Source organism: Streptacidiphilus sp. MAP12-16, assembly GCF_041262165.1.
Lineage (GTDB): Bacteria > Actinomycetota > Actinomycetes > Streptomycetales > Streptomycetaceae > Streptacidiphilus.
Map to the genome: position 1 here is coordinate 169,752 of NZ_JBGCBY010000001.1, position 57,671 is coordinate 227,422.

General features: G+C 70.6%; 50 protein-coding genes (2 of these 50 cut by a window edge). 41 read left to right on the forward strand and 9 right to left on the reverse strand.

Translation table 11 applies throughout. The features are described 5' to 3' along the window. A protein-coding gene (locus ABIA33_RS00775) for a hypothetical protein (RefSeq protein ID WP_370075758.1) crosses the window boundary here: on the reverse strand, window positions 1-28 show its 5' end (the start). It extends 338 nt beyond the left edge of the window; 28 of the gene's 366 nt are visible here — the first part of the coding sequence; its start codon is at window positions 26-28; its stop codon lies off the left edge, out of view. A 385-nt stretch (window positions 29-413) separates the two neighbouring features. Here ABIA33_RS00775 and ABIA33_RS00780 point away from each other — a divergent pair, with 385 nt between their 5' ends. Both ABIA33_RS00780 and ABIA33_RS00785 read left to right on the forward strand, forming a co-directional pair. After that, a complete protein-coding gene (locus ABIA33_RS00780; RefSeq protein ID WP_370075760.1) occupies window positions 414-731 on the forward strand; it encodes a hypothetical protein in 318 nt (105 codons plus the stop codon). Between the two features lie 44 nt (window positions 732-775). After that, on the forward strand, window positions 776-1,177 hold the full coding sequence (locus tag ABIA33_RS00785; protein ID WP_370075762.1) for a PIN domain-containing protein: 402 nt from the start codon (window positions 776-778) through the stop codon (window positions 1,175-1,177). A 49-nt stretch (window positions 1,178-1,226) separates the two neighbouring features. On the opposite strand, the gene ABIA33_RS00790 is transcribed toward ABIA33_RS00785, so the two are convergent. After that, the gene (locus tag ABIA33_RS00790) at window positions 1,227-1,838 is read right to left on the reverse strand and encodes a hypothetical protein (RefSeq protein ID WP_370075764.1); all 612 of its coding nucleotides are present in this window, start codon (window positions 1,836-1,838) and stop codon (window positions 1,227-1,229) included. A 157-nt stretch (window positions 1,839-1,995) separates the two neighbouring features. On the opposite strand from ABIA33_RS00790, the gene hemL reads away from it, so the two are divergent. The 8 genes from hemL (at window position 1,996) to ABIA33_RS00830 (ending at window position 12,714) form a co-directional block, all read left to right on the forward strand. Continuing rightward, window positions 1,996-3,330: a glutamate-1-semialdehyde 2,1-aminomutase gene (gene hemL, locus ABIA33_RS00795; protein ID WP_370075766.1), complete on the forward strand. Its 1,335-nt coding sequence runs from the start codon at window positions 1,996-1,998 to the stop codon at window positions 3,328-3,330. 174 nt (window positions 3,331-3,504) lie between these two features. Next, window positions 3,505-4,155: a histidine phosphatase family protein gene (locus tag ABIA33_RS00800; RefSeq protein WP_370076224.1), complete on the forward strand. Its 651-nt coding sequence runs from the start codon at window positions 3,505-3,507 to the stop codon at window positions 4,153-4,155. Window positions 4,156-4,287: 132 nt separating this feature from the next. Continuing rightward, window positions 4,288-4,893, forward strand: a complete 606-nt coding sequence (locus tag ABIA33_RS00805) for a TlpA disulfide reductase family protein (RefSeq protein ID WP_370075768.1) — start codon at window positions 4,288-4,290, stop codon at window positions 4,891-4,893. Window positions 4,894-4,976: 83 nt separating this feature from the next. Next, the gene (locus ABIA33_RS00810) at window positions 4,977-5,672 is read left to right on the forward strand and encodes a cytochrome c biogenesis CcdA family protein (protein ID WP_370076226.1); all 696 of its coding nucleotides are present in this window, start codon (window positions 4,977-4,979) and stop codon (window positions 5,670-5,672) included. A gap of 3 nt (window positions 5,673-5,675) precedes the next feature. Further along, entirely contained in the window at window positions 5,676-7,394 is a 1,719-nt protein-coding gene (locus ABIA33_RS00815; protein WP_370075770.1) for a cytochrome c biogenesis protein ResB, read from the forward strand. Continuing rightward, entirely contained in the window at window positions 7,391-8,551 is a 1,161-nt protein-coding gene (gene ccsB / locus ABIA33_RS00820) for a c-type cytochrome biogenesis protein CcsB (RefSeq protein WP_370075772.1), read from the forward strand. The genes ABIA33_RS00815 and ccsB overlap by 4 nt, the downstream gene beginning before the upstream one ends. Before the next feature lie 160 nt (window positions 8,552-8,711). Continuing rightward, a complete protein-coding gene (locus ABIA33_RS00825) occupies window positions 8,712-9,278 on the forward strand; it encodes a Uma2 family endonuclease (protein WP_370075774.1) in 567 nt (188 codons plus the stop codon). A 112-nt stretch (window positions 9,279-9,390) separates the two neighbouring features. Then, window positions 9,391-12,714: a sacsin N-terminal ATP-binding-like domain-containing protein gene (locus tag ABIA33_RS00830; RefSeq protein WP_370075776.1), complete on the forward strand. Its 3,324-nt coding sequence runs from the start codon at window positions 9,391-9,393 to the stop codon at window positions 12,712-12,714. A gap of 112 nt (window positions 12,715-12,826) precedes the next feature. On the opposite strand, the gene ABIA33_RS00835 is transcribed toward ABIA33_RS00830, so the two are convergent. The 3 genes from ABIA33_RS00835 to ABIA33_RS00845 form a co-directional block, all read right to left on the reverse strand. Further along, on the reverse strand, window positions 12,827-14,290 hold the full coding sequence (locus ABIA33_RS00835) for a DUF2079 domain-containing protein (RefSeq protein WP_370075778.1): 1,464 nt from the start codon (window positions 14,288-14,290) through the stop codon (window positions 12,827-12,829). A gap of 106 nt (window positions 14,291-14,396) precedes the next feature. Next, entirely contained in the window at window positions 14,397-16,916 is a 2,520-nt protein-coding gene (locus ABIA33_RS00840) for an HAD-IC family P-type ATPase (RefSeq protein WP_370075780.1), read from the reverse strand. Between the two features lie 41 nt (window positions 16,917-16,957). Beyond that, window positions 16,958-17,245 carry a DUF2530 domain-containing protein gene (locus ABIA33_RS00845; RefSeq protein WP_370075782.1) on the reverse strand — a complete coding sequence of 96 codons (288 nt, stop codon included), beginning with the start codon at window positions 17,243-17,245 and terminating at the stop codon, window positions 16,958-16,960. A gap of 214 nt (window positions 17,246-17,459) precedes the next feature. Between ABIA33_RS00845 and ABIA33_RS00850 the strand changes: the two genes are divergently transcribed. The 3 genes from ABIA33_RS00850 (at window position 17,460) to ABIA33_RS00860 (ending at window position 21,135) form a co-directional block, all read left to right on the forward strand. Continuing rightward, a complete protein-coding gene (locus ABIA33_RS00850) occupies window positions 17,460-18,914 on the forward strand; it encodes an NCS2 family permease (protein ID WP_370075784.1) in 1,455 nt (484 codons plus the stop codon). A 160-nt stretch (window positions 18,915-19,074) separates the two neighbouring features. After that, window positions 19,075-19,509 carry a MarR family winged helix-turn-helix transcriptional regulator gene (locus ABIA33_RS00855; protein ID WP_370075786.1) on the forward strand — a complete coding sequence of 145 codons (435 nt, stop codon included), beginning with the start codon at window positions 19,075-19,077 and terminating at the stop codon, window positions 19,507-19,509. Window positions 19,510-19,623: 114 nt separating this feature from the next. Further along, entirely contained in the window at window positions 19,624-21,135 is a 1,512-nt protein-coding gene (locus ABIA33_RS00860) for an MFS transporter (RefSeq protein ID WP_370075788.1), read from the forward strand. A 94-nt stretch (window positions 21,136-21,229) separates the two neighbouring features. Here ABIA33_RS00860 and ABIA33_RS00865 read toward each other — a convergent pair whose 3' ends face one another. Continuing rightward, window positions 21,230-21,748, reverse strand: coding sequence for an N-acetyltransferase family protein (locus ABIA33_RS00865; protein ID WP_370075790.1), 519 nt, complete (start codon window positions 21,746-21,748; stop codon window positions 21,230-21,232). Window positions 21,749-21,803: 55 nt separating this feature from the next. Here ABIA33_RS00865 and thpR point away from each other — a divergent pair, with 55 nt between their 5' ends. Next, window positions 21,804-22,499, forward strand: a complete 696-nt coding sequence (gene thpR / locus ABIA33_RS00870; protein ID WP_370075792.1) for an RNA 2',3'-cyclic phosphodiesterase — start codon at window positions 21,804-21,806, stop codon at window positions 22,497-22,499. On the opposite strand, the gene ABIA33_RS00875 is transcribed toward thpR, so the two are convergent. Further along, a complete protein-coding gene (locus tag ABIA33_RS00875) occupies window positions 22,448-23,695 on the reverse strand; it encodes an MFS transporter (protein ID WP_370075794.1) in 1,248 nt (415 codons plus the stop codon). The two genes, thpR and ABIA33_RS00875, sit on opposite strands and share 52 nt — an antisense overlap. A 615-nt stretch (window positions 23,696-24,310) precedes the next feature. On the opposite strand from ABIA33_RS00875, the gene ABIA33_RS00880 reads away from it, so the two are divergent. Beyond that, a complete protein-coding gene (locus tag ABIA33_RS00880; protein WP_370075796.1) occupies window positions 24,311-25,585 on the forward strand; it encodes a helix-turn-helix domain-containing protein in 1,275 nt (424 codons plus the stop codon). Between the two features lie 272 nt (window positions 25,586-25,857). Here the strand turns inward: ABIA33_RS00880 and ABIA33_RS00885 are convergent, their stop codons facing one another. Then, window positions 25,858-26,061 carry a cold-shock protein gene (locus ABIA33_RS00885; protein ID WP_370075798.1) on the reverse strand — a complete coding sequence of 68 codons (204 nt, stop codon included), beginning with the start codon at window positions 26,059-26,061 and terminating at the stop codon, window positions 25,858-25,860. Window positions 26,062-26,400: 339 nt separating this feature from the next. On the opposite strand from ABIA33_RS00885, the gene ABIA33_RS00890 reads away from it, so the two are divergent. From ABIA33_RS00890 to ABIA33_RS00910, 5 genes are all read left to right on the forward strand, one after another. Further along, window positions 26,401-27,249, forward strand: coding sequence for a menaquinone biosynthetic enzyme MqnA/MqnD family protein (locus ABIA33_RS00890; protein ID WP_370076228.1), 849 nt, complete (start codon window positions 26,401-26,403; stop codon window positions 27,247-27,249). 34 nt (window positions 27,250-27,283) lie between these two features. Further along, window positions 27,284-29,065: a serine/threonine-protein kinase gene (locus ABIA33_RS00895; RefSeq protein WP_370075800.1), complete on the forward strand. Its 1,782-nt coding sequence runs from the start codon at window positions 27,284-27,286 to the stop codon at window positions 29,063-29,065. 73 nt (window positions 29,066-29,138) lie between these two features. Next, on the forward strand, window positions 29,139-30,353 hold the full coding sequence (gene mqnC / locus ABIA33_RS00900) for a cyclic dehypoxanthinyl futalosine synthase (RefSeq protein WP_370075802.1): 1,215 nt from the start codon (window positions 29,139-29,141) through the stop codon (window positions 30,351-30,353). Between the two features lie 21 nt (window positions 30,354-30,374). Continuing rightward, window positions 30,375-30,794: a hypothetical protein gene (locus tag ABIA33_RS00905; RefSeq protein WP_370075804.1), complete on the forward strand. Its 420-nt coding sequence runs from the start codon at window positions 30,375-30,377 to the stop codon at window positions 30,792-30,794. Window positions 30,795-30,825: 31 nt separating this feature from the next. After that, complete coding sequence (locus ABIA33_RS00910) at window positions 30,826-31,518, forward strand: demethylmenaquinone methyltransferase (protein WP_370075806.1); 693 nt, start codon at window positions 30,826-30,828, stop codon at window positions 31,516-31,518. Between the two features lie 53 nt (window positions 31,519-31,571). Here ABIA33_RS00910 and ABIA33_RS00915 read toward each other — a convergent pair whose 3' ends face one another. Continuing rightward, entirely contained in the window at window positions 31,572-31,988 is a 417-nt protein-coding gene (locus ABIA33_RS00915; protein ID WP_370075808.1) for a hypothetical protein, read from the reverse strand. Window positions 31,989-32,140: 152 nt separating this feature from the next. On the opposite strand from ABIA33_RS00915, the gene ABIA33_RS00920 reads away from it, so the two are divergent. The 21 genes from ABIA33_RS00920 to rarD all read left to right on the forward strand — a co-directional run. Then, window positions 32,141-33,445, forward strand: a complete 1,305-nt coding sequence (locus ABIA33_RS00920; RefSeq protein WP_370076230.1) for a geranylgeranyl reductase family protein — start codon at window positions 32,141-32,143, stop codon at window positions 33,443-33,445. A gap of 474 nt (window positions 33,446-33,919) precedes the next feature. Continuing rightward, window positions 33,920-34,279 carry an NADH-quinone oxidoreductase subunit A gene (locus ABIA33_RS00925; protein ID WP_370075810.1) on the forward strand — a complete coding sequence of 120 codons (360 nt, stop codon included), beginning with the start codon at window positions 33,920-33,922 and terminating at the stop codon, window positions 34,277-34,279. 61 nt (window positions 34,280-34,340) lie between these two features. Continuing rightward, window positions 34,341-34,895 carry an NADH-quinone oxidoreductase subunit B family protein gene (locus ABIA33_RS00930; protein WP_370075812.1) on the forward strand — a complete coding sequence of 185 codons (555 nt, stop codon included), beginning with the start codon at window positions 34,341-34,343 and terminating at the stop codon, window positions 34,893-34,895. Then, entirely contained in the window at window positions 34,892-35,617 is a 726-nt protein-coding gene (locus ABIA33_RS00935; RefSeq protein WP_370075814.1) for an NADH-quinone oxidoreductase subunit C, read from the forward strand. Before ABIA33_RS00930 ends, ABIA33_RS00935 begins: the two co-directional genes overlap by 4 nt. Next, window positions 35,617-36,954, forward strand: a complete 1,338-nt coding sequence (locus ABIA33_RS00940; protein ID WP_370075816.1) for an NADH-quinone oxidoreductase subunit D — start codon at window positions 35,617-35,619, stop codon at window positions 36,952-36,954. Before ABIA33_RS00935 ends, ABIA33_RS00940 begins: the two co-directional genes overlap by 1 nt. Further along, entirely contained in the window at window positions 36,951-37,775 is an 825-nt protein-coding gene (gene nuoE, locus ABIA33_RS00945) for an NADH-quinone oxidoreductase subunit NuoE (protein ID WP_370075818.1), read from the forward strand. Before ABIA33_RS00940 ends, nuoE begins: the two co-directional genes overlap by 4 nt. Beyond that, window positions 37,772-39,148: an NADH-quinone oxidoreductase subunit NuoF gene (gene nuoF, locus ABIA33_RS00950; RefSeq protein ID WP_370075820.1), complete on the forward strand. Its 1,377-nt coding sequence runs from the start codon at window positions 37,772-37,774 to the stop codon at window positions 39,146-39,148. The genes nuoE and nuoF overlap by 4 nt, the downstream gene beginning before the upstream one ends. Continuing rightward, the gene (locus ABIA33_RS00955) at window positions 39,145-41,664 is read left to right on the forward strand and encodes an NADH-quinone oxidoreductase subunit G (protein ID WP_370075822.1); all 2,520 of its coding nucleotides are present in this window, start codon (window positions 39,145-39,147) and stop codon (window positions 41,662-41,664) included. Before nuoF ends, ABIA33_RS00955 begins: the two co-directional genes overlap by 4 nt. Continuing rightward, window positions 41,664-42,998, forward strand: coding sequence for an NADH-quinone oxidoreductase subunit NuoH (gene nuoH, locus ABIA33_RS00960; protein WP_370075824.1), 1,335 nt, complete (start codon window positions 41,664-41,666; stop codon window positions 42,996-42,998). The genes ABIA33_RS00955 and nuoH overlap by 1 nt, the downstream gene beginning before the upstream one ends. Then, entirely contained in the window at window positions 42,988-43,581 is a 594-nt protein-coding gene (nuoI, locus tag ABIA33_RS00965) for an NADH-quinone oxidoreductase subunit NuoI (protein ID WP_370075826.1), read from the forward strand. The genes nuoH and nuoI overlap by 11 nt, the downstream gene beginning before the upstream one ends. After that, window positions 43,578-44,510 carry an NADH-quinone oxidoreductase subunit J gene (locus tag ABIA33_RS00970; RefSeq protein WP_370075827.1) on the forward strand — a complete coding sequence of 311 codons (933 nt, stop codon included), beginning with the start codon at window positions 43,578-43,580 and terminating at the stop codon, window positions 44,508-44,510. Before nuoI ends, ABIA33_RS00970 begins: the two co-directional genes overlap by 4 nt. Continuing rightward, window positions 44,507-44,806, forward strand: a complete 300-nt coding sequence (nuoK, locus tag ABIA33_RS00975; protein ID WP_030261239.1) for an NADH-quinone oxidoreductase subunit NuoK — start codon at window positions 44,507-44,509, stop codon at window positions 44,804-44,806. The genes ABIA33_RS00970 and nuoK overlap by 4 nt, the downstream gene beginning before the upstream one ends. A 19-nt stretch (window positions 44,807-44,825) precedes the next feature. Further along, window positions 44,826-46,724, forward strand: a complete 1,899-nt coding sequence (gene nuoL / locus ABIA33_RS00980; RefSeq protein ID WP_370075830.1) for an NADH-quinone oxidoreductase subunit L — start codon at window positions 44,826-44,828, stop codon at window positions 46,722-46,724. Then, the gene (locus tag ABIA33_RS00985) at window positions 46,721-48,370 is read left to right on the forward strand and encodes an NADH-quinone oxidoreductase subunit M (protein WP_370075832.1); all 1,650 of its coding nucleotides are present in this window, start codon (window positions 46,721-46,723) and stop codon (window positions 48,368-48,370) included. Before nuoL ends, ABIA33_RS00985 begins: the two co-directional genes overlap by 4 nt. Continuing rightward, the gene (nuoN, locus tag ABIA33_RS00990; protein ID WP_370075833.1) at window positions 48,367-50,031 is read left to right on the forward strand and encodes an NADH-quinone oxidoreductase subunit NuoN; all 1,665 of its coding nucleotides are present in this window, start codon (window positions 48,367-48,369) and stop codon (window positions 50,029-50,031) included. The genes ABIA33_RS00985 and nuoN overlap by 4 nt, the downstream gene beginning before the upstream one ends. A gap of 157 nt (window positions 50,032-50,188) precedes the next feature. After that, entirely contained in the window at window positions 50,189-51,214 is a 1,026-nt protein-coding gene (locus ABIA33_RS00995; protein WP_370075834.1) for a polyprenyl synthetase family protein, read from the forward strand. A gap of 145 nt (window positions 51,215-51,359) precedes the next feature. After that, window positions 51,360-52,013 (forward strand): LuxR C-terminal-related transcriptional regulator, encoded by a 654-nt coding sequence (locus ABIA33_RS01000; protein WP_370076232.1) that lies wholly within the window; start codon window positions 51,360-51,362, stop codon window positions 52,011-52,013. Between the two features lie 165 nt (window positions 52,014-52,178). Then, window positions 52,179-54,140 carry a 2-oxoacid:acceptor oxidoreductase subunit alpha gene (locus tag ABIA33_RS01005; protein ID WP_370075836.1) on the forward strand — a complete coding sequence of 654 codons (1,962 nt, stop codon included), beginning with the start codon at window positions 52,179-52,181 and terminating at the stop codon, window positions 54,138-54,140. Next, entirely contained in the window at window positions 54,133-55,206 is a 1,074-nt protein-coding gene (locus tag ABIA33_RS01010; protein ID WP_370075838.1) for a 2-oxoacid:ferredoxin oxidoreductase subunit beta, read from the forward strand. Before ABIA33_RS01005 ends, ABIA33_RS01010 begins: the two co-directional genes overlap by 8 nt. Before the next feature lie 286 nt (window positions 55,207-55,492). After that, on the forward strand, window positions 55,493-57,544 hold the full coding sequence (locus ABIA33_RS01015; RefSeq protein ID WP_370075840.1) for an APC family permease: 2,052 nt from the start codon (window positions 55,493-55,495) through the stop codon (window positions 57,542-57,544). A gap of 118 nt (window positions 57,545-57,662) precedes the next feature. Then, on the forward strand, window positions 57,663-57,671 hold the beginning of the coding sequence (rarD, locus tag ABIA33_RS01020) for an EamA family transporter RarD (protein WP_370075842.1). 948 nt of this gene lie beyond the right edge of the window; only the first 9 of its 957 coding nucleotides appear in the window; it begins with the start codon at window positions 57,663-57,665; the stop codon falls past the right edge of the window.

The window sequence follows — 57,671 nt, forward strand, 5'->3', positions numbered from 1 at the left end:
GGCTGATACTGATCCTGGTCTTCGCCATGGCTTCAGTGTATGACGCGTATTACGGGAAGCCAAGCGGCTTCTGCCAGGTCTGACACCCTCCGTCCTCGGCCCGGAGCCTCACCGCGACGACGCGGTAAGCCAACAGGGCAGGGCCACCTCAGGCTGGTGGCCCGCGTCGTGCAGCCGGTTGGCGAAGCCGTGCCACTCGTGGAGCTATTCGCGCGGGCACTGGGCTGACCTGCAACGATGCGGCGAGAGCGCCGCTGGTCGGCGAAACGACCTTTCATGGTTTTCGTTGATCGGCGGCAATTTTCGCACTCATGTGCCCTGAAAGTGCCCTGGGTGATCAAGCACCTCGCCGCCGTGACCGCCTCGGCTCCGGCCACTCCAGCTGTCGTATTACGGCGTGATACGATTTCGTCATGGCGAAGACGAGGATCTCCATCAGCCTGGATCTCGATCAGGCCGAACGCATCAGGCTGGCCGCGGAGGAAGGCGGTCAGGACGTTTCTGCCTTCGTGGTTGCTGCCGCACTCACCGAGGCCGTCCGCCGGGAGCGTATCGCCGCGTCCTTCGCCGATATCGACGCAGCCATTGCCGCTGCTGAGGCTGAGGCGGAGTCTTTGGACTGGCCGCCCGCGAGCGACGCCCCCACGGAGGAGTCCGTTCGGATCAGGGAGCAGGTTGCGGCGGCCCGAGCCCGGGCGGCAGCCATCCGTGCCCGTCGGAACGCCGCATGAATTGGGGCTGCCCGACGTGTCCTGATGCCGATTCGCTCGGCGACGTGGTGTACGACGCGGGGATGCTCATCGCGCTCGCTGACCCGCGCGATCGGCGAGCCCGATTGCTGCACGCGGAGTACTGCCTGACTGGGTGTCCGGTTGTGCCTGCCCCGGTGGTCGCTCAGGCGTGGCGTGGAGGTGCCCGCACTGCCTACCTGGCGCGGGCGCTCAAAGACTGCGCAGTGGTGTGCTGCTACACCGAGGCGGAGTGGCGCAGGGTAGGCGAACTGATCGGCAGGGCAGATCTCAACCCGAAGAAGAAGCCTGATCCAGTGGACGGCCTGGTCGCCGTCACGGCTGTGGAGATCGATGCGACGATCGTCGCGACCTCGGACCAGGACGACATCCAGGCGTATCTGGATCAGATCCACGGCAGCCAGGCGATCACCGTTCTCGGCGTTTGACCTGATTTGCGTCCTCGGCGGTGAACCGAGAATTTTCCAATGCGCTGATTCACGGCCACATCAGGCAGTACAGCTGGTGCCCGGCGTCGTGGAGGCGGTTGGCGAAGTCCTGCCACTCGTGCAGCATCTGGTAGATCACGAAGGCGTCGCGGGGGCCGCGGCGGTCGGGGACGGTGGACCAGATGAAGGCCGCGGTGCCGAGTTCGGCCTCGTCCGCCTTGCGGAGCGGCTCGACCACTGTGTGCGGGAGCTGGACCACGGCGTAGTCGGGGTGGAGGACGACCAGTTCCAGAGGGGGGACGGCGGCCAGCGGAATGCCCTGGATGCCGGTGAGCACCATCGCGCTCATCGTCTCCGGCTTGATCTTCGTGGAGAGCCCGCCGCTGATCGACTCCTCGGAGCCCTCGCGCCCGTCCTGGCCGAAAAGCTCGCCGAGCCGGCCCAGGGTGCCCAGTTCACCCGCGTCGAGTCCGAGGCCGTCGCGTCCCAGCGCGGTCGGAACACGGGCGGCGGTCGCGCGGTCGGGTGCACCGAAATACTTGTACGTCACCCCCACGCCGCCACCGCCTCTGTTTCCACCACGCCTACGCGAAGCCCTCGCCGCACCCTCGGACTCTTCGCGTGCCTCGGACACCCAGAGACCATCCTTACTGGCAGTCATCCATTTGCCAACAGGCAGCGGACGCGCGGCAGGGAGTCCCCCCGCGCGGAACGCCGTCCACCGAGTCCCGCTCGGCGGACGGCTGTGCACTGCGGCCAGATCATCGTCCCAGATGATCGGGCCGGACATGCCGAGACACAGGACACGATTTGAGACCATGTCGTATGTGAGCTATTCGTACGAAGCACCCGAGTCCCAGTCACTGTTTCAACGCGCCTCCGTCGTTACCCCTGGTGGCGTCAACTCGCCGGTCCGAGCGTTTCGGGCTGTGGGCGGCACTCCCCGGTTCATGGCGTCCGGCCAGGGCCCCTGGCTGACCGACGTGGACGGTCGCGAGTACGTCGACCTGGTCTGTTCCTGGGGTCCGATGATCCTCGGCCACGCCCACCCGGCCGTCATCGAGGCGGTCCAGGCGGCGGTCGTTCGCGGCACCTCGTTCGGCACCCCCGGTCGGGGGGAGGTCGAACTCGCCGAAGAAATTGTGAGCAGAGTCACTCCGGTTGAGCAGGTTCGGCTCGTGTCCTCGGGCACCGAGGCGACCATGTCGGCGATCCGGCTGGCTCGCGGCTTCACCGGCCGAGCCAAGATCGTGAAGTTCGCGGGCTGCTACCACGGACATGTGGACGCGCTGCTCGCCGCCGCCGGTTCCGGTCTCGCCACCTTTGCGCTGCCCGACACCCCCGGCGTCACCGGCGCCACCGCCGCAGACACCATCGTCCTTCCCTACAACGACCTGGACGCGGTCCGGACCGCCTTCGCCGCGCACCCCGGCGAGATCGCCTGCGTGATCACCGAGGCGTCGCCCGGCAACATGGGCGTCGTCCCGCCCCTGCCCGGCTTCAACGGGGGTCTGGCGCAACTCTGCCGCGACAACGGCGCGCTGTTCATCTCCGACGAGGTGATGACCGGCTTCCGCGTCTCCAGGGCCGGCTGGTACGGGCTGGAAGCCGCCCACGAGGGCTGGGCCCCCGACCTGCTGACCTTCGGCAAGGTCATGGGCGGCGGCTTCCCGGCCGCGGCCTTCGGCGGGCGAGCCGACATCATGGCGTACCTCGCTCCCGCCGGGCCGGTCTACCAGGCGGGCACGCTGTCCGGTAACCCGATCGCCACTGCCGCCGGGCTCGCCCAACTGCGCGGCTGCACCGACGAGGTCTACACGACCGTGGACCGCGTCGCGGCCGAGGTCTCAGGACTGGTCGGCTCCGCCCTGGCCAAGGAGGGCGTGGCACACCGCGTGCAGACGGCCGGAAACATGTTCTCCGTCTTCTTCACCGACGCGAAGGTGACGAACTACGACGAGGCACGCCGTCAGGAGTCGTTCCGCTTCACGGCGTTCTTCCACGCCATGCTCGCCAACGGCGTCTACCTGCCGCCGTCCGCGTTCGAGTCCTGGTTCGTGTCGGCGTCGCACGACGCCCGCGCGATCGAACGGATCGCGGAGGCGCTGCCGCTCGCGGCACGGGCCGCCGCGGAGGCGACGGCTCCGGCGTAGGTGTGGCAGGGGTGGGGTGTGGGCCGGGTGGGGTGTGGGCGGTCGAGCGAAGGAACCCGCCGGCAGGTGTCGCCCGGCCCCGGCCGTCCCGGGCTGGGCGATACTTGCGGCACAGCCAGGTGACCAGAAGGAGCGGTACAGGTGAGCAGTCCCGAGACCACCGTCGTCCACCTCATGCGGCACGGCGAGGTGCACAACCCGGAGGGCGTGCTCTACGGGCGGCTGCCCGACTACCACCTCTCCGAGCTGGGCAGGAAGATGGCCGAGCGGGTCGCCGACCACCTGGGCGGCCGTGACATCACGCACGTCGTGGCGTCCCCGCTGGAGCGCGCCCAGGAGACCGCCGCTCCGATCGCTCAGGCACTCGGCCTCACCACGGCCGTCGACGACCGGCTGATCGAGGCCGACAACATTTTCCAGGGCAAGACCTTCGGGGTCGGCGACGGCTCGCTGCGCAACCCCGCCTACTGGAAGTACCTCACCAACCCGTTCCGCCCGTCCTGGGGCGAGCCGTACATCGAGCAGGTCGTCCGGATGATGGGCGCGCTGGGCGCGGCACGTGACGCGGCCCGGGGCCACGAGGCGGTGTGCGTCAGCCACCAGCTCCCGATCTGGATCACCCGCAGCTTCGCCGAGCACCGCCGGCTGTGGCACGACCCGCGCAAGCGGCAGTGCTCCCTGGCGAGCCTCACCACCTTCACCTACCACGACGACAAGATCGTCTCGATCGGCTACAGCGAGCCCGCCCGCGACCTGTTGCCCGCCCACCTCACCGCCAAGGGCCGCAAGGGCGACTTCCCGGTCGCCAGGAGCTTCGGCGCCTGAGGCTCGCCCGCAGCTCGCCCGCAGCTCTCTCCGAGCCGGGAGCCCCAGTGTCGCGGCAGGTCAGAGTGCCTGCCGCGACACGACCGCCGGGGGCGGTGAAACCGCTCAAAATACCCATGCGAAACTCTTCACATGCGCCCCCGTCTGTCCTCACGCCCGTCTCCCCGCGCGCTGATCGCAGCGCTGGCCGCCACCGCGGCACTGGCCCTGGCCGGATGCTCGGCGGCGAACAGCTCCAACAGCAGCGACAGCTCCTTCGTACAGGGCACCGGCGAGATCTCCACCGTCGCGGCCGCGCATCGGGGCGCACCGATCGACCTCAGCGGTACGGATCTGGACGGCAAGCAGATCAGCCTTGCGGACTACAAGGGCAAGGTCGTCGTCCTCAACGTCTGGGGCTCGTGGTGCGGGCCGTGTCGTGCTGAGGCGAGCGACTTCGAGTCGGTCTACAAGGCCAACAAGGACAAGGGCGTGCAGTTCCTCGGCATCGACACCCGCGACCTGCAGAAGCCGGCCGCCCAGTCCTTCGTCAGCGACCACGGACTGACGTACCCCAGCCTGTTCGACCCCGACGGCGAACTGCTGCTCAAGTTCCCAGCTGGAAGCCTCAACCCGCAGGCGATTCCCTCCACGCTGATCATCGACAGGCAGGGCCGTATCGCCGTGCGCGCGCTGAAGGCGCTGGCGAGCGACGACCTCAGCAGGATCCTCGCCCCGGTGCTCGCGGAGAAGTCGTGAACGGCACGGCCCCGGTCCTCCTTGCCGTCGCCGACAACCAGACGGTGCTGACCGGCGCGCTGATACTGGCGATCCCGGTGGCCATGCTGGGTGGGCTGGTCTCGTTCTTCTCGCCCTGCGTACTGCCGCTCGTCCCCGGCTACCTCTCCTACGTCACCGGGTTCTCGGCAGTGGATCTGGCCGACGCCGAGGGACGGCGACGCGGACGCATCCTGGTCGGGGCCGTCCTCTTCATTCTCGGCTTCACGGCCGTGTTCGTGTCCGAGGGCACACTCTTCGGCTACTTTGGACGCCGACTCGTCCACTACCAGCGGACGATCGACATCGTCACCGGTGGGCTGACGATCCTGATGGGGCTGGCCTTCATGGGGCTCCTGCCCGGGTTCACCCAGCGCGAGGTGCGCAGCCACCGCAAGCCGATGGTGGGACTTCTCGGTGCCCCGCTGCTGGGCGTGGTGTTCGGCATCGGCTGGACCCCGTGCATCGGCCCGACGTTGCAGTCGGTCCTCGACCTCGCGATGCAGCAGGGCAGCGCGGGACGCGGCGCCTTCCTCACCGCCATGTACTGCCTCGGCCTCGGCCTGCCGTTCGTCCTCGCCGCCCTCGCCTTCCGCCGGGCGCTCGGGGCGTTCGGCTGGGTCAAGCAGCACTACCAACTGGTCATGCGGATCGGCGGCGGGATGCTCGTCGCGGTCGGACTCATGCTTGTCACGGGGCTGTGGAGCCAGCTGGTGTACCAGCTGCAGCTCTGGTTCCCCATCTCCACGTTGGGAATCTGATCCATGACTGACCGTCGGGAAACGGACGAGCGAAGCGAGCTCGACACCGCCGAGCGCCTCAGCAGCGCACCCACCCAGGAGCAGACCGACGCCGTCGGCATCGGCTTCGTCGGCTGGCTGCGCTGGGGCTGGCGGCAGCTCACCTCCATGCGGGTCGCGCTGATCCTGCTCTTCCTGCTCTCCCTCGCCGCCGTACCCGGCTCGCTCGTGCCGCAGACCTCCGCGTCGCCGACGAAGGTCGCCGACTGGAAGGCGGCGCACAAGTTCTTGGTCCCGGCGTTCGACAAGCTGGGGATGTTCCACGTCTACAGCTCGTTCTGGTTCTCGGCGATCTACCTCCTCCTCTTCATCTCCCTGGTCGGCTGCATCGTCCCGCGCACCTGGCAGTTCGTCGGCGTGCTGCGCGCGCAGCCCCCGGCCGCCCCGCGCCACCTCGTCCGGCTGCCGGTGTACGCGACCTGGCGCACCAGCGCCGACGCCAACGCGGTCCTCACGGCCTCGCACGCGCTGCTCCGCAAGCGGCGCTTCCGGGTGTCCGCCACCCAAGCGGACGCCGTCAGCTCCGAGAAGGGCTATCTGCGCGAGGTCGGCAACCTGCTCTTCCACATCTCCCTCGTCGCCATGCTGATCGCCTTCGCCTTCACCAAGATGGCGGGCGGCATGGGCACGGTCCTGGTCGTCGAGGGGAACGCGTTCAGCAACAACGTCACCCAGTACGACGACTTCTCGCCCAGTACCTTCTACACGGCGAACAGCCTCGACCCGTTCGGCTTCAAGCTGGACAACTTCGAGGCCACCTACCAGACCAGCGGTGACCAGCTGGGAACGGCCCGCACCTTCGCGGCGCACGTCTCGTACTGGACCGGAAGCAACGCCGGCACGCTGACCAAGGGCACCATCGAGGTCAACCACCCGCTGCAGATCGGCAGCAGCAACGTCTACCTGACGGCCCACGGATACGCCCCCGTGATCCAGGTGACCGACGCCCAGGGCAAGGTCATCTTCAACGGCCCCACGCCCTGCCTGCCCCAGGACGCCAACATCACGTCGCTGTGCGCCATCAAGGTCTCCGACGGCTACAAGGACAAGACGGGGAAGAGCACCCAGCTCGGTTTCGCCGGGATCTTCGCCCCGACCGCCGAACTCAGCACCACTCTCGGCCCGCACTCGGTCTTCCCGGCGGCGGACAACCCCGGGCTGTTCATCACCGGCTACAGCGGCGACCTCGGCAACAACTCCGGTGCCCCGCAAAGCGTCTACTCGCTCGACCTGGCCCACATGACGCAGCTGAAGGTCGACGGCCAGATCTGGAAGGCCCAGCTGCACCCCGGTCAGGGCTTCAAGCTGCCGAGCGGCGGCGCCGTCACCTTCACCGGTTTCAAGCAGTGGGCCAACTTCACCGTCGCGCACAACCCAGGCACGACGGCGGCGCTGGTCAGCTCGGTGCTCGCGATCCTCGGTCTGATCGGGTCGCTGTTCGTGCAGCGCCGCCGGATCTGGGTCCGCGCGGTGGCCGGCCCGGACAGGGTGACCACGATCGAGCTGGCCGGACTCGCCCGCAGCGAGTCCTCGCGGATCGCGGAGGAGCTGGCGGACGTCGCCCTCGCCCTCCAGGACACCGCCCCGGCCGACGCACAACCCGCCGACGAGAACTCCACCGACGAGAGCACCGCCGAAGCGTCGGACAACCTCACCTCCACCTCCCTCCCCAAGGAACGATGAGCGTGAAGAACCTCGCAGCCGAGGCGATCAACACCAACCTCGCCCACATCTCCAACGTCCTCATCTACTCCGCCATGGCGGTGTACCTCTTCGCGTTCCTCGCCTACACGGCCGAGTGGACCTTCGGCGGCCGCAGTCGGGTCGCGCGCCAGTCCGCGGCGCTGACGGCCAGGCCCGGAGCCACCCTCGCCGACTCCGTGGCGGAGGCCGCGGCCGCCGCGTCCACCGCCGCGCCGAAGGTAGCCGTCACCGTCACCAACGCGAGCGGCGCGACCACCACCCTCACCCGCACCGTCGCCGCCAAGGCCGGGAAGGTCGACGTCGTCACCCGTGGCGACGCGGCCCCGCCGACCGACGGTGTGGGCGCGGCCGGTGGCGACGAGCAGGCCGACCGCCTCGGCCGCATCGCCGTGTCCCTCACCACCCTCGCCGCGCTGCTCCAGCTCGGCGGCGTGATCGCACGAGGCGTCTCGGCGGGACGCCCGCCGTGGGGCAACCTGTACGAGTTCACCTGCGCGCTGACCCTGGTCGCAGCGCTGCTGTTCGTCGGCCTGTTCTTCTCCGGCCGCAACGTCCGCTGGCTCGGCCTGCCGCTCACCGTAGGCATCCTGCTCGGCCTCGGCCTCGCGGTCACGGTCCTCTACACCGCCTCCGAGCAGCTCGTCCCCGCCCTGCACTCCTACTGGCTCTGGATCCACGTCTCCGGCGCGATGGTCTGCGGCGGCGCGTTCTACGCGGGCGCGATCACGACGCTCATGTACCTCTGCCGCGACCACTACGAGGTCGCCCTCGCCGCCGGCCGCGCCAAGGGCGGTCGCTGGGCCGACATCTGCGAGCGGATGCCCGCCGCGGCGACTCTCGACAAGATGTCCTACCGCATCAACGCCTTCATCTTCCCGCTGTGGACCTTCACGATCATCGCGGGCGCGATCTGGGCCGAGGCCGCCTGGGGCCACTACTGGGAGTGGGACCCGACCGAGACCTGGGCCTTCATCACCTGGGTCGCCTACGCCTGCTACCTCCACGCCCGCGCCACCGCCGGCTGGAAGGGCCGCAAGGCCGCCTACCTGGTGCTCATCGCCTTCGCCTGCTTCCTCTTCAACTCCTACGGCGTGAGCATCTTCATCAACGGCAAGCACTCCTACGCGGGCCTGTAGGCCCCGATCAGGCACCCAGGACGGCCCGGGAGTCACTCCGCCATCGGAGTGACTCCCGGGCCGTCGGCTCGTTGGAAGAGGTGTCCGTCCGTCACCCCGCAGGCCTATCGTGGGGAGCATGTCGGAGCGAACCGAGGATGACCGTGGAGAGGGAGACGCCATGGCAGTTGCCGCGACCGAGCGCCCCAGCAACCCCGGCAGGGGAACGGGCGACGTGCTGTCCGCCTTCCTGGACCTCACCGTGCCCGAGGGCTACCGCGCCGAACTGATCGAAGGGGAGATCGTCGTGACCCCGCCGCCCGATGGTGACCACGAGGACCTCGTGGGCGAACTCACCTGGCAGATCTCCCGCAGATCCGTCACCGATATGTACGCCGTGGGGACGAAGGGCGTGATCACTCCGCTGGGCCGCTTCATCCCGGACAGCGCGATCGGCCCCCGCCGGCTCTTCCGGGGCATGGAGTCCTGGGCACGGCCCGACGGCGTGGTGATGGTCGCCGAGGTGACGTCCACGCGCCCGGACAAGGACCGCGGCCCCAAGCGGCGCGGTTACGCCGCCGCGAAGATCCCGTTCTACCTCCTCATCGACCGCACCGAGGGCACCGTCACCCTCTACGCGACCCCGCAGGACGAGGACTATCGCGAGATCACCCGCGTTCCCTTCGGCAAGCCTCTCGACCTCCCCGAGCCGTTCTCCTTCACCCTGGACACGGCCGTGTTCGACTGACCCGCCTCCCCTGGGCCGACTCGTGGCGCGGATTGTCAGTGAGACCAGGGAGAATGCCCGCGTACAGCCTCGCCGGTCGGGTGAGGGCGGCGAGAGCGGGGAGACGACGGCCATGGATGCGCGGATCGTGGGTTACACGGCGGGCGGCGTGGGGGCGGCAGATCCGTTCGCGACGGCGGGGCTGCGTCAACGGGTGCTGGAGGCGTGGGCGGCGTCGCCCGCGCGGTTCCGGGAGGACGCCAACGCGGAGGAGGAGCTGGCGCTCGGTGGCTACCGGGACCGGCTGGTCGTCGAGCTCGCGCAGAACGCCGCCGACGCGGCGGCCCGAGGCGGTGTGCCCGGTCGGCTGCGGCTGACGCTGCGCGACGGGGTGCTGTGCGCCGCGAACACCGGCGCGCACCTGGACGCCGAAGGTGTGGAGTCGCTGTCCACGCTGCGGGCCTCGTCCAAGCGGGGCGAGGAAGCGGCGGAGGGCGCGGTCGGCCGGTTCGGGGTGGGCTTCTCCGCGGTGCTCGCGGTGTCGGACCAGCCCGCGGTGCTGAGCCTTCCGGGCGGGGTGCGGTGGTCGCTGGTCGAGGCGCGGGACCTCGCCGCCGAACAGGGCACGCTGGGCGAGGAGCTGCGGCGGCGGGACGGGCACGTGCCCCTGCTGCGCCTGCCGCTGCCCGCCGAGGGGACGCCGCCGGAGGGCTACGACACGGTCGTCGTACTGCCCCTGCGCGACGCCGCGGCGGTGGACCTGACGCGCCGTCTGCTGGACGAGGTCGACGACGCGCTGCTGCTGACCCTGACCGGGCTGGTCGAGGTCGTGGTGGAGGTCGACGACGCCGCCAGGACGCTGACGCGCCGTGAGGAACCCTCCGCGAACGATCTGGACGGACCCGCCGTGGTCGTGGTCTCCGACGCGGCGGGCGAGAGCCGCTGGCAGATCGCGACGGCGGGTGGGGAGCTGGCGTCCGGGCTGCTGAAGGACCGCACGGTCGAGGAGCGGCACCGTCCGCACTGGTCCGTCACCTGGGCCGTCCCGGTGGACGGTCAGGGCCGACCGGCGCAGCCCCGCACCGTGCCGGTCGTGCACGCGCCGACGCCCACTGACGAGCCGCTGGGCGTCCCCGCGCTGCTCATCGCGTCCTTCCCGCTCGACTCGACGCGCCGTCACATCGCGCCGGGACCGCTGACGGACTTCCTGGTCGAGCAGGCCGGGGAGGTGTACGCGACACTGCTGCGGCGGCGTGGTGCGGACATCTCGTCGCTGAGCCTGGTGCCGGGCCCGCTGGGCCACGGCGAGGTGGACGCGCAGCTGCGGCGGGCGATCCTGCGGCGGCTGCCCGAGGTCGCCTTCCTGCCGAGGGCGGCAGAGGCATCGGATGCGCCGGACGTGTCGGACGCGCCGGACCTGGCGGCAGAGCCTACGGAGACGCCGAAGGACGGCGCGTCCGCGCTGCGGGCGCGGGACGCCGTGCTGCTGGAGGGCGCCGACGCCGAAATCGTGCGGGCGCTGGCCGACGTGCTGCCGGGGTTGCTGCCCACAGGGCTGGAGCGCCGGCAGGAGCTGCGGACGCTGGGCGTGCGGCGGCTGGCACTCGCCGAGACCGTCGAGCAGCTGGCCAACCTGGAGAAGGAACCCGCCTGGTGGCGCAATCTGTACGGCGCGCTGGTCGGCGCCGAGGCGGACACCCTGGGCGCGCTGCCGGTCCCGCTCGCGGACGGCCGGATGGTGACCGGGCCCAGGCGGGTGCTGGTGCCCAGTGGCAACGAGGTCTTGGCCGAGGACCTGGCGCTGCTCGGGCTGCGGCTGGTCCATGCCGAGGCCGCGCACCCGCTGCTGGAGAAGCTCGGAGCCGGAGTCGCCACCGCGCTCGGCGTACTGGAGACGGCCGAGCTGCAGGCCGCCGTCCGGCGCTCGGCGGAGCTGGACGATCTGGAGGAGGCCGAGGACGTGGCCGAGGCCGTGCTCCGGATCGTCAAGGCGGCAGGGATCAGCCCCGGCAGCTACCCCTGGCTCGCGCGGCTCGCGCTGCCCGACGAGGAGGGCGAGCTCGCCGTCGCCGGCGAACTGGTGCTGCCCGGCAGCCCGTTGGCGGCGATCGTGGACGAGGACGACGCGGTCTTCCTCGACGAGGACTGGTTCGAGCGCTGGGGTGCCGACGTGCTGCGAGCGGTGGGCGTCGGCCACGGGCTGGGCCTGGTCCGAGCCGAGGAGGTCGTGCTCGACCCGGACGACCTGGAGCGCCTTGACCCGACGGCTCCCGCCGACCGCGCGGCTGGTGGCGAGCCCACCGGCCTGCTGGACGAGGCCCCTGACGGCTTCGCCGACTGGGCGGAGGAGGTGGCCGAACAGGTCAGGGAGGACAGCGCGCAGGGTTCGGGGCCGGACGTGCCGCCGGTCGCCGCCGAACTCCTCGCCGTGCGCGACCTCGACCTGGTCGACGACGACGCCTGGCCGCAGGCCCTGGCACTGCTCGCGGTCCCGCCGCTGCGCGAGGCCGTGGTGAACCCGGTGCGACTGCTGCTCCCCGACGGGCGCAGCGCGCAGGTCCCCTCGTACGCGGCCTGGTGGCTGCGTGACCACCCGGTGCTGGACGGCAGGCGGCCCGCCGGGCTGCGCGCGGCCGGGGCCGACCCGCTGCTGCGCGGCCTCTACGAGGAGGCGCGTACCGGTCTGGACGAGGTGTTCCTGCACGCCCTCGGGGTGCGGACGACCCTGGCGGCGCTGCTCGCCGAGGCGGACGGCCCCGACGAGGTGCTGTACCGGATGACCGACCCGGAGAGCGAGGTGTCGCACCGTCAGCTGCACGGCCTCTACACGGCGCTCGCCTCGGTCGAGCTGACCCGGGTCGCCCTCCCGGAGGAGGTGCGGGCACTGCCGCCGATGGAGTCGGAGAGCAGGCGCCGTCCGGCGGACACGATCGTGGTGGACGTCGCCGACGCCGTCATCGCCGACGCGCCCGACCTGGTGCAACTGCTCGACGACTTCCCGCTGATCACCGTCGCACCGGCGCTCGCCACCGCCCTCGCCGAGCGTCTGCACGTGTCTCTGGCCAGCGAGGTCGCGGGCGGGCGGGTGCTGAGCGAGGGCAACGTGCACCGCGTCCCCGAGGCTGTGCGGGAGCTGCTGCCGGGTTGTCCCGAGGTGTACGAGGAGCACGAGGAGTTGCTGGTGGTCGGCCCGGACGGGCAGGACGCCGCTGTGGACTGGCGCTGGGACGCGGACAGTCCGGCGCCCGCCCTCGACGCGGAGGACCAGCCGGACGAGGCGGAGGACGAGTTCGCCGCGCCCGTCCCGCACGGTGCGCTGCACGCGGCGACCCCGGAGGGCCTGGCCGCCGGGCTGGCCTGGGCGGCGGGCGCGTGGCACCGCCGCTTCGAGGTCCTCGCCGTGCTGTCGGACTCGGACCGCGCCTACGAGCTGAGCGCCGCCCGCGACTTCGAGTGACTAGGAGGGTGCTGCAGATCTAGGCCGGATCAGGGAGCGGAGTCGCAGGGCGTCGCGAGCCCGGCCTAGATCTTCAGCACCCTCCACGGCGCAGCTGGTGGGCGGCGGTGGTTCAGCCGCTCACCAACTGCAGCACCACGAACTGCTGCTCGTCGAAAACGACCCGGTACGTCGAGTCGGGGTGCAACTGCTTCGCGTACCCCGGCAGGTCGGTCGGCGGGCCGGGTGACCAGCCGTAGGACATGTCCAGCGCCAGGTACTGCGGCGGGATCTTGGCGCCGCCGATCCAGTACAGCCGGGTGCGCGCGGCGAGGTGCGCCATCAGCGTGACGTTGGCCTCGACCGTCGCCCCGTTCGGGATCACCGCCGCCGCGCGCTGCAGCATCGCGACGCGCGGGGTGGAGGCGTAGGTCGACGGGGTGAGCACGTTGGCGGCGGGCAGGTCCATGGTCGCGCACAGCGCCAGCGAGATCGCGGTGACGGCCGGGACGACGGCCTGGGCGGCGTAACTCCGCAGCCAGCCGGTGCGTCCTTCCTCGGCCCGGCGGATGCCGTCGACCAGGGCCAGGAACAGGATCGGCATCAGCACCGCGTTGTAGTGCCAGTCCATTCCCCAGTAGCCGTCGTTGGACGAGGTGAAGCGCCACAGGATGGTCGGCAGGGCGATCAGCACCAGCGGCGAGCGCAGCGCCAGGAAGCCGGTGACGGCGAGCAGGTAGCCGAGTGTCTGCAGCTTGATGTCGGGCGTGACCAGGCTGTCGAGCAGGTGCAGCGGATTGTTCGTCAGGGCGTGCGCGGGCGAGCCGCCGGGCAGCTTCGACATGTAGTCGTACTGGCCGGTCGGGTTGAAGTGCGGGATCACCGCGTACACGGTGAGCAGCAGCATGGCCGCGCCGAAGACAGTGAGCATCGCCCCGATCAGCCGCTGCCGCAGCAGGATCAGCACGATCCCGATGGCGGCGACGGTCAGCCCCATGTCCTCCTTGACGAGGACCAGCGGCAGCGCCCAGAACGCCGCCTGGTACCAGCGCTTCAGCACGATGCCGCGCAGCACCAGGGCGAGCAGAGGCACCGCGAAGCAGATCTCGTGGAAGTCGAAGTCCACGGCCCGCTGCAGCCCCCAGGACAGCCCGTACGCGACGCCGACGCACAGGCCCTTGGTGCGGGAGGTGATGCGGGCGGCGGTCTCGGACACGATCGCGACGGAGCCGGCGAACAGGGCGGACTGGGCGACCAGCAGCGTCACGGGCGTGGGGAAGACCCGGTAGAGCGGGGCGAGCAGCGCGAGGATCGGGCTGAAGTGGTCGCCGAGGATGTTGTAGCCGGGGCCCTTGATGGTGACGACCGGCGCATGCAGGCCCGCGTAGTCCTGTATCTCCTGGACGAAGATCGCGGTGTCCCAGGACATCGAGGCGAAGTGCGCGTAGCGGACGATCTCGATGACGGCGTAGCCGGCCAGGAACAGCAGGCCGAGCAGCAGGTGCGGGACGGCGCGGCGCGGGGGGAGGAACCGTCGCAGGGCGGGCGCGGCCGAAACGCCGATGGACGCCGTGGGCGCATCGGTGTCGGTGGTCATGGTCCCCCCTGCGGGTTCGTGCGGATCTGCCCAGCACGGTACCGGCGATCTGTGTACCTGATGAATCGTTCCGGCTCAGTGTGCAGTGTGCCAGAGCATGACACCTCTACCTGTTCGGCCTGGTCGGCCTGGTCGGCCCGTTCTGCCCGGCTTCCCCGGTACGACGCAGCACCCGCCACACCAGTTCCAGCAGCAGCCCGGCCGCGGCGGCGACGGCGACGCCCGTCCACGGGTCGCGCCAGCCCGCCAGGTCGAGCTGGAAGAAGGTCTGCAGCCACGGCACGACCAGCACCAGGGCGAAGCACAGGCCCATCGCCAGTACCAGCACTACTCGCCACCAGGTGTACGGCCGGGCGATGATCGCCAACACCCACAGGGCGACCAGGAAGAGGGTCAGCGTGGTGGTGCTGGTGTCGGCGACCTGCCCGGTGGCGTGGTCGGCGCGGGCGAGCAGGTAGGCGGTGAAGGACGCGGCCCCGGCGATGGTCCCGGCCGGGACGGCGAAGCGCAGCACCCGCCGGACGAAGCCCGTGCGGGCCCGTTCGTTGTTGGGCGCGAGCGCCAGGAAGAAGCCCGGGATGCCGATGGTGAGCGCGCTGAGCACCGTGGAGTGGCGCGGCAGGAACGGATACGGCACCCGAGCGATGATCACCGCGAGGGCCAGCAGCACCGAGTAGACCGTCTTCACCAGGAACAGGTTGGCGACGCGTTCGATGTTGCCGATGACCCGGCGGCCCTCGGCGACGACCAGCGGCAGGGTCGCGAAGCTGTTGTCGAGCAGCACGATCTGCGCGACGGCGCGGGTGGCCTCGCTGCCCGCGCCCATCGCGACTCCGATGTCGGCGTCCTTGAGCGCGAGCACGTCGTTGACGCCGTCGCCGGTCATCGCGACGTGGTGGCCGCGCGACTGGAGGGCGCCGACCAAGTCCCGTTTCTGCTGCGGGGTGACCCGGCCGAAGACCGAGTGCCGCTCCACGGCGTCGGCGAGCAGTTCCGGGTCGGTGGGCAGGGTGCGGGCGTCCACCGGGTCGTCGGCGCCGGGCAGCCCGAGGCTGTCGGCGACGGCGCCGACGGAGACGGCGTTGTCACCGGAGATGACCTTCGCCGAGACGTTCTGCTGCTGGAAGTAGGCGAGGGTCTGGGCGGCCTCGGGGCGCAGCCGCTGCCGCAGCACCACCAGAGCGAGCGGGACGAGGCCCTGCGCGGGGTCGGCTGCGTCGAGCGGCGTCGTGGTGCGGCCCAGTAGCAGTACCCGCAGGCCCAGCGCGCCGAGTTCGTCCACCTCGGTGAGGGAGGGGTGCCCGGCGGGCAGTAGCACGTCGGGCGCGCCGAGCAGCCAGGTGGCCTCGCCGCCGTCCGGTTCCCGCAGCCTCGCGCCGGACCACTTGCGGGCGGAGGAGAAGGGCGCGGACTGGAGCAGCCGCCAGCCCGGGACCGGCGGGTAGGTGTCGATGATCGCCTGGAGGCTGGCGTTGGGGCGAGCATCGGCGCTGCCGAGGACCCCGAGGACGCTCTCGGCGAGCCCGGGCTCGGCGGGGCCGTGCTGCTCCGGCAGGCGTCCCTCGGCCCCCCGGTCGCTCGCGCCCGTTTCACCTGCGTCGCCCCGGTCGCTCCGGTCGCCGATGGTGGGGGCCAGCTCGTTCAGGGCTGCCGGACCCTTCAGCACCCTGAGTTCGGCGACGTCCATACCGCCCTCGGTGAGGGTGCCGGTCTTGTCGAGGCAGACCGTGTCGACCCGGGCCAGGCCCTCGATCGCGGGGAGCTCCTGGACCAGGCACTGCCGCCGCCCGAGCCGGATGACGCCGATGGCGAAGGCCATCGAGGTCAGCAGCACCAGGCCCTCGGGGACCATGGGGACGATCCCGGCGACCATCCGGCGGACGGCCTCGGGCACGTTCTGCTGGTTCACGTACAGCTGGCTGAGGATCAGGCCGACGGCGGTGGGGATCAGCAGCCAGGTGACGTAGCGCAGGATCGTGTCGATGCCGCTCCGGAGCTCGGACGCGACCAGGGTGAACCGGCTGGCCTCCTCCGCGAGCTGCGCCGCGTACGCCTCGCGGCCGACTCGGGTGGTGCTGAAGGCGCCGGAGCCGGCGACGACGAAGCTGCCGGAGAGGACTGGGTCGCCGGGGTGCTTGAGGACGGGGTCGGCCTCGCCGGTGAGCAGTGACTCGTCGATCTCCAGCGCATCGGCCTCGCTCACCTGCCCGTCCACGGTGATCCGGTCGCCGGAGCCGAGCTCGACCAGGTCGCCGAGGACGATCTGGGCGTTCGTCAGCTCCTGGACGCGGCCGTCGCGACGCACCCGGGGGTGTGCCTCGCCGACGACGGCGAGGTTGTCGAGGGTTCGCTTGGCGCGGAGCTCCTGGATGATCCCGATGCCGGTGTTGGCGACGATGATGAAGCCGAAGAGAGCGTCCTGCGGCGGGCCGACCACGATGATCACGGCGAAGAGGACGCCGATGATCGCGTTGAACCGGGTGAGGACGTTGCTTCGGACGATCTCGGTAGTGGATCGGCTGGAGCGCACAGGTACGTCGTTGACCTCACCGCGGGCGATCCGCTCGGCGACCTCGGCCGAGGTCAGGCCGGGGTGGACCAGTGCGTCGCCGACCGGTGCAGTCATGCTCCGAGACTAGGCGCGCGTTGACCGAGTCGCCGCCCGGCCTACTCCGGTCGGGCAGGCGGAGCTGACTGACCCTCAGTTCGAGCGGCGGCCTCCCTGGAGCGGGCGATGGCGTCACGGCGGGCGCGGCAGTACCAGACCCCGATCAGTCCGAGGCCGAACCCGGCGAGGCAGATCCACGGCCAGTCGCCGTGCCCGTGTGCGGACAGCCAGCTGTGGAAGGGGAGCAGCGCGACGAAGGCGACGAGCCACAGCACGGTGCCGCCGGTCACGATGGCGACGTCGTTGGCCTCCATGGGAGGCGCGGAGGGCAGCTTGGTCGTCTTCACGGGTCAAGAGTACGGGGAGGCCCTGGGGCGGATCGTGGACACCCTCGCAGAGCCTGCACTTGGAGGAAACTCCAGTCTACGCGCGCAGATAGCCGAAGTGATTTAGGCGATTCATACTGACGTTTCCTGTATTGGACGGCGCGTCCTCTTGACGTTCCGTACTCGGATTTTGATCGCCAGCTCTGCAAAGCTCCAACCGTCAAGGACTCAGCACATGTCATCCGTGGCCGCCGCCAAGGCCAAGTCGCCCGAGCCCGGGGACGTCCCGCCCCGCAACGCCGTCGACCGCTACTTCAAGATCTCCGAGCGCGGCTCGTCCGTCGCTCGCGAGATCCGCGGCGGAGCCGCCACCTTCTTCACGATGGCGTACATCATCGTGCTGAACCCGATCATCCTGTCGTCCGCAGTGGACAAGTTCGGCCACCACCTGAACAACGGTCAGCTGGTCACCGCGACCGTGATCACCGCGGCCTTCACCACCCTGCTGATGGGCGTCATCGGGAACATCCCGCTCGCCCTCGCCGCCGGCCTCGGCACCAACAGCATCGTCGCCCTCCAGCTCGCCCCCAAGATGAGCTGGCCGGATGCGATGGGCATGGTGGTCCTGGCCGGTTTCGCGATCATGCTGCTGGTCGCCACCGGACTGCGCGAGCGGGTGATGAACGCCGTCCCGCTGGGGCTGCGGAAGGCCATCGCCATCGGCATCGGCCTGTTCATCGCCCTGATCGGCCTGGTCGACGGCGGCTTCGTCACCCGCGTCCCGGACGCCGCGCAGACCTCCGTCCCGGTCCAGCTCGGCGGCAACGGTCACCTCGACGGCTGGCCGGTCCTGATCTTCGTTTTCTGCGCCCTGCTCACTCTCATCCTGATGGCCCGCAAGGTCCCCGGCGCCATCCTGGTCAGCATCGTGGCCGGCACGCTGCTCGCCGTGGTCGTCAACACGGTCGCGCACATCCCGGCCGCCAAGTGGGGCCTCACCGTCCCCGCGATCCCGCACAAGATCGTCGCGACCCCGGACTTCGGCCTGATCGGCAAGGTCAGCCTGTTCGGCGGGTTCCACCAGGTAGGCCTCCTCACCGGGGTGCTCTTCGTCTTCACCGTCCTGCTGTCCTGCTTCTTCGACGCCATGGGCACGATCCTCGGCGTCAGCGACGAGGCCCACCTGCTCGACGAGAACGGCAACCTGCCGGGCATGAGCAGGGTCCTGACGGTGGACGGCATCGCCACCGCCGTCGGCGGCGTCACGTCCAGCTCGGCGAACACCTGCTTCGTGGAGTCGACGGCGGGCGTGGGCGAGGGCGCCCGCACCGGCCTGGCCAGCATCGTCACGGGGCTCTTCTTCGTGATCGCGCTGTTCCTCACTCCGCTGGCGACGATGGTCCCGACCCAGGCCGCCACCCCGGTGCTGGTCGTGGTCGGCTTCCTGATCCTGTCCAGCGGCATCAGGGACATCGACTGGTCCGACTTCACCATCGCCGTCCCGGCCTTCCTCACCATGGTGATCATGCCGTTCACGTACAGCATCACCAACGGAATCGGTATCGGCTTCCTGACCCTGTGCATTCTCAAGATCGCCACGGGCCGTGCACGCGAGGTCCCCGTCGCGCTCTACGTGGTCGCCGCGATCTTCGCCTTCTACTACCTCATGCCGGCCTTCGGCCTCGCCTGAGCCCGAATCCGGCCACGGTGGCCAGGCGGCTATCAGCAGGGCGGTCCGTACTCCTCGACGAGGGGGTCGGACCGCCCTGTTCGTGGTGCTGCCACGTGCTACTTCCGTGGCTCCTGCAACGGATTTTCCTTAGAGTGGGTAATGAGTTAGACTAACAATCATGCCCGAGCTCTCCGAGAGCGACGCCGCAGCGGTCAGCACGCTGCGCTCCGCCGTGATGCGACTCTCCCGCCGCCTGCGCAACCAGCGCGTCGAGGAGTCGCTGACGCCCACCGAGATGCAGGTGCTGGCGACTCTCGCCCGTTGCGGCAGCGCGTCTCCCGGCGAGCTGGCGCGCAAGGAGCACGTCCAGCCGCCGTCGATGACCCGGATCATCGCGATGCTGGAGGAGAAGGGCCTGGTGCGGCGGGAGCCGCACCCCGACGATCGGAGACAGGTCGTCGTCAGCAGTACCGAGCAGGCCGAGAGCATCCTCGACCAGAGCCGGGCCAGGCGCGACGCCTGGCTCGCTGAGCTCGCCGGGGGGCTCAGCGAGGAGGAGTGGGCCTTGCTGCGCGCCGCCGCGCCCGTGCTCGAACGCCTCGCGCAGCTCTGACACACCGTCGACAGAGCGGCTGGGCCCGCAGGACCGGCAGGGCGCATTGAACGCAGGACCGCAGTACCGAACGCCGCGGCACCGAAGACCGCAGTACCGAGGACAGGGGACAGATTGACTTCGCCTACCGGAGCCACCGCAGACCGCAACCACAGCCAGAGCCACCGCCGAAGCGCCACCGCCTCCGCGGTGAGCCCCGCCACCGAGACCGACGCCACCGACGCCACCGAAAGCACCATCGGACAGACGCTCGTCGTCCCCGGCGACGACGACCCCGACGAACGCACAGCGGAGCGCGACGCCGCCCCCCGGACACCCGGCCGCGGCGGCATGTTCTCCGCCCTGAGCAACCGCAACTACCGCTACTTCTTCATCGGCCAGGTCGTCTCCAACTCCGGCACCTGGGTGCAGCGAATAGCGCAGGACTGGCTCGTCCTCAGCCTCACCGGCAGCCCGTTCGCGGTCGGCGTCACCACCGCCATGCAGTTCCTGCCGATGCTGCTGTTCGGCCTCTTCGGCGGCGTCCTCGCCGACCGCTTCCCGAAGCGCCAGCTCCTCATCGCCACACAGGGCGCCATGGGCCTGCTCGCCGCAGGACTCGCCGTCCTCACCCTCACCGGCAGCATCCAGGTCTGGCACATCTACCTCTTCGCCTTCCTGCTCGGCATGGTCACCGTCGTGGACAACCCGAGCCGCCAGACGTTCGTCGTGGAGATGGTCGGCAAGCGTGACCTCGGCAACGCCGTCAGTCTCAACGCCGCCAACTTCCAGACGGCACGCCTGATCGGCCCCGCCGTCGCCGGTGGGCTGATGGCCGCGGTCGGGGCGGGCTTCGCCTTCGCCGTCAACGCCGTGTCCTTCGGCGCGGTCATCCTCGGGCTGCTCGCCATGCGCGGCTCCGAGCTGCGCCCGACTCCACGGCTGCCGCGCGAGAAGGGCCAGCTGCGGGCCGGCCTGCACTACGTCGCCGGACGCCCGGACCTGATCTGGCCGATCGTCCTGATCGGCTTCATCGGCACCTTCGGGTTCAACTTCGCGACGATCCTGTCCGCCTTCGCGTACTCGGTCTTCCATGTCGGACCCGGCCTGTACGGGCTGCTGAACACCGCGATGGCCGTCGGCTCGCTCGTCGGCGCGCTGCTCGCCGCGCGGCGCAGCAGGCCCCGGCTGCGACTGCTGGTCGGCGCCGCGCTCGCGTTCGGGCTGCTCGAAGCGGTCGCCGGGCTGGCCCCGTCGTTCTGGGTTTTCGCGGCGCTGCTGACGCTGGTCGGCCTGTTCGGACTGACCCTCAACACCGCGGCGAACTCGCTGGTCCAGCTGCGCACCGACCCCGCCATGCGGGGCCGGGTGATGAGCCTGTTCATGATGGTGTTCGCGGGCGGCACGCCACTGGGCGCGCCTCTGGTCGGGTGGATCACCGAGCAGTACGGACCGCGCATCGGGCTGCTGGCCTGCGGCCTGGTGTCCAGCGCGGCCGCCGCCGGAATCGGCCTGGTGCTCGCGCGGATCGGCAACCTGCGGGTGCGGCTCGACCTGCAGCGAGGGCCGGAGCACCCGTTGGTGGCGTTCGTCCCACGTCAGCGTGAGCGGGCCGAACAGGAAAGCGCTGTGGCCATCGCGGCGTGACCGCGTGGGGCTGAGCACAGGGCATTGAACGCCTCCCGGGGGGCCGTCCCGTCCGACGGGACGGCCCCAACGCTGACGGCTCGGGAGGTGCGACTCAGTCCAGCCGCTGCGCCAGCAGCATCCCTGGCCAGTCCGGGTGCCCCGTCCGGGTCACCGTGAACGGCTCCACCTCCGTGAATCCCTGGCTGCGGTAGTACGCCTTCAACTTCCCGTCGTCACCCGCGTAGCAGTCCACGCGGACCAGGGCGAGCCCGCGCCGCCGCGCCTCCGCCCGCGCCTCGTCCAGCAGGGCCGAACCCACCGAGCGCCCCTTGAAGCGACGTTCCGTCGCCAGCAGGTTCACGTACAACTCGGGCTCCACGGCCGGATCCACATAGGACGGGACGGTCCCGGACACCGACACGACTCCGGCCACCTCCCCGTCCAGCACCGCCACCCGGGCCTCCCCGCGATCGATCCGGCCCTCGATTCGCTCGACCAGCGCCGGCTGACTCGACCACGGCTGCGTGCCCCACTGGCCGCTGCGCCCCTGCGCGACCAACCACTCCACCGTTCCGTCCAGGACTGTGAGCACCGCGCCGAGGTCCTCTGCTCCGGCAAGTCGTATCTCCATGCGATCTTTCTACCGAATGTTGCTTCCGTGACTGAAGGGCTTGGACACTTCCCGCATGAGACTCTTCGCCGCCGTCGTGCCGCCACCGGCTGCGATCCGGGAACTGGCTGCAGCCGTCGCCGCGCTGAGCGCGCTCCCGGAGGCCCGTGCCCTGCGCTGGACCGGGCAGCCGACCTGGCACCTCACCCTCGCCTTCCTCGGCCAGGTGGACGCGACGGCCGTGCCCGACCTGGAGATGCGTCTCGCCCGGGCTGCAGCCACGCTCGACGAGACGCCCGAGCTGCGCCTCGCGGGCGGCGGCTGCTTCGGTGACCGCGCGCTGTGGGTGGACGTCCGGGGTGACACCCGCGCGCTGCGCAGCCTCGCCGACGAGGTCGCCGCGGCGGCCCGCGATGCCGGCATCGAGCTGGACGAGCGCCCCTTCCGCGCGCACCTCACGCTTGCCCGTGCCACCGGCCGCGCAGGGGACCGGCGGAACGACCCCCGGGGCCCGCGAGACCCGCGGATCGTTCGGAGCGGCCGCGAAGGACGCGAAGGACGGGACGGGCGCGAAGGACGGGACGGGCGCGAAGGACGGGACGGCCGGGGAGGCGGAACCCTCGGCCCCCTGGTCGACGCCCTGTCGGACTTCTCCGGCGCGCCCTGGCCCGCCACCGACCTGCGCCTGATGCGCAGTCACCTCGGCGCCGGGCCGGCCCACTACGAGACGGTCGGCGAATGGGCGCTCGGGGCGGCCGGGAACGAACGGTAGCTGTCCGCGCCCGGGTCGGGCAGCGGGACCAGCAGCCGCCGGGTGGTGAGCAGCAGCAGGGCCGCCACCGCGATGCCGGCGAACGCGGCCAGGGCCGCGGCGCGCAGCGAGCCCGAGACGAGGGCGCCGCTGACGGCTGAGCCGAGCGCGTTTCCGGTGGCGAACAGGGTGACCAGCCAGGCGAAAGCCTCGGTCGTCGTGCCGGCCGGGGCCAGCTCCGCGATCAGCACGAACGCTGCGGCGAGCAGTGGGGCCAGCCCGAGCCCGGAGGCGAACGCCGCCACGCCCATACCGGCAGGGGAGGGGACGAGGAGCAGCGGCAGGTAGCAGAACGCCATGCCGCCGGCGAGGGCCCAGGTGCGCGTGGCGGTCGGAGCGGTCCACCGGACGGCGCCGTAGGCGAGCGCACCGAGCAGCCCGGCCAGGGCGGCGAGGGCGAGCAGCGCTCCCGCGCCGCCCGGGATACCGGGGTGGGCCTGGGCGTAGGCGACGAAGAGGATGTTCTGCGCGCCGACGGCCCAGCCGGTACCGGCGAAGGCGAGCAGCAGCAGGACCAGCCCGGGTGAGCGGAGCGGGCCGAGCCAGCCCGCTCCGCCGGCGGCCACAGGGGCGGCGGGGGCCCGCCATGCGCGGGCCGGTGCGGAGGTGGCGACGGTGAGCGTGCCGAGCAGCCCGAGCCCCGCGGCCAGCCACAGTGCGGCCGACGGAGTGACGAGTGTCGCGACGCCGGCGACGAGCAAGGGGCCCGCCACGTAGAGGATCTGCTGCGAGGCGGAGTCCAGCGCGTAGGCGGTCTCCAGGGCGGCAGGGGCGACGATGTCCGGCCAGAGCGAGCGCAGGCAGGGTTCGAGCGGCGGCATGGCGAGCCCCGCGAGTGCGGCACCTGCCATCGCGGCGGCGGGTTGGCTCGGGGCGACCGCCAGGGCGGCGTAGCCGAAGGCGGCGACCGCGGCGGAGGCGAGCAGGACCCGCGGCTGGCCGACGCGGTCGACAGCTCGGCCGAGCACCGGGCCGCCGATGGCCGCGGCGATGGCGTAGACGGCGGTGGTGAGCCCGATCTGCGCGTACGCGGCGCCGGCGCCGTGGAGGGCGAGGGCTATGGCGACGACGGTCATTCCGGCGGGGAGGCGTCCGGTGAGGGTTCCAAGCAGCAGACGGGCGACCTGGGGACTGCGCAGGACGGTGAGGTAGCCCACAGCGGCTGTTCTCCTCGGGGCGGGGTGCGGACGGGCGGCGGCGCTGTCAGGTTATACGTATAACTCGGACCAGGGCAAAGTGGCAGCGGCCATGGCTCCGCAGCCTGACGGCGCGTCGTCCGTGCCCAGGCGGCGCCCCTGGCCTCGGGGTCCTGCATCGCATCCGGCGGCCCCGGCGCCGACCGGTGGCACGGTGACTGCGGGGCCATTTCGGATTCCGGCGGGCCCGTCTCGCCCCCGGTGCCGCCGGAGGCGAGACGCGACCGTAATCGGGCGAGGAACTGCTGCTCGGGGCCCGATGAAAGGATTCTGCGCGGAAATTCCCGCTCCCGGCAGACGGCGGGTTCGGGACCGACCGGACCAGTGTGATCGGCAGGTGCCGCAGGCAGGAGGGCCGGAGGAAGCGGGTGATCGGCCTCCGCTTCCGGTCGTTGACACGCCAGTAACAACCAGAAGATACTGCGACGCAAGCAACGGAGACCAAGATTCTCCGAAAGAATTGTGTGCGGATTTTTCACGTCGGGGGGATGTGAATTTCCGGAAGCTGCCACTGAATGCTGGCAATTTAAAGATATGCAGCACTGGCAGGCATTCCGGACCGGCGGAGGAGGTCATATGGCCGCATCCATGCAGGTGATTGCCAAAGCGCAGGTCATGACGCCACAGCATGCAGCGCCACAGCACGCGGCCAGGGACCGTCCGTGGGCGGTACTGCCGCCCGGGTTCGCGGCGCTGATCAGGGCCGAGAACGTGCGGCTGGTGCCCGAGATCGTGCGGGAGATCCGCCGCCAGATACCCGAGTACGCCAGGCCTCTGGACGGCAGCTTCGGAGCGGGTATCCAGCAGGGTGCGGCCCGCGCACTCGCGCAGTTCGCCGAGCTCGTCGCAGACGACAGCGCCTCGCCCGAGGAGTCGCTGCAGGTCTACCGGGCGCTGGGCCGCGGCGAGTGGCGGGAGGGGCGCAGCCTGGACGCGCTGCAGGCCGCGTACCGGCTCGGCGCGCGACTTGCCTGGCGCCGGTACGCCCAGGTGGCGCGACGGGTGGGGATGCCGCCGACCGCGATGGCCGTGCTGGCGGAGGCGATCTTCGCGCACATCGACGAGATGGCGGCCGCCTCCGTCGAGGGCTACGCCGAGGCACGCGCCGACGCCGTGGGGACGCTGCGCCGCTCCCGGCAGCGGATGGTGACGCTGCTCGCGAGCGGGGCGGGCGAGCCGGTGCTGGTCGAGGCAGCGCGGGCCGCGCGCTGGGAACTGCCGGAGCGGATCGCGGGCGTGGCGCTGCTGCCCGGCGGGTCGGCGGGTTCGGTGGCGGCAGGGCTGCGGACGCTGCCGTCCGCGCTCGCCGAGTTGGACGGTCCCGAGCCGTGCCTCTTCCTCGCCGATCCCGACACGGACGGCCGGATGGAGCAGTTGGGGCGCGCGCTGGCCGACCGCACGGCGGTGATCGGCCCCGCCGTCCCGGGCCCGCAGGCGGCGCAGTCGCTGCGCTGGGCCCGTACCGTCGCCGTTCGGATGCCGCAGGACGCGGCGCCCGGCCTGGTGCACTGCGACCGCCAGCTGTCGTCCGTGCTGCTGCTCGGGGACGAGGAGCTGGTACGCCTGCTCGGCGACCGCCGGCTGGCACCGCTCGACGGGCTGACCGCGAAGCGCCGACGCCGGCTGGAGGCCACGCTGCTGGTGTGGCTGGATACCAGCCGTGGCAGCGCCCCCGAGGTGGCCGCACGACTGGGCCTGCATCCGCAGACGGTGCGGCAGCGGATGCGTCGGATCGAGGCGCTGTTCGGCGAGGCGCTGGCGGACCCGGACGCGCGGTTCGAGATCGAGGTCGCCCTGCGGGGGCGGCTGCTGCACGCGGGGATGGGGCGCGGCGAGCAGGACGGGGAGTAACGACCTGGGGAGCGATAGGGCTCGGGTGCCCGCCGCCCGGAACCTTCGCTTGCCGCGCTGCCGGCCGTAACATCAGCGGCTGGCGCCGCGGGCCCCAGTAGCTCCGCGAGTAAGACCGGCCGGTCCACGGCAGGCCGGAGAGCGCGGGAAAGGCAGGGGGCCCGTCGTCGCTGGTGCGACGCGGGCCCCCTTGGGTTGGTGCTGTGGAAGCCACCGGACGATCAGACGACCCGATCGGAGATGATCAGGGACTGGTGATCAGTGGATGGAATTCAGACCGGGGTGACGTTCTCAGCCTGCGGGCCCTTGGGACCCTGCGTGACGTCGAACTCCACGGCCTGGTTCTCCTCAAGCGAGCGGAAGCCGGCCGCGTTGATGGCGGAGTAGTGGACGAAGACGTCGGGGCCGCCGCCGTCCTGGGCGATGAAGCCGAAGCCCTTCTCGGCGTTGAACCACTTGACGGTTCCGGTCGCCATACCGTTCTCCTTGCGAGGGACGTAAAGGACACCACACCTCGTGGTGCCCGGTCCGCTGCGCTGATCGCCCCGCCTTCAGGTACTTCTTTGACAAAGTCTGAAAACTACAGAAGCCCGCGGTCACATGCTCCGCAGGCTCGAGTACTGCATGGGAAATCAAACTGCAACTGCGAGAAACCCTAGCACGCAGCTCCGGGCCCGGCCAGGGAAGATCTCACTCCCCGGTCTACTGTGCTCGGTGTGGACACATACACCGAGCGTGACGGCGAACCCGACAGCATCGGCAGCACCGAGGACGGTACCGAGCACGGCACCTGGAACGGCGCTCAGGACGGCCTCATCCGGCCCCTCGTCCGACCCCGCGTGGGACACATCCAGTTCCTCAACTGCCTGCCCATCTACTGGGGCCTGGCGCGGAGCGGCAGCCTGCTCGACCTGGACCTGACCAAGGACACCCCGGAGCGGCTGAGCGACGCCCTGGTCGCCGGGGACCTGGACATCTCCCCGATCACCTGCGTCGAGTACCTGCGCAACGCCGATGACCTGGTCGTGCTGCCGGACATCGCCGTGGGCAGCGACGGTCCGGTGCTGTCGTGCGTGATCGTCAGTCAGGTACCGCTGGACCAGCTGGACGGGCGTCGGGTCGCCCTCGGCTCGACCAGTCGTACGTCTGTACGCCTGGCGCAGTTGCTTCTCACCGAGCAGTACCGGGTCGAGCCGGACTACTACACCTGCCCGCCGGACCTCGCGCTGATGATGCAGGAGGCCGACGCAGCCGTCCTCATCGGCGACGCGGCGCTGCGCGCCACGATGCACGACGCGCCGCGGCTGGGCCTGGACGTCCACGACCTGGGCGAGATGTGGAAGGCCTGGACCGGGCTCCCCTTCGTCTTCGCGGTGTGGGCCGTCCGCCGGGACTTCCTGGAGCGCGAACCGGAGCTCGCCCGCGAGGTGCACCGGGCCTTCCTCGACTCGCGTGACCTCTCCATGGCCGAGGTCGACAAGGTCGCCGAGCAGACCTCCCGTTGGGAGTCGTTCGACCAGGAACTACTGCGTCGCTACTTCGCCGAGGCCCTGGACTTCTCCTTCGGCGAGCGGCAGCTCGCCGGGATGCGGGAGTTCGCCCGACGGATCGGGATGAGCACGACAGGCGTGCGCCTGCTCGACCGAATCGTCGACAAGGTCTGACGAACCGTCCGCCGAGCCGCCATGATGGCCAGTCATGGAACCGTTGGGGGCGGGAGATCCTCGGCAGATCGGTGCGTACCGGCTGCTGGGGCGGCTCGGTGCGGGCGGTATGGGCCGGGTCTACCTGGGGCGTACGGCGGGTGGGCGCACGGTGGCGGTGAAACTGGTGCGCACCGAGCTCGCCGACGACACCGACTTCCGCGCCCGCTTCCGGCAGGAGGTGGCGGCGGCGCGCCTGGTCGGCGGCCGCTGGACGGCGGCCGTGCTGGACGCGGACACCGAGAGCGAGCAGCCGTGGGTCGCCACCGGCTACGTCCCCGGCCCCGGACTGGACGCCGCCGTACGGGAGTTCGGACCGCTGCCGGAGGCGTCCGTACAGGTGCTCGGGGTCGGGCTCGCGGATTCGCTCGCCGCGGTCCATGCCACGGGCCTGGTGCACCGCGACCTGAAGCCGTCCAATGTGCTGCTCACCCTCGACGGGCCGCGCCTCATCGACTTCGGCATCGCCCGTGCCCTGGACGCCGCGACGGCGCTGACCCGCTCCGGATACGTCGTCGGCTCGCCGGGCTACATGTCGCCCGAGCAGGGCGCGGGCGAGGCGGCGGGGGCGCCGAGTGACGTCTTCTCGCTCGGCGGGGTGCTCGCCTATGCGGCCACGGGGGTCGGGCCCTTCGGCGACAGCGTCAGCGCGCCGGTGCTGCTGTACCGGGTGATCCACGAGCCGCCCCGACTGGACGCCATGGCGGACGGGCCGCTGCGGCAGATCGTCGAACGCTGCCTGGCGAAGGAGCCGGGGGCGCGGCCCGCACTGGACGAACTGCGGGCGGCGTTGGGCGGGCTGGGACCTGCCGACGGCTGGCTGCCGCCGTTGCTGGTCGCCTCGGTGGGGCGGCGCACGGCGGAACTGCTGGACCTGGAGACGGACCTGGAGGCTGAGGCAACGGAGGGTGTCTCGCACAGCGAGCCGGACAGGGGTGGCGGCGGGGGACGGGCAGGCTTCGGGCCGCCGCCGGCCTCGTACGGCTCGCTGCCTGTGCCCCCGCCGCCAGGAACCGTCGCCGACCGACAGCCCGAGCCTGCGGGCACACCGCCGAGCGGCGTCACAGCGGGCGGATCGCCGAGCGGCTCGGCGGGCGATTCGGCGGGCGATTCGGCGGGCTCGGGCACGCCGCCGTTCGACAAGCCGCCGGGCCGCCCGCTGTGGCGGGCACCGGCCGTGGTCGGCGGCGCGGTGCTGGTCGTCCTCGCGGCGGTGCTGGTGCCGCTGCTGATGAGCCACCAGGGCGGCAACCCGGTCATCGGCGCCGGGGGGAGCACGACGCCCGCCGTCAGCACCCCGGCGCAGAGCGCGAGCGCCGGCCCGACCGCCACCGCGCCCACCACCGCACCCGGCGCCCCCGCCTCCCCGCCGTCGAGCCCGCCCGCCCCGCCGTCCCCGGGACCGAGCAGCCCCAACGCGGTCCCCGCCGTCTTCCTAGGCACCTGGACCGGGACGATGACCACCCAGGACGGGCTGCTCACCGAGGAGATGTCCATCACCATCCGGCCCGGTCCGAAGGGCGTGGAGAACACCACCAGCATCACCACCGTTCCCGGCCTTGCCGGGACCGCCTGCCTGGGCGGCGAGAGGCTCTCGTCGGCGACGGCGACCAGCATCACCTTCCAGGACCGGTTGCTGCCCGGCAGCAGCGCCACCGTGTGCTCGTCCAACTCGGACGCCCAGGTCTTCACGCTGAACCCGGACGGAACGCTGCACCACCAGGTCAACGCCGCGGGCAGCGGGAACCCCAGCGGGGACTTCCACAAGGTGCGGTGACGGTCCTGGCGTAGTCTGGGCGGCGGTTCCATGTCTACGTCGCTGTGATCGCTGTGAATGAGAGGACGCCGAGGTGCTCGAGACCGCCCAGCCCCAGGAGACGGATCTGCAGGCTGTCCTCGACCGCGCGGCGGCAGGGGGGCGCATCACACCGGACGAAGCGCTCGACCTCTACCGTCACGCCCCCCTGCACGCCCTCGGCACCGCCGCCGACGCCGCCCGCCGACGCCGCTACGCCGGTACCGAGCACATCGCGACGTACATCATCGAACGCAATATCAACTACACCAACGTCTGCGTCACCGCCTGCAAGTTCTGTGCCTTCTACGCCGCGCCCAAGGACGTCGAGAAGGGCTGGTCGCGCGACCTCGAGGAGATCCTGCGCCGCTGCGCGGAGACCGTCGAGCTCGGCGGCACGCAGATCATGTTCCAGGGCGGCCACCACCCCGACTACGGCGTGGAGTACTACGAGCGGGCCTTCTCCGCCATCAAGAAGGACTTCCCGCAGCTGGTCATCCACTCCCTCGGCGCGTCCGAGATCGAGCACATGTCGCGGATCTCCGGCGTCACCGCCGAGGAGGCCATCCGCCGCATCCATGCCGCCGGGCTCGACTCCTTCGCGGGCGCCGGCGCGGAGATGCTGCCCGAGCGCCCCCGCAAGGCCATCGCGCCGCTGAAGGAGTCGGGCGAACGCTGGCTGGAGATCATGGAGATCGCCCACAACCTGGGGGTCGAGTCCACCTCCACCATGCTGATGGGCACGGGCGAGACCAACGCCGAGCGCATCGAGCACCTGCGCATGATCCGCGACGTGCAGGACCGCACCGGCGGCTTCCGCGCCTTCATCCCGTACACGTACCAGCCCGAGAACAACCACCTCAAGGGCCGCACCCAGGCCACTCTGTTCGAGTACCTGCGGCTGATCGCGGTGGCCCGGCTCTTCCTCGACAACGTCGCGCACATCCAGGGCTCCTGGCTGACCGTCGGCAAGGAGATGGGCCAGCTCACCCTGCACTACGGCGCGGACGACCTGGGCTCGGTCATGCTGGAGGAGAACGTGGTCTCCTCCGCCGGCGCCAAGCACCGCTCCAACCGGATGGAACTGATCCACCTGATCCGCGCCGCGGGCCGCGTCCCCGCCCAGCGCGCCACCACCTATGAGCACCTGGTCGTGCACGACGACCCGGCCAACGACCCGGTGAACGACCACGCCTTCTCGCACATCGCCTCCACGGCGATCGAGGGCGGCACGGCGCACCCGGAGCTGAAGCTCCTCAACGCCAACTGACGTCTCCGTGCTGACGTCTCCGTGCTGACGATCCACGCCGCGGCGGACACCGCCGCGGCCGGCACTGCCGTGGCGGTCGACGGCGAGCGCGTCGCCGCGCTCGGCCCGGCCGCGCAGCTCGAAGCGGCGTACCCGCAGGCCCGGGTACGCCGCTGGCGCGGCTCCATCGGTCCCGGACTGCTGCACGAGGGCCCGCTGCCGGACGCGCCCAGCGCGCGCGAGCGCGTGCACGCCCTGCTGCGTCTCGGCGCGACCGCCGCTCGCCCCGAGCATCTCGCCGACCCCGCACTGCGCGCGGCGGCGGGGCGGGTGATGCTCGCTGCGAGCGACCGGGCACCGGTACTGGAGGTCGGTGGTCGGGCGGACCTGGCCGTGTTCTCGGCGGAGGGCGAGTGCCTGGCGACCGTGCTTGCGGGACGCCTGGTCCACCGCCGGGCATGAGTAGCCCTCCGCTGGGTGAACAATGGGGTCCGTGACCCGAGCCTCCCTGGACAAGCAGCCGCACGAAGTCGCCTCGATGTTCGACGACGTGGCGGCCAAGTACGACCTGACCAACGACGTGCTCTCGCTGGGGCAGACCCGGCTCTGGCGCAAGGCCGTCGCCCACGCGGTGGACGCCAGGCCGGGCGAGCGCATCCTCGACCTCGCCGCCGGGACCGCGACCTCCTCGCTCCCCTTCGCCGAGGCCGGAGCGACCGTCGTGCCCTGCGACTTCTCCCTCGGCATGCTCCGCGAGGGCAAGCGGCGCCACCCCGAACTGCCGCTCACGGCAGGCGACGCCACCCGGCTGCCCTTCGCCGACGGCGTGTTCGACGCCGTCACCATCTCCTTCGGCCTGCGCAACGTCCAGGACACCGACGCCGCACTGCGCGAGCTGCTGCGCGTCACCAGGCCGGGCGGCCGGGTCGTCATCTGCGAGTTCAGCCACCCCACCTGGGCGCCGTTCCGCACCGTCTACAGCGAGTATCTGATGCGCGCTCTGCCGCCGGTCGCCACCGCGGTCAGCAGCAACCCGGACGCCTACGTCTACCTCGCCGACTCCATCCGCGCCTGGCCCGACCAGCCGGCCCTGGCCGCCCGCCTCAAGTCCGCCGGCTGGTCCGGCGTCGCCTGGCGCAACCTCACCGGCGGCATCGTCGCCCTCCACCGCGGAGTGCGGGCCTAACGCGGGCCCTCCGGTCAGGACCCCCGGTCAGGACCCCCAGTCAGGGCCTTTGCTCAGGACGCGCGTTCGGACCCGGGCGGCCAGATGACGTGCACCTCGATGCCGGCGCCGCGGGCGCGTTCGACGGCGTCGGCGATCGGGCCGCCGGGTTCGCCGTCCCAGACCGCGACGAGCTCGTCGACCAGGCCGAGCAGCGCGGCCGTGGGGTCGATGCCCGGGGCGAGGCGGTGCACGGCGCGGGCCTGGCGCAGCAGCGCTGGGGAGGGGTGCGCGGGGGCGCCGATGACCTCCAGTGCGCCACCGTGCTCCAGCACGGCAGTGGCGAACCAGGTCTCCGGGCCTTCGCCGAGGGGGCTGACGCCGACCAGGCCGTAGGTCTGGTAGCCGGTGACCAGCCGCCAGAGCTCGCCGCGGACCAGCATCTCGGTGATCGCGGACAGCCCCTCGTGTCCCATGACGCCGATGTGCATCTGCGCCCCCTGTTCTGTCGTTCTGAGCCTGGACCGGGTGGACCCGGGCCAGCGTAGGCCACGCCCGCGGGGGGATCTCCTAGACTGCGCAGTGGCCCCTCTCGGGCTGCCGTTCCTTCCGACGAGAGCAGCAGGAGTCCCAGGTGTCGCAGGTGACCCAGCAGGCCGCAGCCATCGAGACTGCCGCTGTCGAGGCCGAGGCGGATGTCATCGTCGTCGGGGCCGGCCCGGCGGGATCCACGACGGCCTACCACCTGGCGCGGGCCGGACTCGAGGTGCTGCTGCTGGAGAAGGCGCACTTCCCGCGGGAGAAGGTGTGCGGGGACGGGCTGACGCCGCGCGCCACCAAGCAGCTGGTCGACATGGGCATCGACATCTCCGAGGAGGCCGGCTGGCTGCGCAACAAGGGTCTGCGGATCATCGGCGGCGGGGTCCGGCTCGAACTGGACTGGCCGGAGCTGGCGAGCTTCCCCGACTACGGCCTGGTCCGCAAGCGCGCCGACTTCGACGAGCTGCTGGCGCGCCAGGCGGAGAAGGCCGGCGCCAAGCTGCACCAGCTGTGCAACGTGACCGGGCCGCTGCTGGACGAGCGCACCGGCCGGATCGTCGGCGTCACCGCGAAGCTGGGAGAGGAGAAGCGCGAGGTCACCTTCCGCGCGCCGCTGGTCGTCGCGGCGGACGGGAACTCGACCCGGCTCTCCCTGGCGATGGGCCTGCACCGGCGCGAGGACCGGCCGATGGGCGTCGCCTACCGGACCTACTTCAACTCCCCGCGCAGCGACGACGACTACCTGGAGTCGTGGCTGGAGCTCTGGGACCGGCGCGGCGGGCAGCAGAAGCTGCTGCCGGGCTACGGCTGGATCTTCGGCATGGGTGACGGGACCAGCAACGTCGGCCTCGGCCTGCTCAACACCACGTCCTCGTTCAAGGACATCGACTACCGCGAGCTGCTCAAGGTGTGGTGCGCGGGCATGCCCGAGGAGTGGGGCTACACCCCGGAGAACATGACCGAGCCGATCCGCGGCGCCGCCCTGCCGATGGCCTTCAACCGGCAGCCGCACTACACCCGCGGCTTCCTCCTGGTCGGTGACGCCGGCGGGATGGTCAACCCGTTCAACGGTGAGGGCATCGCCTATGCGATGGAATCCGGCCAGATCGCGGCCGGGGTCATCGTCCAGGCGCTGGCGCGGCAGACCGACCTCGGCCGGGAACGGGCGCTGGAGGCGTACCCGAAGATCCTCAAGGACGTCTACGGCGGCTACTACTCGCTGGGGCGCGGCTTCGTGAAGGCCATCGGCAACCCGCTGGTGATGCGGATGGCCGCCCAGCACGGTCTCACCCACCCGGTGCTGATGAAGTTCGTGCTGAAGCTTCTGGCGAACCTGACCGATCCGCAGGGCGGCGACGCGATGGACCGCATCATCAACGGCCTGGCCAAGGTCGCGCCGCGGGCCTGAGCGGCGGGACGTGCGGTGAACCGGGTCCTGGCCCGGAGCGGACGGCGTCTGCTCCGGGCCAGGACTTTTGCGTGCCGTCAACGCCCCGCCTCGGCGACCACCCGGTCGGGGACTGGATCACTAACATGCCGCACCGGCACCGGCAAAACTTGCGCTGGAAGTCGCCATTCTGATAAGCGATACGCCTCCGAGCTGCAGTGATGGCGTGCCGGATTACCGTTTGTGAAGGAAAGCACACGGGATGTGGCTGATTTTGCCCACCCACTGCTTCATGATCATTCATCGGGTGGCGTAGATCACAATGATGGGGCTGACACCCGTGTCGCAGATCACATGCGAACGGGCATAGGATGCAGCCGTCTTGGGGGCTTGTGAACTGCCTCACATGAGCTGATCACGCTCCCGAGCTGTACGGACCCGCAGTCACCGACAGGGACAGGCGCCGACCCGGCTGTCTTGGGAGGTCGTTCGGTTATGAACGCATATGCGCCGATTCTGGTACTTGGCGCCCTCGCGGCTGCCTTCGCGGTCGGCTCCGTGGCGATGGCCGCGCTGACCGGCCCCAAGCGCTACAACCGCGCCAAGCTGGATGCCTACGAGTGCGGCATCGAACCCACGCCGCAGCCGGCCGGCGGTGGCCGGTTCCCGATCAAGTACTACCTGACGGCGATGCTCTTCATCGTCTTCGACATCGAGATCGTCTTCCTCTATCCCTGGGCCGTCACCTTCGACGCCCTGGGGATCTTCGGCCTGGTCGAGATGGTGCTGTTCATCGCCACCGTCTTCGTCGCATACGCGTACGTATGGCGGCGCGGGGGGCTGGAGTGGGACTGATCAGGGACGACGCCGTCATCGTCGACACCGCGAATCCGCCCGAGCGCTGAGAGGACACCAGATGGGTATCGAGGAGAAGCTGCCCAGCGGCTTCCTGCTCACCTCGGTCGAGCAGGCCGCCGGTTGGGTGCGGAAGAGCTCCCTCTTCCCGGCCACCTTCGGACTCGCCTGCTGCGCCATCGAGATGATGACGACCGGCGCGGGGCGGTACGACCTCGCCCGTTTCGGCATGGAGGTCTTCCGAGGGTCTCCGAGGCAGGCCGACCTGATGATCGTCGCCGGGCGGGTCAGCCAGAAGATGGCCCCGGTGGTGCGCCAGGTCTACGACCAGATGGCCAACCCCAAGTGGGTCATCTCGATGGGCGTCTGCGCCTCGTCCGGCGGGATGTTCAACAACTACGCGATCGTCCAGGGCGTCGACCATGTCATCCCCGTCGACATCTACCTGCCTGGCTGCCCGCCCCGTCCGGAGATGCTGATGGACGCCATCCTCAAGCTGCACGAGCAGATCCGCCACGAGAAGCTCGGCGCCCAGCGCGCCAAGGCGGAGGACGAGGCGGAGCAGCAGGCGCTGCAGGCGGTCCCGACGATCGAGATGAAGGGGCTGCTGCGATGAGCGACAGCGACGAGGTCGTGCACACCCCGCGCGAGGGCACGGAGCTGGAGATCGTCGGCGTCCGGCACGGGATGTTCGGTGGCGGCAACGGTGTCGGCGGCGGCAGCGGCGACACCTCCGGGTACGGGCGGATGGTCACCCCCATCGTGCTGCCCGGGCCGACGGCGCGACCGTACGGTGGGGGCTGGTTCGACGAGGTCGCGGACGAGTTGGAGGGCGCGCTGGAGGAGCAGGGGCTCCGGGTCGGCGCGGTGATCGAGAAGACGGTCGTGGACCGGGGCGAGATCACCTTCCACGTCCAGCGCGAGTTCCTGCCGCAGGTGATGAGGACCCTGCGGGACGATCCGGCGCTGCGCTTCGAGCTCTGCACCGGTGTGAGCGGGGTGCACTACCCGGGGGACAAGGGCCGGGAGCTGCACGCCGTCTACCACCTGCGGTCGATCACCCACAACCGGCTGATCCGGGTGGAGACCTCGGCCCCGGACGACGATCCGCACATCCCCTCGACGTTCTCGGTCTACCCGACGAACGACTGGCACGAGCGGGAGACGTACGACTTCTTCGGCATCGTCTTCGACGGCCACCCGGCGCTGACGCGGATCATGATGCCGGACGACTGGCTGGGCCACCCGCAACGCAAGGACTACCCGCTCGGCGGCATCCCCGTCGAGTACAAGGGCGCGCAGATCCCGGCTCCCGACCAGCGGAGGTCTTACAGCTGATGAGCACTCAACACGCGGAAGCGCCGGGCCGGGAGACCACCGAGGGGCGCGTCTACACCGTCACCGGTGGCGACTGGGACGAGGTCGTGACGGCGGCGGCGAAGGCCGACGACGAGCGCATCATCGTCAACATGGGTCCGCAGCACCCCTCCACGCACGGGGTGCTGCGGCTCATCCTGGAGATCGACGGCGAGACCGTCACCGAGGCGCGGTGCGGGATCGGCTACCTGCACACGGGCATCGAGAAGAACATGGAGTACCGGAACTGGACCCAGGGCACGACCTTCGTGACCCGCATGGACTACCTGACTCCGCTGTTCAACGAGACCGCCTACTGCCTGGCGGTGGAGCGGCTGCTGGGGATCACCGAGCAGATCCCGCAGCGGGCGAGCATCATCCGGGTGCTCATGATGGAGCTGAATCGGATCTCCTCGCACCTGGTGTGCCTGGCCACCGGCGGCATGGAGATCGGCTCGACCACGCTGATGATCTACGGCTTCCGTGACCGGGAGATCATCCTCGACATCTTCGAGCTGGTCACCGGGCTGCGGATGAACCACGCGTACGTGCGCCCCGGAGGCCTCGCCCAGGACCTGCCGCCGGGGGCGCTGGACCAGATCCGCGAGGGCGTGAAGCTGCTGCGTTCGCGGATGCACGAGTACGACAAGCTCGCGACGAACAACCCGGTGTTCAAGGCGCGGCTGGTGGACGTCGGCTACCTGGACCTGGCCGGCTGCATGGCGCTCGGCGCCACCGGGCCGATCCTGCGGTCCACCGGCCTGCCGCACGACCTGCGGAAGTCGCAGCCGTACTGCGGCTACGAGCAGTACGAGTTCGAGGTGCCGACCACCGACACCTGCGACTCGTACGGGCGCTTCCTGATCCGGCTCGCCGAGATGGAGCAGTCGCTGCGGATCGTCGACCAGTGCCTGGACCAGCTGCGCGGCAGCGGCCCCGGCCGGGTCATGGTCGAGGACAAGAAGATCGCCTGGCCCGCGCAGCTGTCGCTGGGACCGGACGGCATGGGCAACTCCCTGGACCACATCCGCACGATCATGGGTGAGTCGATGGAGGCGCTGATCCACCACTTCAAGCTGGTCACCGAGGGCTTCCGGGTCCCGGCCGGACAGGCGTACGAAGCGGTGGAGTCGCCCAAGGGCGAGCTGGGCGTGCATGTCGTCAGCGACGGCGGGACGCGCCCCTACCGGGTGCACTTCCGTGACCCCAGCTTCACCAACCTGCAGTCGATGGCCGCGATGTGTGAGGGCGGGCAGGTCGCGGACGTCATCGTCGCCGTGGCCGGGATCGACCCCGTGATGGGAGGCGTGGACCGGTGAGCACCGACAACGCGAGTGCGCCCGCAGCGAGTGCGCCCACCCTGCTGGGCCTGCCGGAGCTGCCCGCTCCGGTCTACCCGGCCGAGGTGCGGGCCAGGCTGGACCCGGACGCGCGGGAGCTGATCGACCGCTACCCGGACAGCCGGTCCGCGCTGCTGCCGCTGCTGCACCTGGTCCAGGCGGAGGAAGGGTTCGTCAGCCGGACCGGGATCCGTTACTGCGCCGAGCAGTTGGGTCTGACGACGGCCGAGGTCACGGCAGTCGCCACCTTCTACACGATGTACCGGCGGCGTCCCGCGGGCGAGTACCACGTCGGCGTGTGCACCAACACGCTGTGCGCGGTGATGGGCGGCGACCAGATCTTTGCCGAGCTGCAGCAGCACCTCGGTATCGGCAACAACGAGACCACCGCGGACGGCTCGGTCTCGCTGGAGCACATCGAGTGCAACGCCGCCTGCGACTACGCGCCCGTGGTGATGGTGAACTGGGAGTTCTTTGACAACCAGACGCCGGAGAGCGCGAAGCAGCTCGTCGACGAGCTCAGGGCGGGCGGCCAGGACGTGCGCCCCACCCGTGGCGCGCGGCTCTGCGGCTTCAAGGACACGGCGCGGATCCTGGCCGGGTTCCCGGACGAACGACCCGGCGCGGTGGACGAGTCCGGCGCGGGCGGCGCGCCGACCATGGCCGGGCTGCGGCTCGCGCGCGGCGAGGCGCTGCCGGGTACGGGCGCCGGGACGCGCATCGTCGCGCCCCGGCACGCGGACGAGCCGCCGAGCGACGCCGCTCCCGCTCCCACCGACGAGGAAGGAACGGCGCAGTGACCGCCGAGAACCCGGAGAAGCTGCTCTCCCCGGTCCTGTCCGACAGCTGGGACGACGACCGGCCCTGGACCCTGGACACCTACCGCCGCCACGACGGCTACAAGGGCCTGCACGAGGCCCTGCGGATGGACCCGGACGCGGTCATCGCCCTGGTCAAGGACTCCGGGCTGCGCGGACGCGGCGGGGCCGGCTTCCCCACTGGCATGAAGTGGCAGTTCATCCCCCAGGGCGACGGCAAGCCGCACTACCTGGTCGTCAACGCGGACGAGAGCGAGCCTGGCACCTGCAAGGACATCCCGCTGCTGTTCGCCAATCCGCACGTGCTCATCGAGGGCATGATCATCGCGAGTTACGCCATCCGCTGCAGCCACGCCTTCATCTACCTGCGCGGCGAGACCGTGCCGGTGCTGCGGCGACTGCACGCGGCGGTGGCCGAGGCGTACCAGGCCGGCTACCTCGGCACGAACGTGCTCGGCTCGGGCTTCGATCTCGAGATCACTGTCCACGCCGGTGCCGGCGCCTACATCTGCGGCGAGGAGACGGCACTGCTCGACTCCCTGGAGGGACGGCGCGGCCAGCCCAGGCTGCGGCCGCCGTTCCCCGCCATCGCCGGCCTCTACGCCTGCCCCACGGTGGTCAACAACGTCGAATCGATCGCCTCGGTGCCCAGCATCCTGCACCGGGGCACCGAGTGGTTCCGCTCCATGGGCAGCGAGAAGTCACCCGGCTTCACGCTCTACTCGCTGTCCGGGCACGTCACCAACCCGGGCCAGTACGAGGCGCCGCTCGGCATCACTCTGCGCCAGCTGCTGGAGATCACCGGCGGCGTGCGCGAGGGCCACCGGTTGAAGTTCTGGACGCCGGGCGGCTCGTCCACCCCGATGTTCACCGACGAGCACCTGGACGTGCCGCTGGACTACGAGGGCGTCGCCGCGGCCGGGTCCATGCTCGGCACCAAAGCCCTGCAGATCTTCGACGAGACCACCTGCGTGGTCCGCGCCGTGACCCGGTGGACCGAGTTCTACGCCCACGAGTCCTGCGGCAAGTGCACTCCCTGCCGCGAGGGCACCTACTGGCTCGTCCAGCTGCTGCGCAGGATCGAGGCGGGCCAGGGCGTCGAGGGCGACCTGGAGAAGCTCAACGACATCGCCGACAACATCAACGGCAAGTCGTTCTGCGCCCTCGGGGACGGCGCCGCCAGCCCGATCTTCTCCTCGCTGCAGTACTTCCGCGAGGAGTACGAGCAGCACCTCCGCGAGGGCCGCTGCCCGTTCGACCCGGCCGCCTCCACGGTCTGGGCCGACGCGCGCACCTCCCGCGGCTCCTCCGTAACCGCCCATCAGACCGCCCAGGAGAAGGGGGTGCTCGCATGACCACAGTGGCCAAGACCCCTGGAACCCCGGCGGCCCCGCCGCCCGAGGAGCTGTGCTCCGTCACCATCGACGGCGTGCAGGTGCAGGTGCCCAAGGGCACCCTGATCATCCGCGCCGCCGAGATGGTCGGCGTCGAGGTCCCGCGCTTCTGCGACCACCCGCTGCTGGACCCGGTCGGGGCCTGCCGCCAGTGCATCGTCGAGGTCGAGGGCCAGCGCAAGCCCGTCGCGTCCTGCACCATGACGGTCACCGACGGCATGGTCGTCAGCACCCAGGTCACCTCGCCGGTCGCCGAGAAGGCGCAGCGCGGAGTGATGGAGCTGCTGCTGATCAACCACCCGCTGGACTGCCCGGTCTGCGACAAGGGCGGCGAGTGCCCGCTGCAGAACCAGGCGCTGTCGCACGGTCAGTCCGACAGCCGCTTCGAGGGCGTCAAGCGAACCTACGAGAAGCCGATGCCGATCTCCACGCAGGTGCTGCTGGATCGGGAGCGCTGCGTCCTGTGCGCGCGCTGCACGCGGTTCAGCGAGCAGATCGCGGGCGACCCGTTCATCGAGCTGCTGGAGCGCGGCGCGCTTGAGCAGGTCGGCATCGGGGAGGGCGACGACTTCCGCTCGTACTTCTCCGGGAACACCATCCAGATCTGCCCGGTGGGCGCGCTGACCTCGGCGGCGTACCGGTTCCGCTCGCGCCCGTTCGACCTGGTGTCCTCGCCCAGCGTGTGCGAGCACTGCTCGTCCGGGTGCGCGATCCGCACCGACCACCGGCGCGGCAAGGTGATGCGCCGGCTGGCCGGGGACGACCCGGCGGTGAACGAGGAGTGGTCCTGCGACAAGGGCCGCTTCGCCTTCCGCTACGCGCAGTCGCGGGAGCGGCTGGCGACGCCGCTGGTTCGCGACGCGGACGGGGAACTGGTCCCGGCCTCCTGGCCGGAGGCACTCAGGGCGGCGGCGTCCGGGCTCGCCCGGGGACGTACCGGCGTGCTGGTCGGGGGCAGGGCCACGGTCGAGGACGCGTACGCCTACGCCAAGTTCGCGCGGGTCGCCCTCGGCACGAACGACGTGGACTTCCGGGCCCGGATCCACAGCGCCGAGGAGGCGGACTTCCTCGCGGCGGCCGTCGCCGGGCGCGGCGTGGACATCGACGGCTCCGGTCTGACCTACCAGGACCTGGAGGCCGCCCCGGCGGCCCTGCTCGTCGGGTTCGAGCCCGAGGAGGAGTCGCCGATCGTGTTCCTGCGGCTGCGCAAGGCCGCACGCGCCCGCAGGTTGAAGGTCTACTCGATCGCCACGCACGCCTCGCGCGGGCTCACCAAGCTCGGCGGCGCGCTGCTTCCGGCCGCGCCCGGCACCGAGGCCGAGTGGCTGGAGGCGCTGGCCGACGGCGACCCGCTGGACGGCGACGCCGGCCGGGCCGCGGAGGCGCTGCACCAGCCCGGTGCGGTGCTGCTGGTCGGCGAGCGGCTGGCGGGCGTCCCCGGCGCGCTGAGCGCGGCGGTCCGGCTGGCCCGGGCCACCGGCGCGCGGCTGGCCTGGATTCCGCGCCGGGCGGGCGAGCGCGGCGCCGTCGAAGCCGGCGCGCTGCCCGGCCTGCTGCCGGGCGGACGTCCCGTCACCGACCCCGAGGCGCGCGCGCAGACCGCAGCCGCCTGGGGCGTCGCCGAGATCCCGGAACGCTACGGCCGCGACACCGGCGGCATCCTCGCCGCCGCCGCGAGCGGCGAGCTGGACGCGTTGGTCGTCGGCGGCGTCGACCCGGCCGACCTGGGTGACCCGGCCGCCGCCGAGGCTGCGCTGGACCGAGCCGGGTTCATCGTCAGCCTGGAGCTGCTGCCGAGTGCCGTCACCGACCGTGCCGACGTTGTGTTGCCGGTGGCCGCCGTCGCCGAGAAGGCCGGGACCTTCCTGGACTGGGAGGGCCGGGTCCGGCTGTTCGAACCGGCCCTCAAGCCCGACCAGATGACGCAGCGTCACCTGAGCAGCGACCTCCGGGTGCTGCACATGCTCGCCGACGCCATGGGCAGCGCACTGGGACTTCCGGACGTCACCACCGCCCGCCGCGAGCTGGACGCCCTGGGCGCCTGGCGCGGCGAGCGGGTCGAGGCCCCGGCCGAGCTCGCGCGCCCGCTGCCGCGCCCGGCCGCGGGCGAGGCCGTGCTCGGCGGCTGGCGGCAGCTGCTCGACAACGGCTCGCTGCAGCAGGGCGACACCGCACTCGCCGGGACCAGGCACCCCGCGGTGGCCCGGCTGTCGCCCGCGACCGCCGCCGAGGTCGGCGTCGCCGAGGGAGCGACGCTGTCGGTGTCCGGGCCCGGTGGCAGCGTCACGCTGCCGCTGGCGATCACCCCGGAACTGCCCGACCGCGTCGTGTGGATCCCGCTCAACTCCACGCCGGGGGGCGCCCACCGCGCCCTCGGCGCGGTCCCCGGACGGGTGGTGGGGCTCGCCCCGGTCGCCGTCTCCCCGCAGGGGAGCACCGCCCACAACACCGCCACCACCTACGGAGGGGGTAACTGATGCAACCCGACGGAGTGTTCCTCGCCGCGGAGGACCTGTCGCTGTTCGGGGTGGACCCCTGGTGGCTGGTCCTGGTCAAGGCCGTGTTCTGCTTTGCCTTCCTGCTGGTGACCGTGCTCGTCGCGATCGTCTGGGAGCGCAAGGTCGTCGCCTGGATGCAGCTGCGCATCGGTCCCAACCGGCACGGCCCCTGGGGCATGCTGCAGAGCCTCGCCGACGGGGTGAAGCTCGCCCTGAAAGAGGACCTGGTCGTCACCGCCTCCGACAAGGTGGTGTTCATCCTCGCCCCGGTGATCGCGGCCGTCCCCGCCTTCCTGGCCATCGCGGTGATCCCGTTCGGTCCGGCCGGACACGAGATCTCCATCTTCGGCACCAGGACCACGATGCAGCTCACCGACTTCCCGGTGGCGATGCTCTACGTCCTGGCCGTGGCCTCGGTCGGCATCTACGGGATCGTGCTCGCGGGCTGGGCGTCGGGGTCGACATATCCGCTGCTCGGCGGGCTCCGCTCGGCCGCGCAGATGGTCTCCTACGAGATCGCGATGGGCCTCTCCTTCGCGGCGGTCTTCATCTACTCGGGGACGATGTCCACCTCGGGGATCGTCGACGCGCAGAAGCACACCTGGTTCGTCGCGCTGCTGCCGGTGAGCTTCGTCGTCTACATCATCTCGATGGTCGGCGAGACCAACCGCGCGCCGTTCGACCTCCCCGAGGCCGAGGGCGAGCTGGTCGGTGGCTTCAACACCGAGTACTCCTCGCTGAAGTTCGCGATGTTCATGCTCGCCGAGTACATCAACATGGTGACGGTCTCGGCGGTGGCGTCGACCCTGTTCCTGGGCGGCTGGCGGGCCCCGTGGCCGGTCAGTGCGTTCTGGGCCGGGGCCAACCACGGCTGGTGGCCGATGCTCTGGATCATCCTCAAGATCCAGCTGCTGCTGTTCTTCTTCATCTGGCTCCGCGGCACCCTGCCCCGGCTCCGCTACGACCAGTTCATGAAGCTGGGGTGGAAGGTCCTCATCCCGGTGTCCCTGGTGTGGCTGGTCATGGTCGCCACCTTCCGGGCGCTCCGCGACCAGGGTTACAGCCTGGGCCGGGACGCCATCATCGCGGGCGGCGTGGTCGTCGCGGTACTGCTGCTGTCGCTCGTCTGGGACGCACTGCGGAAGAAGGAGCAGCCGGTGCAGGACCAGGCCCCGGAGGAGTTCGACCCGATGGCGGGCGGCTTCCCGGTGCCACCCCTGCCGGGGCAGCAGCTCCCGCCGGTGCCGCGCCGGGCAGCGCGCACCCACCTGTCCGTAACCGCAGCAGCGAAGGGAGACGACGGTGCCAACTGAACATTCCTCTTTCGGCCTGGGCCCCGCCGCCGGCTTCGGCGTGACCTTCAAGGCCATGTTCAAGAAGCGGCTCACCGAGCAGTACCCCGAGTACAAGAAGCCGACCGCGCCCCGCTTCCACGGCCGGCACCAGCTCAACCGGCATCCGGACGGGCTGGAGAAGTGCATCGGCTGCGAGCTGTGCGCATGGGCCTGCCCGGCGGACGCCATCTATGTGGAGGGCGCGGACAACACCGACGAGGAGCGCTACTCGCCGGGCGAGCGCTACGGCCGGGTCTACCAGATCAACTACGCCCGCTGCATCCTCTGCGGGCTGTGCATCGAGGCATGCCCGACCCGGGCACTGACGATGACCAACGAGTACGAGCTGGCGGACAGCAGCCGAGAGTCGCTGATCTTCACCAAGGAGCAGCTGCTCGCCGGCCTCACCGAGGGCATGGTCGAGTCGCCGCACTCGATCTTCCCCGGCACGGACGAGGGCGACTACTACCGCGGGCTGGTCACCGAGGCCGCGCCGGGCACGGAGCGTCAGGTCGCTGTCAGCAAGGGCGAGAAGCCTTCGGAAGAGGGTGCGTCGGCATGATCTCCGTGGCTGCCGCCCCCCTCACCGGGGCCGCCTCCGTCGGCGAGGCCGTGCAGTTCTGGGTCCTCGCCGTGCTGGCGGTCTCCGGGGCGCTGGGCATGGTGCTCTGCAAGAAGGCCGTTCACTCCGCACTCTGCCTCGCCGGGACGATGATCGCCCTGGCGATCTGCTACATGGCGCAGGGGGCGGTCTTCCTCGGCGTCGTCCAGATCGTCGTCTACACCGGCGCGATCATGATGCTGTTCCTCTTCGTGGTCATGCTGGTCGGCGTCACCTCCGAGGACTCGGTCAAGGAGCCGCTCAAGGGCCAGCGCTGGGCCGCCGTCATCGGCGGCCTCGGCTTCGGCGTGCTGCTGATCGCGGGCATCGCCAACGCGAATCTGCGCAGCTTCACCGGCCTCAAGGCGGCGAACGCCGGGGGCAACGTGCAGGGGCTGGCCCGGCTGATCTTCACCCAGTACGTCTGGGCCTTCGAGGTCACCGGCGCGCTGCTGATCACCGCCGCCATCGGTGCGATGGTGCTGACCCACCGCGAGCACACCGAGGAGCGGCAGACCCAGCGTGAACTCGCCGAGCAGCGCGTACGCCTGGGCACACAGGTCACCCCGCTGCCCGCGCCCGGCGTCTACGCCCGGCACAACGCGGTGGACATTCCGGGGATGCTGCCGGACGGCAGCGTCTCCGAGCTGACCGTCAACCCGACCCTGCGCGCACGAGGCCAGATGCGGGACGTCAGCGGCGAACTCGTGCACCGCATGGGCGAGCTGGAAGCCGGCACGGCGGTGTGGCTGGGGCGGAAGACCCCCACGCCGCGCGGCGGCACCGAGCTCAGCAAGGCCGTCACCCGCACCCCGGCGAGCACCCCCGCGAGCACTCCCGCCCGCACCCCCACCACCGCTCCCGACCAGGTAGAGGAGTCGTCCGAATGAACCCCGTCAACTACCTCTACCTGGCGGCGCTGCTGTTCACCATCGGTGCCACCGGCGTCCTGGTACGGCGCAACGCGATCGTGCTGTTCATGTGCGTGGAGCTGATGCTGAACGCCTCCAATCTGGCCCTGGTCACCTTCTCCCGGCTGCACGGCAACCTGGACGGGCAGATCATCGCCTTCTTCACCATGGTGGTCGCCGCAGCCGAGGTCGTCGTCGGACTGGCGATCATCGTGAGCGTCTTCCGCACCCGTCACTCGGCCTCGGTCGACGACACCAACCTCATGAAGCTGTAGCGGCGGAGGCTGACTGACCGTGGACAATCTCATCCCCGTACTGGTCGCGGCACCCCTGGCCGGAGCCGTCGTGCTCCTCCTGGGCGGACGCCGCCTGGACGCCATCGGCCACTGGCTCGGCGTCCTCGCCTCGACGGCCTCGTTCGCCGTGGGGCTCGTCCTGTTCTTCTCCATGCTGGGCCGCCCGGTGGCCTCCCGCCCGGTGCTGGAGCACCTGTACACCTGGGTGTCCGTGGGCGGATTCCAGGCGCAGGTCGGATTCCAGCTGGACCAGCTGTCGATGACCTTCGTGCTGCTGATCACCGGCGTGGGCTCGCTGATCCACGTGTACTCGGTGGGCTACATGGCCCACGACGAGCGCCGCCGCCGGTTCTTCGGGTACCTGAACCTCTTCCTCGCGGCGATGCTGCTGCTGGTCCTGGCCGACAACTACCTGCTGCTGTACGTGGGCTGGGAGGGCGTCGGCCTCGCCTCGTACCTGCTGATCGGGTTCTGGCAGCACAAGCCGAGCGCGGCGACCGCCGCCAAGAAGGCGTTCCTGGTCAACCGGGTCGGCGACATGGGCCTGTCGATCGCCATCATGCTGATGTTCAGCACCTTCGGCAGCTTCGCCTTCGGCCCGGTGTTCGGCGCCGCCTCGACGGCGTCCAAGGCGACGCTCACCGGCATCGCGCTGATGCTGCTGCTCGCGGCCTGCGGCAAGTCGGCGCAGGTGCCGCTGCAGTCCTGGCTCGGGGACGCCATGGAGGGCCCGACACCCGTGTCGGCGCTGATCCACGCGGCCACCATGGTCACCGCCGGCGTCTACCTGATCACCCGCTCCAGCGCCATCTTCAACCTCGCCCCGACCGCCCAGCTCGCGACGGTCTGCGTGGGCACGGTGACGCTGCTCTTCGGTGCCATCGTCGGTTGCGCCAAGGACGACATCAAGAAGGCCCTGGCCGGCTCGACCATGTCGCAGATCGGCTACATGGTGATGGCCGCCGGGCTCGGCCCGATCGGCTATGTCTTCGCCATCATGCACCTGGTCACCCACGGCTTCTTCAAGGCCGGGCTGTTCCTCGGCGCCGGGTCGGTCATGCACGGGATGAACGACGAGGTCGACATGAGGAAGTACGGCGGCCTGCGGAAGTACATGCCGCTGACCTTCGCCACCTTCGGGCTCGGCTACCTCGCCATCATCGGCTTCCCCGGCCTGTCCGGCTTCTTCTCCAAGGACAAGATCATCGAGGCGGCCTTCGCCCACGGCGGCACCGAGGGCTGGATCCTCGGCGGCGCCGCACTGGTCGGCGCCGCGGTCACCGCGTTCTACATGACCCGCGTGATGCTGATGACCTTCTTCGGCCAGAAGCGCTGGGTGCCGGACGCCGAGGGCAACGACCCGCACCCGCACGAGTCCCCCGCGATCATGGGCATCCCCATGGTGGTGCTCGCGCTCGGCTCGGTCTTCGCCGGCGGGCTCTTCGCCTGGAACAGCTCCTTCGTGAACTGGCTGGCCCCGGTCACCGGCCACCAGGAGGGCAACTCGCCGCTCACCGCCACCACCGTCTCAGGCATCACCATGGCGGTGATCGTGCTCGGCGTCCTGGTCGCCTGGCTGATGTACGGACGGCAGCCCGTCCCGGCCGCGCCGCCGGTGGGCTCGCTGCTCACCCGCGCGGCCCGCAGGGACCTGCTGCAGGACGACTTCAACCACGTCGTCCTGGTCGGCGGCGGCGAGCACCTCACCGGGTTCCTGGTCTACCTGGACGCCAAGGGCTTCGACGGCGTGGTCAACGGCATCGCCGCCGCCGTCGGCGGTACCTCCGGCCGGGTGCGGAAGCTGCAGAACGGCTACGTCCGCTCCTACGCACTGTCGATGTTGGGCGGCGCGCTGGTGCTGGTCGCCACGACTCTCCTGATGAGGTCGGTGTCATGAGTTCCTTCCCTCTCCTCACTGTCGCAGCCGCGCTCCCAGCGGTCGGCGCGGTCCTGACCGCCGCGCTGCCCGCAGCGACCTCGGCGAAGCGACGCGACCTCAACAAGGCGATCCCGTTGGGGATCTCGCTGCTGACCCTGGTCCTGGCCGCGATCATCGCGATCCGCTTCACCCCCGGCGGGGCGCGCTTCCAACTCACCGAGTACCACTCCTGGATCCCGAACTTCGGCGTCGGCTACAGCGTCGGGGTGGACGGCATCGCGGTCGTGCTGATCCTGCTCACCGCCGTGCTGGTGCCCATCGTCATGCTGGCCTCCTGGCACGACGCCGACCCGGTGGCCAACGACGCGGGCACGTTCGAGCGCAGCCGCCGCACCCAGGGCTTCTTCGCCCTGATCCTGGCGGTCGAGGCGATGGTGGTGCTCTCCTTCGAGGCCACCGACGTCTTCCTGTTCTACGTGTTCTTCGAAGCCATGCTCATCCCGATGTACTTCCTCATCGGCGGCTTCGGCGACCGCACCCACGGCGAGGACGCCCGCCGGCGCTCCTACGCCGCGGTCAAGTTCCTGCTGTACAACCTCCTCGGCGGCCTGATCATGCTGGCCGCAGTGATCGGCCTCTACGTCATCACGGCGCAGCAGGGCCTCGGCAGCGGCGGCCACGGCACCTTCGACCTGGGCACCATCACCCAGGCCCTCACCTCGGGGAAGCTGCACTTCTCCCCGGTCGCCGAGAACGCGCTCTTCCTGGGCTTCATGTTCGCCTTCGCGGTGAAGGCGCCGCTGTGGCCGCTGCACACCTGGCTGCCCAACGCGATGGGCGAGGCCACCCCGGGCGTCGCGGTGCTCATCACGGCGGTCGTGGACAAGGTCGGCACCTTCGCGATGCTGCGCTTCTGCCTGCAGCTGTTCCCGGACGCGTCCAAGACCTTCGCTCCGGAGATCCTGGTCCTCTCCGTCATCGGCATCGTCTACGGAGCACTGCTCGCGGTAGGCCAGAAGGACATCAAGCGCCTGATCGCGTACGCCTCGATCTCGCACTTCGGCTTCATCATCATGGGCATCTTCGCGATGACCAGCCAGGGCCAGTCCGGCGCGACCCTCTACATGGTCAACCACGGCATCTCCACGGCCGCGCTGCTGCTGGTCGCGGGCTTCCTGATGTCCCGCAGGGGCAGCCGCCTGATCGCCGACTACGGAGGCGTGCAGAAGGTCGCCCCGATCCTCGCCGGCACCTTCCTGATCGGTGGCCTGGCCACCCTGTCGCTGCCCGGACTCGCGCCGTTCGTCAGCGAGTTCCTGGTCCTGGTGGGCACCTTCACCCGCTACCCGGTGATCGGCATCGTCGCCACCTTCGGCATCGTCCTCGCCGCGCTGTACGTGCTGGTGCTCTACCAGCGCACCATGACCGGACCGGTGAAGGCCGAGGTACAGGGCTTCCGCGACCTCCGGGTCCGCGAGCTGGTCGTGGTCACCCCGCTGATCGCGCTGCTGCTCCTCCTCGGCGTCTACCCGAAGCCGATCACCGACATCGTCAACCCGGCGGTGAAGGCCACCCTGACTGACGTGCAGCGCACCGATCCGGCGCCGCAGCACCCGGTCACGGCGCAGGCCGCGCCCACGACCGCTAACGGAGGTGGCCAGTGAGCGCCGCGCCGACCGTTGTCCACAGCCTGTGGACACTCGCCGCCGGACCGTCCGGCACGGGTGCTGCCATCCCGGCCCCGCACATCGAGTACGCCCAGCTCTCACCCATGCTGGTGGTCTTCGCCGCCGCCGCGCTGGGCATCCTCGCTGAGGCGTTCCTGCCCCGGCGCAGCCGCTACTGGGCCCAGATCGGCATCGCCCTGGCCGGCCTGGTCGGCGCGTTCGTGGCCGTGGTGGCCCTAGCCGCCGACGGATACGCGACCACCAAGGCGCACCTCGCCGCGATGGGCGCGGTGGCCGTCGACGGTCCGTCACTCTTCCTGCAGGGCACCATCGCCCTGATCGCCATCGTCGCCGTCCTCGGTTTCGCCGAACGCCGCCTGGAGCCCCGGTCGAGCACCGGCGCGCCGGTCGACGCCTTCGCGCCGCAGGCCGCGACGGTGCCCGGCAGCGACGCGGAGAAGTCCGCCGCCCGCTCCGGCTTCGCCACCACCGAGGTCTTCCCGCTCACCATGTTCGCCGTCGGCGGGATGCTCCTCTTCCCGGCCGCCAGCGACCTGCTGACGATGTTCGTGGCACTGGAGGTCTTCTCCCTCCCGCTCTACCTGCTCTGCGCCCTGGCGCGGCGGCGGCGCCTGCTCTCGCAAGAGGCGGCGGTGAAGTACTTCCTGCTCGGGGCCTTCTCCTCGGCGTTCTTCCTGTTCGGTCTCGCCCTGCTCTACGGGTACTCGGGCACGGTCTCGCTGGGCGGCATCGCCGACGTCGTCTCGGGGACCGCCACCCCCACCCCCGCGCTCGCCAACACCACCGGCAACGACGCGCTGCTGCTGATCGGCCTCGCCATGCTCGGCGTCGGCCTGCTCTTCAAGGTCGGCGCGGTTCCCTTCCACGCCTGGACCCCGGACGTCTACCAGGGCGCGCCGACGCCGGTGACCGGCTTCATGGCCGCCGCGACCAAGGTCGCCGCCTTCGGCGCGCTGCTGCGGCTGCTCTACGTAGCCTTCCCCGGCGTGGCCTGGGACTGGCGGCCGGTGATGTGGGGTGTGGCGATCCTCACCATGGTCGTCGGCGCGATCGTCGCGGTCACCCAGACCGATGTGAAGCGGCTGCTGGCCTACTCGTCCATCGCCCACGCCGGGTTCATCCTGACCGGCGTGATCGCCATGAACAAGCAGGGCCTCTCGGCCGTGATGTTCTACCTAGCGGCCTACTCCTTCGTGACCCTCGGCGCCTTCGCCGTCGTCACCCTGGTCCGCGACGCGGGCGGCGAGGCCACCCACCTCTCCCGCTGGGCCGGCCTCGGCCGGCGGTCGCCGCTGGTGGCCGCGACCTTCGCGCTGTTCCTGCTCGCTTTCGCCGGCATCCCGCTGACCAGCGGCTTCGCCGGAAAGTTCGCCGTCTTCCAGGCGGCGGCGAGCAGCGGTGCGACTCCGCTGGTGATCGTCGGTGTGCTCTCCTCGGCCGTGGCCGCGTTCTTCTACATCCGGGTCATCGTGCTGATGTTCTTCTCCGACCCCAGGCCGGACGGGCCCACGGTGGCCGTCCCGAGCGCCTTCACCGCGACCGCGATCGCCCTCGGCGTCCTGGTCACCCTGGTGCTGGGGATCCTGCCCCAGTACTTCCTGCATCTCGCCGACCAGGCGTCACTGTTCGTCCGCTGAGCCGTAGCTGGGCCTGTCCGGAGTTCCGACGACGTACCAGTTGGTACGCCGGGCAGGCACAGTGATCGTCTTCGGACCGGATACGCTGCACAGGATGGCAGCGGCGCCTCTGGGCAGAAGCCGTGCGACCGACCGACCAGCGACAGGAGAGTTCCCGGTGACCGTCGTGGGGCCCTTCGGGCTGAGCGTGCAGGATCAGACACTGGAAGCCGACGTCCAGATCGGTATGGCGGCCGTCGAACAGGCCCTGTCCGAGGCGACCAAGAGCGACGTACCGTTCATCACGGTCACCGCCCAGCACCTCATGGAGGCCGGCGGCAAGCGCTTCCGCCCCCTGCTGGTGCTGCTCGCCGCGCAGTTCGGCGACCCCAACGCGCCCGGGGTGATCCCCTCCGCCGTGGTCGTGGAGCTCACCCACCTCGCCACCCTCTACCACGACGACGTCATGGACGAGGCCCTGATGCGGCGCGGTGCGGCCAGCGCCAACGCCCGCTGGGACAACTCGGTCGCCATCCTGACCGGCGACTTCCTCTTCTCCCGCGCCTCCAAGATCCTCGCCGACCTCGGCCCCGAGGCGGTCCGGGTCCAGGCCGACGCGTTCGAGCGGCTGGTGACCGGCCAGATCCTGGAGACGGCGGGCCCCCGTCCCGAGGACGACCCGGTCCGGCACTACCTGGACGTCATCTCGGGCAAGACCGGCTCACTCATCGCCGTCGCCTGCCACCTCGGCGGGCTGATGGCCGGCGCGGACGAGCAGATCGTCGAGATCGTCACCCAGTACGGCGAGCGCATCGGCACCGCCTTCCAGCTCGCCGACGACCTGCTGGACATCGCCAGCGACAGTCACGAGTCCGGCAAGACCCCGGGCACGGACCTGCGCGAGGGCGTCCCGACCCTGCCCGTGCTGCTGCTCGACGCCTCCGCGCCCGATCCCGCGGTCCCCGGCGACCTGCGCCTGCGCGAACTGCTCGACACGGGCTTCCCCGCCGACGACCCCGAGGCCGACGCCCGCCACGCCGAGGCGCTGTGCCTGTTCCGTGCGCACCCCGCGCTGGCCCAGGCCCGCGAGGACACCCTGCGCTACGCCGAGGAGGCCCGCGCCCTGCTGGCTCCCCTCCCGGACTGCCCGGCGAAGGCGGCTCTGGAGGGTCTCTGCGACGCGGTGGCGCTGCGCACGATGTGATATCGGGGCGCGGGACCCCACTCTGGGAGTGCGCCCCCGCACCCGCGTCTGAGAGTGCGCCCCGCACCCGCGCGTGATCGTGGAGACTGGGGCGCGGCGGCCGGGCAGGTCGTCACGTCACGTGGGGAGTGCGCTGGTGCTGCGGGTGGTCATCGCTGAGGATTCGGTTCTGCTGCGGGACGGGTTGACCCGGCTGCTGACCGACCGGGGGCTCGACGTGGTCGCCGGGGTGGGCGACGGCGAGGCGCTGCTGGCGCTGATCGAGCGGCTCGCCGCCGAGAGCGCGCTGCCGGACGTCGTCGTCGCCGACGTGCGGATGCCGCCGACGCACACCGACGAGGGCGTACGGGCCTGCGTGGAGCTGCGCAGCCGCCATCCCGGGGTCGGCACGCTGGTGCTGTCGCAGTACGTCGAGGAGCGCTACGCGTCGGAGCTGCTGGCGGGGTCCACACGGGGCGTGGGCTACCTGCTGAAGGACCGGGTCGCGGACGTCCGCGAGTTCGTCGAGGCCGTGCAGCGCGTCGCCCAGGGCGGCACGGCGCTGGACCCCGAGGTGGTCGCCCAGCTCCTCGGCCGCAGCCGGCGCCATGACGTGCTGGACGCGCTGACCCCGCGCGAGCGCGAGGTGCTGGGGCTGATGGCGGAGGGACGTACCAACAGCGCTATCGCCAAGCAGCTGGTGGTGTCGGACGGGGCGGTGGAGAAGCACGTCAGCAACATCTTCATGAAACTGGGACTGACCCAGAGCTCGGATGACCACCGCCGGGTTCTGGCGGTGCTGAGGCACCTCAGTACCTGATCGGGGACCTGAGCACCGGTAGCCGCCCGGAACCTGACTGATCGTCAGATAAGCTGTTCGATGCTGGCAGGACGGCTTGTTCCGGGCTTCCGACACGGGCGGACCCTCCCGGCATAGGATGCCAATGAGTGCACCAGCCAACGGTGTCGAGGGAGGTCCAGCCCGGTGACCAGCCAGGTCGACGTTACGGAATCCACGGCAGACGGGCCGCCTGAGCGGCGGCCCGTCGCAGAGCATGACCTGCGCCCGCAGGGCAAGCAGGTGAAGCAGCTCGACCGTGTCGTGATCCGGTTCGCGGGGGACTCGGGCGACGGTATGCAGCTCACCGGTGACCGCTTCACCACCGAGACGGCGGGCTTCGGCAACGACCTTTCCACGCTGCCGAACTTCCCCGCCGAGATCCGGGCCCCGGCAGGGACGCTGCCCGGGGTGTCCAGCTTCCAGCTGCACTTCGCCGACCACGACATCCTCACTCCTGGTGACGCCCCGAACGTGCTGGTGGCGATGAACCCGGCGGCGCTGAAGGCCAACCTCGGCGACGTGCCACGGGGCGCGGAGATCATCGTCAATACGGACGAGTTCACCAAACGGGCCCTCACCAAGGTCGGCTACGCCGCCGACCCCCTGGACGACGGCACGCTGTCCGGCTACTCGGTCCACCCGGTGCCGCTGACCACCCTGACGGTGGAGGCGCTCAGGGACTCGGGACTGGCCCGCAAGGACGCCGAACGGGCGAAGAACATGTTCGCGCTCGGCCTGCTGTCCTGGATGTACCACCGGCCGACCGAGGGAACCGAGCGCTTCCTGCGCACCAAGTTCGCCAAGCGGCCCGACATCGCCGAGGCCAACATCCTCGCGTTCAAGGCGGGCTGGAACTACGGCGAGACGACCGAGGACTTCGCCGTCTCCTACGAGGTCGCGCCCGCGACCGCCGCGTTCCCGCCGGGCCGGTACCGCAACATCTCCGGGAACCTCGCCCTGGCGTACGGGCTCGTCGCCGCCTCCAGGCAGTCCGGGCTGCCGTTGTTCCTCGGCTCCTACCCGATCACCCCGGCCTCGGACATCCTGCACGAACTGAGCAAGCACAAGAACTTCGGTGTGCGGACCTTCCAGGCCGAGGACGAGATCGCGGGCATCGGCGCCGCCCTCGGCGCGGCCTTCGGCGGCGCACTGGGCGTGACCACGACCTCGGGCCCCGGCGTGGCGCTGAAGTCCGAGACGATCGGGCTCGCGGTGTCGCTGGAGCTGCCGCTGCTGGTCATCGACATCCAGCGCGGCGGGCCGAGCACCGGACTGCCGACCAAGACCGAGCAGGCCGACCTGCTGCAGGCGATGTACGGCCGCAACGGCGAGGCGCCGGTGCCGATCGTCGCCCCGGCGACGGCGGCCGAGTGCTTCACGGCCGCGCTGGAGGCGGCCCGGATCGCACTCACCTACCGGACCCCGGTGTTCCTGCTCTCCGACGGCTACCTGGCCAACGGTTCCGAACCGTGGCGCATCCCGGAACCCGACGAGTTGCCGGACCTGCGCCCGGTCTTCGCCACCGAGCCCAACGCACCCGACGGCTCCGGCGAGTTCTGGCCATACCTGCGCGACCCGGAGACGCTGGCCAGGCCCTGGGCCGTGCCGGGCACGCCGGGCCTGGAGCACCGCGTCGGCGGCATCGAGAAGCAGGACGGCAACGGCAACATCTCCTACGACCCGGCGAACCACGACCACATGGTCCGCACCCGCCAGGCCAAGATCGACGGCATCGCCCGCAGCATCAAGCCGCTCGACGTCGACGACCCGACCGGGACCGCCAGGCTGCTGGTGCTGGGCTGGGGGTCCACCTACGGCCCGATCGCGGCGGCGGTACGGCGGGTGCGGGCGGCCGGCGGGCAGGTCGCCCACGCGCAGCTGCGTAACCTCAACCCCTTCCCGAGCAACCTCGGCGAGGTGCTCGCGGCGTACGACCGGGTCCTGGTCCCGGAGATGAACCTCGGCCAGCTCGCGCACCTGGTCCGCGCGAAGTACCTGGTGGACGCCACGTCCTTCACCCAGGTCACCGGCCTTCCGTTCAAGGCCGAGCAGCTCGCCGGCGCGCTCACCGCACACCTGGACCAGTTGGAGGCAGGCAATGACTGACACGGTCCGCAGCAACGGCCACTACGCCTCGCTGAGCCTGGTTCCCAAGGCCGCGGCCCCGCAGACGCTCCGGGACTTCAAGTCCGACCAGGAGGTCCGCTGGTGCCCCGGCTGCGGCGACTACGCCATCCTGGCCGCGGTCCAGTCCTTCCTGCCCGAGCTCGGACTCGCCCGGGAGAACATCTGCTTCGTCTCCGGGATCGGCTGCTCCTCGCGCTTCCCGTACTACCTGAACACCTACGGGATGCACTCCATCCACGGCCGCGCCCCCGCCATCGCCACCGGACTGGCCGCCTCCCGCCCCGACCTGAGCGTCTGGGTGGTCACCGGTGACGGAGACGCGCTGTCGATCGGCGGCAACCACCTCATCCACGCGCTGCGCCGCAACGTCAACCTCAAGATCCTGCTGTTCAACAACCGGATCTACGGCCTGACGAAGGGCCAGTACAGCCCGACCAGCGAGATCGGGAAGATCACCAAGTCCACGCCGATGGGCTCGCTGGACGCCCCGTTCAACCCGCTCTCCCTCGCGCTCGGGGCCGAGGCGAGCTTCGTCGCCCGCACCATCGACTCCGACCGCAAGCACCTGCAGTCGGTGCTCCGCGCCGCAGCCGAGCACCGGGGCACCGCGCTGGTGGAGATCTACCAGAACTGCAATATCTTCAACGACGGCGCCTTCGACGCGCTGAAGGACGCGGAGACCCGCGACCGGGCCCTGATCCGGCTGGAGCACGGGCAGCCGATGCGCTTCGGCGCGGACGGCGCCGAGGGCGTCTTCCGCGACCCGGTCAGCGGCGAGCTGACCACCGCTCCGATCACCGAGCAGAACCAGTCGGACGTGCTCGTCCACGACGCCGCGGCTGCCAGCCCCACGACGGCGTTCGCGCTGACCCGGCTCGCCGACAACGACACCCTGGACCACACGCCCATCGGCGTGCTGCGGGACGTCCAGCGGCCCGTCTACGACACTCTGATGGCCGACCAGCTCGACGCGGCCGTCGCGCAGCGCGGCGAGGGCGACCTCGCGGCGCTGCTCACCGGAACCGATACCTGGACGGTGGGCTGACGGCCCGAGGCGAATCCGGGGGCGATTCCCGACGGCGGATCCGGGCGTGCGGATCCGCCGTCCGTGGTTGATGGTGAGACCAGGACGGAGGCGTCAACCGACCGGATTCCGGGGCTCTCACCGTCGGCCGCGTTAGGGACTCGCTAAGATCCGCAACGAATCCTTAACGGCAGACATTTTTGTCCGATATGTCCGCTGAGGTGAGAGTATGCATGGCTCGGCGCACTCGTTCAGGCGACGTGCACCACCGAAAAGCAGCAGCATCACTCTCGGATCGGACCACGCCATGGACAGCCGCGCCAGCGTCAGCCCCCAGGCCGCTGCGGCACCAGCAGCAGCCGTCGAAGCCACCGCGGATCTGCCGGAAAGCCTCGGCTATCGGGTGAAGAAACGGTTGCTCGGAAAGCCCCTCGTCACCGAGGAGCTCGCTCACGAGAAGCTGTCCAACCCGGTCGCCCTCGGCGTCCTGGCGTCGGACTGCATCTCCTCCTCGGCCTACGGCTCCGAGGCGATGCTCGTCCAGATGGTCCCGGTCATCGGGCTGGCTGCCTTCGCCATGCTGATGCCGGTCACCGCCGTCGTCCTCTGCGTACTGACCCTGCTGACGCTGTCGTACCGCGAAGTCGTCATGGTCTACACCCGCGCCGGCGGCTCCTACGTGGTCGCCCGCGAGAACTTTGGCCCCCGGGTGGCCCAGATCGCGGCCGTCGCCCTGCTCATCGACTACATCGTCACCGTCGCCGTGCAGACGGCGGCCGGAACGGTCGCCCTGCTCTCCCTGGTCCACCTGCTCGGCGGAAACCACTACAACTGGGTCGACAACTACCAGCTGCCGATCTCTGTGTTCATCGTGCTGCTGCTCTGCTGGGGCAACCTGCGCGGCATCCGCGAGGCCGGCCGGGCCTTCGCCGCCCCCGCGTACCTGTTCATGGCGGCCATGGGCCTGCTGCTCGGTGTCGCCGCGCTCCGGCTGATCTTCGGCGACCTGCCGAAGGCGAACGTCCACGCGAACGGCGCGTTCGCGCTCGGCACCCACGGCAACAACAGCGCCCTGCTGATGGGTGCGACGATCGGGCTGCTGCTGAAGGCGTTCGCCAACGGAGGCACCTCGCTGACCGGTCTCGAAGCCATCTCCAACGGCGTCAGCGCCTTCCGCAACCCGCAGGGCCCCAACGCGCGCAAGACCCTGGTGACGATGTCGGTGACGCTGGGCACCCTGGTGCTCGGTGTCTCCACCCTGGCCTACCTCACCCACGCCATCCCCTTCACCAGCGGCAGCCCCTCGGTGCTCTCCCAGGAGGCCAACCTGGTCTTCGGCTCCAACTGGTACGGGCAGGCGGCTCTGGTCTTCCTGCAGCTGGCCACCGCGCTGATCCTCTACACCGGCGCCAACACCTCCTTCAACGGCTTCCCCTTCCTCGCCAGCTTCGTCGCCGAGGACTCCTTCCTGCCGCGCCAGCTCACCCGCCGCGGCCACCGGCTGGCGTTCTCGTCCGGCATCCTCACCCTCACCGGCGTGTCGCTGGTGCTGCTGATCGTCACCAACGCCCAGCTCGACCACCTGCTCGGCCTCTACGCCATCGGCGTGTTCACCGGGTTCTTCATGGCCGGCATCGGCCTGGTCAAGCACTTCTGGGACCGCCCGGAGGAGCCCAGGCGGGCCATGAAGATCGCCATCAACGGCGCCGCCGCCGCGCTCTCCGCGGTCGTCGTCGGGATCTTCGCGGTCACCAAGTTCTCCGAGGGCGCCTGGGTGGTCGTGGTGGTCTTCCCGATCGGCGTCTGGGCGCTGATCAGGGTGAACCGCCGCTACCGCGAGGAGGCCGAGGCGCTGGCCACCGCGCCCGCCGACACCACCAACCCGAAGTACCGCCGCCAGGTGATGTACATCCTGGTGGACCGGGTCGACCTGGCCGCCCTCAAGGCCATCCGCTACGCCCGCTCGCTGCGCCCGGCCGAGATCCGCGCGGTCCACTTCATGATCGACAACCTGGAGGCCGAGAAGCTCGCGGCCCAGTGGTCGAACGCCGAGGTGGGCGACCTGCCGCTGGAGATCGTCCAGTGCCCGGACCGCCGGATCACCCGCGCCCTGCTGGAGCTGATCACCCGCAACACGGCCGACCAGAAGAGCCAGATCACCCTGCTGATCCCGGAGCGCAACTACTCCCCGATCCTGGGCCGGCTGCTGCACCGCCGCACCGCCGACCACATCGCCCGCGCCGTCGGCAAGCTGCCCAACGTCGTGGCGACCATCGTGCCGTTCGACGTGGTGGAGGCCCACGAGGAACTCGAGGAGGCCACCTCCTCCGGAGCGAAGCTCTCCAAGCTCGACGGGTGACCCGCGGCTGACCGACCGCTGATCGTCAGGACCGTGAAAGCGGTACGGGTATGACAGCAGACCCCTTCGCCGTCTACCGTCCCTTGGGGACGAGTGGCGCGGCGAAGGGGTCTTGGGCATGCAGGAG

Coding starts and splice junctions, on each gene's coding strand:
- ABIA33_RS00915 (WP_370075808.1), bottom strand. CDS start 31,988: ATGCACATCGGCGTCATGGGACACGAGGGGCTGTCCGCGATCACCGAG.
- ABIA33_RS00800 (WP_370076224.1), top strand. CDS start 3,505: ATGCGGCACGGCGAGGTGCACAACCCGGAGGGCGTGCTCTACGGGCGG.
- ABIA33_RS00865 (WP_370075790.1), bottom strand. CDS start 21,748: ATGGAGATACGACTTGCCGGAGCAGAGGACCTCGGCGCGGTGCTCACA.
- ABIA33_RS00930 (WP_370075812.1), top strand. CDS start 34,341: ATGGGTATCGAGGAGAAGCTGCCCAGCGGCTTCCTGCTCACCTCGGTC.
- ABIA33_RS00850 (WP_370075784.1), top strand. CDS start 17,460: ATGTCATCCGTGGCCGCCGCCAAGGCCAAGTCGCCCGAGCCCGGGGAC.
- ABIA33_RS00880 (WP_370075796.1), top strand. CDS start 24,311: ATGGCCGCATCCATGCAGGTGATTGCCAAAGCGCAGGTCATGACGCCA.
- ABIA33_RS00835 (WP_370075778.1), bottom strand. CDS start 14,290: ATGACCACCGACACCGATGCGCCCACGGCGTCCATCGGCGTTTCGGCC.
- ABIA33_RS00815 (WP_370075770.1), top strand. CDS start 5,676: ATGACTGACCGTCGGGAAACGGACGAGCGAAGCGAGCTCGACACCGCC.
- ABIA33_RS00790 (WP_370075764.1), bottom strand. CDS start 1,838: ATGACTGCCAGTAAGGATGGTCTCTGGGTGTCCGAGGCACGCGAAGAG.
- ABIA33_RS00830 (WP_370075776.1), top strand. CDS start 9,391: ATGGATGCGCGGATCGTGGGTTACACGGCGGGCGGCGTGGGGGCGGCA.
- ABIA33_RS01015 (WP_370075840.1), top strand. CDS start 55,493: ATGGACAGCCGCGCCAGCGTCAGCCCCCAGGCCGCTGCGGCACCAGCA.
- ABIA33_RS01010 (WP_370075838.1), top strand. CDS start 54,133: ATGACTGACACGGTCCGCAGCAACGGCCACTACGCCTCGCTGAGCCTG.
- ABIA33_RS00985 (WP_370075832.1), top strand. CDS start 46,721: ATGAGTTCCTTCCCTCTCCTCACTGTCGCAGCCGCGCTCCCAGCGGTC.
- ABIA33_RS00935 (WP_370075814.1), top strand. CDS start 34,892: ATGAGCGACAGCGACGAGGTCGTGCACACCCCGCGCGAGGGCACGGAG.
- nuoH (WP_370075824.1), top strand. CDS start 41,664: ATGCAACCCGACGGAGTGTTCCTCGCCGCGGAGGACCTGTCGCTGTTC.
- ABIA33_RS00805 (WP_370075768.1), top strand. CDS start 4,288: ATGCGCCCCCGTCTGTCCTCACGCCCGTCTCCCCGCGCGCTGATCGCA.
- hemL (WP_370075766.1), top strand. CDS start 1,996: ATGTCGTATGTGAGCTATTCGTACGAAGCACCCGAGTCCCAGTCACTG.
- ABIA33_RS00810 (WP_370076226.1), top strand. CDS start 4,977: ATGCTGGGTGGGCTGGTCTCGTTCTTCTCGCCCTGCGTACTGCCGCTC.
- ABIA33_RS00855 (WP_370075786.1), top strand. CDS start 19,075: ATGCCCGAGCTCTCCGAGAGCGACGCCGCAGCGGTCAGCACGCTGCGC.
- nuoK (WP_030261239.1), top strand. CDS start 44,507: ATGAACCCCGTCAACTACCTCTACCTGGCGGCGCTGCTGTTCACCATC.
- ABIA33_RS00885 (WP_370075798.1), bottom strand. CDS start 26,061: ATGGCGACCGGAACCGTCAAGTGGTTCAACGCCGAGAAGGGCTTCGGC.
- ABIA33_RS00825 (WP_370075774.1), top strand. CDS start 8,712: ATGGCAGTTGCCGCGACCGAGCGCCCCAGCAACCCCGGCAGGGGAACG.
- ABIA33_RS00925 (WP_370075810.1), top strand. CDS start 33,920: ATGAACGCATATGCGCCGATTCTGGTACTTGGCGCCCTCGCGGCTGCC.
- thpR (WP_370075792.1), top strand. CDS start 21,804: ATGAGACTCTTCGCCGCCGTCGTGCCGCCACCGGCTGCGATCCGGGAA.
- ABIA33_RS00970 (WP_370075827.1), top strand. CDS start 43,578: ATGATCTCCGTGGCTGCCGCCCCCCTCACCGGGGCCGCCTCCGTCGGC.
- ABIA33_RS00840 (WP_370075780.1), bottom strand. CDS start 16,916: ATGACTGCACCGGTCGGCGACGCACTGGTCCACCCCGGCCTGACCTCG.
- ABIA33_RS00940 (WP_370075816.1), top strand. CDS start 35,617: ATGAGCACTCAACACGCGGAAGCGCCGGGCCGGGAGACCACCGAGGGG.
- ccsB (WP_370075772.1), top strand. CDS start 7,391: ATGAGCGTGAAGAACCTCGCAGCCGAGGCGATCAACACCAACCTCGCC.
- ABIA33_RS00895 (WP_370075800.1), top strand. CDS start 27,284: ATGGAACCGTTGGGGGCGGGAGATCCTCGGCAGATCGGTGCGTACCGG.
- ABIA33_RS00780 (WP_370075760.1), top strand. CDS start 414: ATGGCGAAGACGAGGATCTCCATCAGCCTGGATCTCGATCAGGCCGAA.
- ABIA33_RS00955 (WP_370075822.1), top strand. CDS start 39,145: ATGACCACAGTGGCCAAGACCCCTGGAACCCCGGCGGCCCCGCCGCCC.